This is a genomic window from Micromonospora sp. Mcm103 (assembly GCF_024519755.1).
GTDB classification, from domain to species: Bacteria; Actinomycetota; Actinomycetes; order Mycobacteriales; family Micromonosporaceae; genus Micromonospora; species Micromonospora aurantiaca.
The window spans coordinates 224,804-282,474 of record NZ_JALJRJ010000004.1 but is presented as its reverse complement, the minus strand read 5'-3'; the positions used below and the strand labels follow the sequence as shown (position 1 = coordinate 282,474).

50 protein-coding genes (2 of these 50 running past the window's edge) are annotated in these 57,671 nt (G+C 72.7%); 26 read left to right on the top strand and 24 right to left on the bottom strand.

Annotated features, from left to right (window positions below; genetic code table 11):
• Positions 1-786, top strand: the 3' portion of a protein-coding gene (locus tag OC439_RS08515) for an ABC transporter substrate-binding protein (protein WP_262012956.1). The gene continues 438 nt to the left of window position 1, outside the view; 786 of the gene's 1,224 nt are visible here — the last part of the coding sequence; the start codon falls outside the window, past its left edge; it ends in the stop codon at positions 784-786.
• A gap of 78 nt (positions 787-864) precedes the next feature.
• On the opposite strand, the gene ddaH is transcribed toward OC439_RS08515, so the two are convergent.
• A complete protein-coding gene (ddaH, locus tag OC439_RS08510) occupies positions 865-1,698 on the bottom strand; it encodes a dimethylargininase (RefSeq protein ID WP_262012955.1) in 834 nt (277 codons plus the stop codon).
• Positions 1,699-1,757: 59 nt separating this feature from the next.
• On the opposite strand from ddaH, the gene OC439_RS08505 reads away from it, so the two are divergent.
• Together OC439_RS08505 and OC439_RS08500 are read left to right on the top strand one after the other, a co-directional pair.
• Entirely contained in the window at positions 1,758-2,216 is a 459-nt protein-coding gene (locus OC439_RS08505) for an Lrp/AsnC family transcriptional regulator (RefSeq protein ID WP_013289323.1), read from the top strand.
• Positions 2,217-2,277: 61 nt separating this feature from the next.
• The gene (locus tag OC439_RS08500; protein WP_262012954.1) at positions 2,278-3,234 is read left to right on the top strand and encodes a zinc-binding dehydrogenase; all 957 of its coding nucleotides are present in this window, start codon (positions 2,278-2,280) and stop codon (positions 3,232-3,234) included.
• A gap of 7 nt (positions 3,235-3,241) precedes the next feature.
• Here OC439_RS08500 and OC439_RS08495 read toward each other — a convergent pair whose 3' ends face one another.
• From OC439_RS08495 to OC439_RS08485, 3 genes are all read right to left on the bottom strand, one after another.
• Positions 3,242-4,396: a YbjN domain-containing protein gene (locus OC439_RS08495; RefSeq protein ID WP_262012953.1), complete on the bottom strand. Its 1,155-nt coding sequence runs from the start codon at positions 4,394-4,396 to the stop codon at positions 3,242-3,244.
• A gap of 65 nt (positions 4,397-4,461) precedes the next feature.
• Complete coding sequence (locus OC439_RS08490; protein WP_013289326.1) at positions 4,462-4,719, bottom strand: DUF6457 domain-containing protein; 258 nt, start codon at positions 4,717-4,719, stop codon at positions 4,462-4,464.
• Positions 4,716-5,474, bottom strand: a complete 759-nt coding sequence (locus tag OC439_RS08485) for a molybdenum cofactor guanylyltransferase (RefSeq protein WP_262012952.1) — start codon at positions 5,472-5,474, stop codon at positions 4,716-4,718. The genes OC439_RS08490 and OC439_RS08485 overlap by 4 nt, the downstream gene beginning before the upstream one ends.
• A gap of 268 nt (positions 5,475-5,742) precedes the next feature.
• Between OC439_RS08485 and fdhD the strand changes: the two genes are divergently transcribed.
• Positions 5,743-6,597: a formate dehydrogenase accessory sulfurtransferase FdhD gene (gene fdhD / locus OC439_RS08480; protein ID WP_262012951.1), complete on the top strand. Its 855-nt coding sequence runs from the start codon at positions 5,743-5,745 to the stop codon at positions 6,595-6,597.
• 74 nt (positions 6,598-6,671) lie between these two features.
• Here fdhD and OC439_RS08475 read toward each other — a convergent pair whose 3' ends face one another.
• Positions 6,672-7,874, bottom strand: coding sequence for a DUF4192 domain-containing protein (locus tag OC439_RS08475; protein ID WP_262012950.1), 1,203 nt, complete (start codon positions 7,872-7,874; stop codon positions 6,672-6,674).
• A 152-nt stretch (positions 7,875-8,026) separates the two neighbouring features.
• On the opposite strand from OC439_RS08475, the gene OC439_RS08470 reads away from it, so the two are divergent.
• The 5 genes from OC439_RS08470 to OC439_RS08450 all read left to right on the top strand — a co-directional run bounded on the left by OC439_RS08470 (position 8,027) and on the right by OC439_RS08450 (position 14,777).
• Complete coding sequence (locus tag OC439_RS08470; RefSeq protein WP_262012949.1) at positions 8,027-8,941, top strand: fructosamine kinase family protein; 915 nt, start codon at positions 8,027-8,029, stop codon at positions 8,939-8,941.
• Positions 8,938-9,954: a GTP 3',8-cyclase MoaA gene (gene moaA, locus OC439_RS08465; RefSeq protein WP_262012948.1), complete on the top strand. Its 1,017-nt coding sequence runs from the start codon at positions 8,938-8,940 to the stop codon at positions 9,952-9,954. The genes OC439_RS08470 and moaA overlap by 4 nt, the downstream gene beginning before the upstream one ends.
• Positions 9,955-9,956: 2 nt before the next feature.
• Positions 9,957-10,202, top strand: a complete 246-nt coding sequence (locus OC439_RS08460) for a MoaD/ThiS family protein (RefSeq protein WP_194800319.1) — start codon at positions 9,957-9,959, stop codon at positions 10,200-10,202.
• A 20-nt stretch (positions 10,203-10,222) separates the two neighbouring features.
• Positions 10,223-11,497 carry a metallophosphoesterase gene (locus OC439_RS08455; RefSeq protein ID WP_410054901.1) on the top strand — a complete coding sequence of 425 codons (1,275 nt, stop codon included), beginning with the start codon at positions 10,223-10,225 and terminating at the stop codon, positions 11,495-11,497.
• Between the two features lie 94 nt (positions 11,498-11,591).
• The gene (locus OC439_RS08450; protein WP_262012946.1) at positions 11,592-14,777 is read left to right on the top strand and encodes a UvrD-helicase domain-containing protein; all 3,186 of its coding nucleotides are present in this window, start codon (positions 11,592-11,594) and stop codon (positions 14,775-14,777) included.
• A 9-nt stretch (positions 14,778-14,786) separates the two neighbouring features.
• Here the strand turns inward: OC439_RS08450 and OC439_RS08445 are convergent, their stop codons facing one another.
• Positions 14,787-15,416, bottom strand: coding sequence for a prepilin peptidase (locus tag OC439_RS08445; RefSeq protein ID WP_262012945.1), 630 nt, complete (start codon positions 15,414-15,416; stop codon positions 14,787-14,789).
• 11 nt (positions 15,417-15,427) lie between these two features.
• Positions 15,428-16,435, bottom strand: coding sequence for an EamA family transporter (locus tag OC439_RS08440; RefSeq protein ID WP_262012944.1), 1,008 nt, complete (start codon positions 16,433-16,435; stop codon positions 15,428-15,430).
• A gap of 85 nt (positions 16,436-16,520) precedes the next feature.
• On the opposite strand from OC439_RS08440, the gene OC439_RS08435 reads away from it, so the two are divergent.
• Entirely contained in the window at positions 16,521-17,351 is an 831-nt protein-coding gene (locus OC439_RS08435) for a flagellar basal body protein FliL (protein ID WP_262012943.1), read from the top strand.
• Positions 17,352-17,494: 143 nt separating this feature from the next.
• Entirely contained in the window at positions 17,495-18,730 is a 1,236-nt protein-coding gene (locus tag OC439_RS08430; RefSeq protein ID WP_262012942.1) for an ATP-binding protein, read from the top strand.
• Between the two features lie 20 nt (positions 18,731-18,750).
• On the opposite strand, the gene OC439_RS08425 is transcribed toward OC439_RS08430, so the two are convergent.
• Complete coding sequence (locus OC439_RS08425) at positions 18,751-19,296, bottom strand: GNAT family N-acetyltransferase (RefSeq protein ID WP_262012941.1); 546 nt, start codon at positions 19,294-19,296, stop codon at positions 18,751-18,753.
• Between the two features lie 135 nt (positions 19,297-19,431).
• Here OC439_RS08425 and OC439_RS08420 point away from each other — a divergent pair, with 135 nt between their 5' ends.
• A complete protein-coding gene (locus tag OC439_RS08420; protein WP_262012940.1) occupies positions 19,432-19,977 on the top strand; it encodes a DoxX family protein in 546 nt (181 codons plus the stop codon).
• Between the two features lie 206 nt (positions 19,978-20,183).
• Complete coding sequence (locus tag OC439_RS08415) at positions 20,184-21,608, top strand: glycosyltransferase 87 family protein (RefSeq protein ID WP_262012939.1); 1,425 nt, start codon at positions 20,184-20,186, stop codon at positions 21,606-21,608.
• A gap of 10 nt (positions 21,609-21,618) precedes the next feature.
• Here the strand turns inward: OC439_RS08415 and OC439_RS08410 are convergent, their stop codons facing one another.
• The 5 genes from OC439_RS08410 to OC439_RS08390 all read right to left on the bottom strand — a co-directional run bounded on the left by OC439_RS08410 (position 21,619) and on the right by OC439_RS08390 (position 27,864).
• Complete coding sequence (locus tag OC439_RS08410; protein WP_262013026.1) at positions 21,619-22,044, bottom strand: molybdenum cofactor biosynthesis protein MoaE; 426 nt, start codon at positions 22,042-22,044, stop codon at positions 21,619-21,621.
• A gap of 35 nt (positions 22,045-22,079) precedes the next feature.
• Positions 22,080-23,339, bottom strand: a complete 1,260-nt coding sequence (locus OC439_RS08405) for a molybdopterin molybdotransferase MoeA (RefSeq protein ID WP_262012938.1) — start codon at positions 23,337-23,339, stop codon at positions 22,080-22,082.
• Positions 23,340-23,376: 37 nt separating this feature from the next.
• Entirely contained in the window at positions 23,377-23,847 is a 471-nt protein-coding gene (locus OC439_RS08400) for a molybdenum cofactor biosynthesis protein B (protein ID WP_262012937.1), read from the bottom strand.
• A complete protein-coding gene (moaC, locus tag OC439_RS08395; protein WP_013289345.1) occupies positions 23,844-24,335 on the bottom strand; it encodes a cyclic pyranopterin monophosphate synthase MoaC in 492 nt (163 codons plus the stop codon). The genes OC439_RS08400 and moaC overlap by 4 nt, the downstream gene beginning before the upstream one ends.
• A gap of 235 nt (positions 24,336-24,570) precedes the next feature.
• Entirely contained in the window at positions 24,571-27,864 is a 3,294-nt protein-coding gene (locus tag OC439_RS08390; RefSeq protein ID WP_262012936.1) for an AfsR/SARP family transcriptional regulator, read from the bottom strand.
• Between the two features lie 307 nt (positions 27,865-28,171).
• On the opposite strand from OC439_RS08390, the gene OC439_RS08385 reads away from it, so the two are divergent.
• From OC439_RS08385 to OC439_RS08365, 5 genes are all read left to right on the top strand, one after another.
• Positions 28,172-30,700, top strand: a complete 2,529-nt coding sequence (locus tag OC439_RS08385; protein ID WP_410054900.1) for a putative bifunctional diguanylate cyclase/phosphodiesterase — start codon at positions 28,172-28,174, stop codon at positions 30,698-30,700.
• Positions 30,701-30,740: 40 nt separating this feature from the next.
• Entirely contained in the window at positions 30,741-32,084 is a 1,344-nt protein-coding gene (locus OC439_RS08380) for a glycosyltransferase 87 family protein (protein WP_262012935.1), read from the top strand.
• Complete coding sequence (locus OC439_RS08375) at positions 32,081-32,713, top strand: phosphoribosyltransferase (RefSeq protein ID WP_262012934.1); 633 nt, start codon at positions 32,081-32,083, stop codon at positions 32,711-32,713. The genes OC439_RS08380 and OC439_RS08375 overlap by 4 nt, the downstream gene beginning before the upstream one ends.
• Before the next feature lie 23 nt (positions 32,714-32,736).
• A complete protein-coding gene (locus OC439_RS08370; RefSeq protein WP_262012933.1) occupies positions 32,737-33,132 on the top strand; it encodes a zf-TFIIB domain-containing protein in 396 nt (131 codons plus the stop codon).
• 94 nt (positions 33,133-33,226) lie between these two features.
• Positions 33,227-33,907, top strand: coding sequence for a maleylpyruvate isomerase N-terminal domain-containing protein (locus OC439_RS08365; protein ID WP_262012932.1), 681 nt, complete (start codon positions 33,227-33,229; stop codon positions 33,905-33,907).
• A 6-nt stretch (positions 33,908-33,913) separates the two neighbouring features.
• On the opposite strand, the gene dnaB is transcribed toward OC439_RS08365, so the two are convergent.
• Positions 33,914-36,706, bottom strand: coding sequence for a replicative DNA helicase (gene dnaB / locus OC439_RS08360; RefSeq protein ID WP_262012931.1), 2,793 nt, complete (start codon positions 36,704-36,706; stop codon positions 33,914-33,916).
• A gap of 396 nt (positions 36,707-37,102) precedes the next feature.
• Here dnaB and OC439_RS08355 point away from each other — a divergent pair, with 396 nt between their 5' ends.
• Positions 37,103-38,779 carry a hypothetical protein gene (locus OC439_RS08355; RefSeq protein ID WP_262012930.1) on the top strand — a complete coding sequence of 559 codons (1,677 nt, stop codon included), beginning with the start codon at positions 37,103-37,105 and terminating at the stop codon, positions 38,777-38,779.
• A 93-nt stretch (positions 38,780-38,872) separates the two neighbouring features.
• Here OC439_RS08355 and rplI read toward each other — a convergent pair whose 3' ends face one another.
• The 4 genes from rplI to rpsF form a co-directional block, all read right to left on the bottom strand.
• On the bottom strand, positions 38,873-39,319 hold the full coding sequence (gene rplI / locus OC439_RS08350; RefSeq protein ID WP_135242573.1) for a 50S ribosomal protein L9: 447 nt from the start codon (positions 39,317-39,319) through the stop codon (positions 38,873-38,875).
• Between the two features lie 14 nt (positions 39,320-39,333).
• Positions 39,334-39,573, bottom strand: coding sequence for a 30S ribosomal protein S18 (gene rpsR, locus OC439_RS08345; RefSeq protein ID WP_013289355.1), 240 nt, complete (start codon positions 39,571-39,573; stop codon positions 39,334-39,336).
• A 41-nt stretch (positions 39,574-39,614) separates the two neighbouring features.
• Positions 39,615-40,142, bottom strand: a complete 528-nt coding sequence (locus OC439_RS08340; RefSeq protein ID WP_018788497.1) for a single-stranded DNA-binding protein — start codon at positions 40,140-40,142, stop codon at positions 39,615-39,617.
• Positions 40,143-40,224: 82 nt separating this feature from the next.
• A complete protein-coding gene (gene rpsF / locus OC439_RS08335) occupies positions 40,225-40,515 on the bottom strand; it encodes a 30S ribosomal protein S6 (RefSeq protein ID WP_013289357.1) in 291 nt (96 codons plus the stop codon).
• Between the two features lie 631 nt (positions 40,516-41,146).
• Between rpsF and OC439_RS08330 the strand changes: the two genes are divergently transcribed.
• Both OC439_RS08330 and OC439_RS08325 read left to right on the top strand, forming a co-directional pair.
• Complete coding sequence (locus tag OC439_RS08330; protein WP_262012929.1) at positions 41,147-41,929, top strand: deoxyribonuclease IV; 783 nt, start codon at positions 41,147-41,149, stop codon at positions 41,927-41,929.
• Positions 41,926-43,926 carry a poly-gamma-glutamate biosynthesis protein PgsC/CapC gene (locus OC439_RS08325; RefSeq protein WP_262012928.1) on the top strand — a complete coding sequence of 667 codons (2,001 nt, stop codon included), beginning with the start codon at positions 41,926-41,928 and terminating at the stop codon, positions 43,924-43,926. Before OC439_RS08330 ends, OC439_RS08325 begins: the two co-directional genes overlap by 4 nt.
• A gap of 21 nt (positions 43,927-43,947) precedes the next feature.
• On the opposite strand, the gene OC439_RS08320 is transcribed toward OC439_RS08325, so the two are convergent.
• The 3 genes from OC439_RS08320 to OC439_RS08310 form a co-directional block, all read right to left on the bottom strand.
• The gene (locus tag OC439_RS08320; RefSeq protein WP_262012927.1) at positions 43,948-45,504 is read right to left on the bottom strand and encodes a glycosyltransferase family 87 protein; all 1,557 of its coding nucleotides are present in this window, start codon (positions 45,502-45,504) and stop codon (positions 43,948-43,950) included.
• A gap of 120 nt (positions 45,505-45,624) precedes the next feature.
• Entirely contained in the window at positions 45,625-48,453 is a 2,829-nt protein-coding gene (locus OC439_RS08315) for a transglycosylase domain-containing protein (protein ID WP_262012926.1), read from the bottom strand.
• A gap of 194 nt (positions 48,454-48,647) precedes the next feature.
• Positions 48,648-49,094, bottom strand: a complete 447-nt coding sequence (locus OC439_RS08310; protein WP_262012925.1) for a DUF5318 domain-containing protein — start codon at positions 49,092-49,094, stop codon at positions 48,648-48,650.
• Positions 49,095-49,269: 175 nt separating this feature from the next.
• Between OC439_RS08310 and OC439_RS08305 the strand changes: the two genes are divergently transcribed.
• Together OC439_RS08305 and OC439_RS08300 are read left to right on the top strand one after the other, a co-directional pair.
• Positions 49,270-49,908: a PadR family transcriptional regulator gene (locus OC439_RS08305; RefSeq protein WP_120572535.1), complete on the top strand. Its 639-nt coding sequence runs from the start codon at positions 49,270-49,272 to the stop codon at positions 49,906-49,908.
• Positions 49,909-49,931: 23 nt separating this feature from the next.
• Complete coding sequence (locus OC439_RS08300; RefSeq protein ID WP_262012924.1) at positions 49,932-51,011, top strand: inositol-3-phosphate synthase; 1,080 nt, start codon at positions 49,932-49,934, stop codon at positions 51,009-51,011.
• 65 nt (positions 51,012-51,076) lie between these two features.
• Here OC439_RS08300 and OC439_RS08295 read toward each other — a convergent pair whose 3' ends face one another.
• Positions 51,077-51,556: a methylated-DNA--[protein]-cysteine S-methyltransferase gene (locus OC439_RS08295; protein WP_262012923.1), complete on the bottom strand. Its 480-nt coding sequence runs from the start codon at positions 51,554-51,556 to the stop codon at positions 51,077-51,079.
• A gap of 79 nt (positions 51,557-51,635) precedes the next feature.
• Between OC439_RS08295 and OC439_RS08290 the strand changes: the two genes are divergently transcribed.
• Together OC439_RS08290 and OC439_RS08285 are read left to right on the top strand one after the other, a co-directional pair.
• A complete protein-coding gene (locus OC439_RS08290) occupies positions 51,636-52,178 on the top strand; it encodes an NfeD family protein (RefSeq protein WP_262012922.1) in 543 nt (180 codons plus the stop codon).
• A gap of 25 nt (positions 52,179-52,203) precedes the next feature.
• The gene (locus OC439_RS08285; RefSeq protein WP_262012921.1) at positions 52,204-53,712 is read left to right on the top strand and encodes a flotillin family protein; all 1,509 of its coding nucleotides are present in this window, start codon (positions 52,204-52,206) and stop codon (positions 53,710-53,712) included.
• A 57-nt stretch (positions 53,713-53,769) separates the two neighbouring features.
• Here the strand turns inward: OC439_RS08285 and OC439_RS08280 are convergent, their stop codons facing one another.
• Positions 53,770-55,806 (bottom strand): S8 family serine peptidase, encoded by a 2,037-nt coding sequence (locus OC439_RS08280; RefSeq protein ID WP_262012920.1) that lies wholly within the window; start codon positions 55,804-55,806, stop codon positions 53,770-53,772.
• Positions 55,807-55,982: 176 nt separating this feature from the next.
• Entirely contained in the window at positions 55,983-57,443 is a 1,461-nt protein-coding gene (locus OC439_RS08275; protein WP_262012919.1) for a CCA tRNA nucleotidyltransferase, read from the bottom strand.
• 132 nt (positions 57,444-57,575) lie between these two features.
• On the opposite strand from OC439_RS08275, the gene murJ reads away from it, so the two are divergent.
• A protein-coding gene (gene murJ, locus OC439_RS08270) for a murein biosynthesis integral membrane protein MurJ (protein WP_262012918.1) crosses the window boundary here: on the top strand, positions 57,576-57,671 show its start. Its footprint extends 1,653 nt past the window's final position; 96 of the gene's 1,749 nt are visible here — the first part of the coding sequence; it begins with the start codon at positions 57,576-57,578; its stop codon lies beyond the right edge, outside the window.

Genomic DNA, 57,671 nt, shown 5'->3' with positions numbered 1-57,671 from the left:
GTCTACATCTGGCGTACCTCGTACGTGCTGACCGAGCCCGGCGAGGCGCTCGGCGAGTACCTGCGCCAGAAGCTGGACGCCTCCAGCCGGATCGCCATCTTCGGCACCCGCGGCTTGGGCAGCCAGGACGTCATCGAAGGGCTGCGGCGCGCATACGAGCGGGGTCGCCGGCTCACCGAGGACCCGATCTTCACCGAGGACGACCCCAACCCGTCCCGGACGCTCTACTCGGGGCCGATCCGCAAGGCGCTCGAACGCAAGCCGGACGCCGTGTTCTGCCACTACTCCGGGGCGCAGGCCGTGCAGTTCGTCAAGCAGCTCTACGCCCAGGGCTACCGGGGACCGATCTACGCCCCCGGGTTCCTCACCGAGGGCACCGCGCTCGACCAGCTCGACGACGGGGAGAAGGGCCGCGAGCGCAAGCTCATCCAGACGTACGGGATCGAGACCGCGTTGAACTACTCGGCCGACCTCAACAACACCGCGAACCGGATCTTCGCCTCGGCGTACCGGAAGACGTTCAACTCGGCGCCCACCACGTACGCGATGGCCTCGTACGACGCCGCGCTGGTGCTGGACAAGGCGATCCGGCTGGCCGGGGGGAACCCCTCACCGCAGCAGGTCAACCTGGCGCTCGGCAAGGTCGGCCAGGTGGACAGCCCACGCGGCACCTGGCAGTTCAACCAGACCCGCACCCCGCAGCAGAAGTGGTACCTGCGCCGGGTGCAGACCGACGGCCGGCTGCTCTCCAACGTCGTGATCAACGAGCTGGCGACGCTGGGCTGAACGGCCCCCGTACGCGCGCAAGGGCGGTCTCCCACCGGGAGGCCGCCCTTCGCGTCGAGGCGTGACGTCGAGCGTGGCTCAGTGCCGCAGCTCGGCGATGCAGCACTTCACGCTGCCACCGCCCTTCTTCAGCTCGGCCAGCTCCACCGGGACCGGGTGGTAGCCGGCCGCCTTCAGCTTGCCGGCGAGCCGGGTCGCCTCGTTGTTCAGCACCACGTTGAGCCCGTCGCTGACCAGGTTCAGGCCGAACGCCAGCGCGTCCTCGTCGTCCGCGACGATCGCGTCCGGGAAGAGCTGGGCCAGCACCTTCTGGCTGGCGGCCGAGAAGGCGCCCGGGTAGTAGACGACGTTCTCGTCGTCGATCGAGGCCAGCGCCACGTCCAGGTGGTAGAAGCGCGGGTCGACCAGGTGCAGCGAGACCACCGGCCGCCCGAGCGCCTCCTGCGCCTCGGCGTGCGCGGCCGGCTCGGTCCGGAAGCCGTACCCGGCGAGGACCAGACCGCCGTGCGCCTCCGGCAGGTACGCGAAGTCGCCCTCACCCTCGTTCGTCTCGCTCGGCGCGATGAACCGCCAGCCCCGCTGCTCGTAGAACGCCCGGTGCGCGGCGGCCTCGGCGGACCGCTGCTCGTGCTTGAACCGGGCGCCGTAGACCGTACCGTCGACCACGAACGCGCCGTTTGCGGCGTAGACCATGTCGGGCAGGCCCGCCTCGGGAGTCAGCAGGTGCACCTCGTGGCCCAGCCCGACGAGCGTCTCGCGCAGCCGGTCCCACTGCTTGACCGCCAGGTCGGCGTCGACCGGCGTGGTCACGTCCATCCACGGGTTGATCGCGTACTCGACCGTGAAGTGCTCGGGCGAGCACATGAGATATGTCCGCTTTCGCGAGACTCGCTGCTGGTTCACGGTCACCAAGAGTAGGTACGGTACAACTTTGGTAACAGCCACAAGCATTGCTTCCCGGGAGCGGAACGTTGCAGATAGACGCGGTCGACCAGCGAATCATTGCGTTACTCGTCGCGGATGCTCGCGCCTCGTACGCGGACATCGGCAGCCGGGTGTCACTCTCCGCCCCCGCCGTGAAGCGACGCGTCGACCGCCTCCGATCCGCCGGGGTGATCCGGGGATTCACCGCCGTCGTCGACCCGGCCGCCGTCGGCTGGACCACCGAGGCGTTCGTCGAGCTGTTCTGCGCCGGCCGGACCACACCGGCACAGATCGGCGCCGCCGCCCGCCGCCACCCCGAGGTGGTCGGCGCGTACACCGTCTCCGGCGAGGCGGACGCGCTCGTGCACCTGCGCGCCGCGGACATCTCCCACCTGGAGGAGGCACTGGAACGGCTGCGCGCCGAATCGTTCGTCACCTCGTCGCGCAGCACCATCGTGCTCTCCCGGCTGGTCGAGTCCCCCGGCGTCGGCCCGTCCACGCCTTGACCTCAACCCCGCTTCATGTCGTGCACTGACACCCGTGACCGGCGAGACGCGAGGGGGCGGTATGCGTGCGGTGTGGCTGCGGGAGTTCGGCGGACCGGAGGTGCTCGTGCCCGGGACGGCACCCGACCCGGCACCCGGACCGGGCCAGGTCCTCGTCGACGTGGCACACGCGAACATCACGTTCGTCGAGACGATGTTCCGGGCCAGCGGCTTCGGGCCGTTCGGCACCGAACTGCCGGTGATCCCCGGTAACGGCGTCGGCGGCACGATCACCGCGCTGGGACCGGACGTCGACCCGGCGCTCGCCGGCCGCGTCGTGGTCACCGCCACCGGCGGCACCGGCGGGTACGCCGAGCGCGTCGTCGTCGACCGGGGCGCGCCTGTCCCCGTACCCCCGGGGTTGCCGCTGGACGCGGCGGTGGCACTGATGGCCGACGGCCGGACCGCCCTGATGCTGGCCCGGGCGGCCGGGCTGCGACCGGGCGACCGGGTCCTGGTCGAGGCGGCGGCCGGCGGCGTCGGATCGCTGCTCACGCAGCTCGCGGCGGCCGCCGGCGCGACGGTGGTGGCCGCCGCCGGCGGCGACCGAAAGGTGGGCCTGCTCCGCGCCGCCGGCGTCGACGTGGTCGTCGACTACCGGCAGGCCGGCTGGACCGGCCGGGTCCGGGACGCCGTGGGCGCCGTCGACGTGGTGTTCGACGGCGTGGGCGGGCCGCTCGCCCGGGAGGCGTTCGACCTGCTGGACCGCGGCGGGCGGATGCTCAGCTTCGGGCTGGCCGGCGGCACCTGGGCGGACATCCCAGCCGAGTCGGCAGCCGCGCGCGGGGTGACGCTGCTGCGCCCCCGGCCCGGCCCGGACGAGCTGCGCGCCCTCACCGAGGCGGCGCTCGCCGAGGGCGCGGCCGGGCGGCTGCGGCCGCTGATCGGGCAGCGCTTCCCGCTGGAACGGGCCGCCGCCGCGCACGCCGCGATCGAGGCCCGTCAGACCGTGGGCAAGACGCTGCTCGACGTACGGTGATCCGCGCTCAGAGGTACATGCCGGTGCGGTGCTCCTCGGCCCGGGCCGGCTTGTCGCCCTCGCCGAAGAAGCGCTTGCCGCCGAACTCGCCGTGCAGACGGTCGTCCAGCTCGTCGGCGAGACCGGTCATCACCTGCACCGCGAGCATCAGGTGGGTGGCCTGGAAGTTGCGGCCGAACACCGGGATCGAGGCCCACACCGTGTCGTCGGCGCAGTACAGCCGGCCGATCGGCATCCGGTTGGTCAGCTCGGAGAGCTTCACGTAGAGGCGCTCGGTCGGCTCGACCTCGGTCAGCACCGGCGAGAAGACGTCCACGAGCGGCGGGTTGTCGCGCACCCGGACGAAGACCATGGCCGAGCCGGCCCGGATGTTGATGTCGCCGTCGGAGTCGACCTGGAGCTGGTCGGACGCGGACTTCAGCATCGTCGACACGACGGTGCGGACCCGCTCCTCCAGGGCCAGCACGTCGTTCTCGCCGGACTGCGCGGCCGCCGCCGCGGCCAGCGCCTCGTCCAGGTCGGCCTCGACGTCGCGGTCCGGGCCGAACTCGCTGCGCGCGGTACCGAGCGGCTCCACGGGAAGCGCCTCGCCCTCGGCGTCGTGCACGAGGTAGACGAGGAAGGCCGGGTGCGGGGCGCCGTAGACGTCGCGCAGCGTGCGGGACAGCACCGCGGCCAGCCGGGTCGCCTCGTCCGTGCCGCAGTCCAGCCCGAACTGCTCGCCGGAACCCGGCACCACGCCCGGCGGCGACCAGCCGAGCGCCACCATGTCGGCCACCGCCGCCCGGTCCAGCCGGTAGCCCTGCGGCAGCGTGGCGTTTCCGACCGCGCGGGCCGAGAGACGCCCCTCCTCGCCCGCGTCCACGCTCACCGAGTAGACGGCGTCTCCGGTGCCCGAGGCGGTCGGGTCGAGCGTGACCTCCAGGTGCCCGCCGGAAGGCAGCCCGCGCAGCCGGTCGGCGAGCGCCCGGGCGAACTCGCGCCAGGCCTCGGTGACCTTGGCCCGCAGATCAGCAGTGGTCGGCTCGTCGAGCAGGATCGACTCGTGGTGCTCCGGCGTACCGCCGGTGGCTTGATGCGCCGACGTCGCGCCGGTGGCGTGGTGCTCCGGCGCGCCGCCGGCAGGCTCGTCGACCGGCTCCGAGGGGTGGTCTGCCGTCATGATCGCCTCCGTCCGTTCCCGCCACCCTACCCAGGCGCCAAGGGGACCGAATCCCGCGCGAGGCGCTAATCCTCAGGCGTGGAACCACCCAGGTCCACCGGCCAGGAACCGGCCAGCGCACTGAGCCGCTCGGCCGCCGCGGCCGGGTCCGCGCCGCGCCCCACCGCCAGCCCCAGCAGGTACGCGGTGACCGGCGCGCCCGGCCGGACCACCTGGTGGGCCACGTCCCGGGCCACGTCGAGCACCGTCGGCACGGGCACCCCCGCCGGGTCCAGGTCCAGCTCGGCGCAGACCGCCGTGACCCAGTCGTCCAGCACCGTCATCTCGTCCACTCCTCCGCCCGGCGTACGTCCTCGTCAGTGTCGCAGTCGAACCAGGGCGGCGGCCCCGAGCCGGACCAGGACACCTCGCGTACGGCGAGGTCGGCCAGCAGCCCGCGTACCGGCGCCCCGTCGAGCGAGCCGCCCCGCGTCGCGGCGAGCCGGTCGACGGCGGATCGCAGGGCCGATAACCGCCAGAGGGCGCAGAGGTGCTGGCGTCGGCCGTCCCCGTCCACGTAGCAGGCGAGCGCGGCGGACCGGCCGTCCAGCGCCTCCCGCCAGGCGGCGGGTACGTCTTCCGGCCCAGCGGCTGCAGGTGCGTCTTCTGGCCCGGCGGCTGCGGCGTCGAGCGCGGGCGGCGGGTAGTCGCGGGAGTGAGCGGCGGCGAGCGCGGGCGGTGGATCGTCGCGGGAGTGACCGGCGGCGAGCGCGCGTCGCAGCTCGGCCACCGCTGCGGTGGTGAGCAGCGGCAGGTCGGCGGCGAGCACTGCGACTGTCGTCGTACCGGGGTCGAGCAACGCCAGCCCGGCTGCCGTAGCGGCCACCGGGCCTCCCCCGGGCGGCTCTTCCCGGGCCGTCCGGACTCCCCTGGGCAGCGGGCCGGACGAGCCGACCACGATCCGCTGGTCCGCGTCGGCCACCGCGTCCAGCACCCGGTGCAGCATCGGCCGGCCGCCTACTGCCCGGGCCGGCTTGTCCACCCCGCCCATCCGCCGGGCCGCGCCACCGGCGAGCAGGATCGCCGCGTACCCCGTCACCACCTCACAGTAGCCACAGCCACGTCGCCGCATCCCGGCCCGGACCTCTGCCCGGCGCTGTCGGCGGTTTTCCGACGTTGATCGACTGCTTTCCGCCGAAGTGGTGGCATCCAGGGCCCTCCGACACCGCCACTTCGCCGAACTGGTGTCGATCATCGGGCCCGGGGCCGGCCCTGGCCGGCCGGGGTGGGTGGCCGGGGTGGGTGGGTGGGGGTGGGAAGACCTGGGGCGACGTGCGGGCGGCGGGGTGGCCGGGGAGGATGGCGGCATGGGACGGGCGACTGATCGGCGTGGTGTGCTGCGGATCGACCTCGACGCGGCCGGGGACGGCCGGGGGCGGATCCGGCGGCAGGACACCCTGGCCGTGGAGGAGCCGCTGGAGATCCGCGTCGGCGCGGCCGGGCCCGGCCGGCGCCGGCCGCTGGCGGTGACGATGCGTACGCCCGGCGACGACCTGGACCTGGCCATCGGCTTCCTGCTCACCGAGGGGCTGATCCGGTCGGCGGAGGACGTGCACACCGCGCAGCTCTGCGCCGGGGCGGAGACCCCGAACACCTACAACGTGGTCGACGTGGTGCTCTCGCCCGGCGTGCCGGAACCCGTCACCGACCCTTCGCGCAACTTCTACACCACCAGCTCGTGCGGCGTGTGCGGCAAGGCCAGCATCGACTCGGTACGCACCCGCTCGCAGTTCGCGGTGCGGGACGACCCGCTGGTGGTCACCGCCGACCTGCTCGCCGGGCTGCCGGACCGGCTGCGCGCCGCGCAGCGCGCCTTCGACCGCACCGGCGGCCTGCACGCCGCCGGCCTCTTCACCCCCGACGGGGAACTCGTCGTGCTGCGCGAGGACGTCGGGCGGCACAACGCGGTGGACAAGGTGCTCGGCTGGGCCACCCGGGAAGGGCGGCTGCCGCTGGCCGGGCACGTGCTGCTGGTCTCCGGACGGGCCAGCTTCGAACTCACCCAGAAGGCCTGGATGGCGGGCGTGCCGCTGCTCGCGGCGGTGTCCGCGCCGAGCACGCTCGCGGTCGAGCTGGCCGAGGAGGCGGGGATGACGCTGGTCGGCTTCCTGCGCGGGCCGACCATGAACGTCTACACCGGGGCGGCGCGCGTCGGCGGCTGACGGCCGGGCAGCACCGGGCATCGGCGTGACGGGCGTCGGCGGCCCGGTGACCGGCCCGGCAGGCGCGTGAGCGCTCACCGGCGTGGCCGGCGTCGGCGGCGCCGCAGCACCGCGCCGTCGTTCGAGCCGCCCCGGCCGTCCAGCGCGGACGGGGCGACTCCCCGCCGGAGCGCCTCGTCGAGCAGCACCGCGAGCGAGTAGCCGGGGTCGGCGGACAACACCCGTTCCAGGGCGACAGCCGCCAGTGCCCCGTGCCCAGAGCGCCACGCGGCGAACGCGAGCAGGCAGCCCGGCGCGGCGATCAGGTCCGGCTCGGCGCGTCGCAACACGTCCGTCCAGAGGCTGATGTCCTCGTCCCGGCCGTCGGTGCGCGACCAGGCGTGGTCGCGCACCGCGACGTGGACGAGGAGCACTGTCAGCCAGGCCACCTCGTCGTCGTCCAGCCGCTCGCCGCGCCGCTGCCGGCGAAAGGCGGCTCGCACGGCCGCCGTGCCCGCCGTCCGCACCGCCCGCGGCTCCCCACCCGATCCGGGGCCACCTGCCGGCACCTGGGACTGGCCGCCCGGTCCGGGCCCGCCAACCGGGACCGACGACTCCCCCTCCGGCCCAGCACCGTCCGCCGGGACCGGCGGCCCCCCACCCGCCCTCGAACTGTCGGCTGGAAAGCCTCCGGCCGGGCTCCCGGCCGATGATGCGGACGGGGGTCCGGTGAGCGCGGCCAGGCGGAGACGGGCCCGAGCGGTGGCCCGGCGCATGGCGAGCCGGACCGGCCCGTCGAGCGCGGACACCTGTGCCGCGAGCGCGGCCCGGTCGGGCAGCGCGACCTGACCGGCGAACACGGCAGCCGCGCTGACCTCGCTGGCGGCCGGGTCGTACGGGGTGCCCTCGGGCGGGCAGCAGGACGGCTCGGCGCACAGGTACGACCACCAGCGCCCGTCGGTGACCCGCAGCGCGTCGAGTACCACCAGCCCGGTGGCGGTCAGCGCGTCACCGATCGCGTCCACGATCCCCGTCACCCGGGCGGCCGGACCGTAGCCGACGACTGTGGCGGCGTCGGCGTCCTGCCGGGCCACCACCTGCGCCAGGTGCCGGGCCGCCGGGCCGGGGTCGGTGCCCGGTGCGGGCAGGTCGCCTCGGGCGGCGAAGACGACGCGCCGGCCGCGTACCGCGACCACCACGACGCTGTCGGCGGGATGGAAGCCGAGCAGGTAGGGCACGGCCGCGACCATGTCGGCCGGCGAGCGGACGGAGAGGCGCGCTGGCTCGGTGGAGTTCATGCCGGGAGCGTGGGCGGTGCAGTGCCACCGCGTCCGCCCCTGTGGACGACACGCCGTCCGTCCACAGATACGGAGCGTATCGGTGCAGCTCAGTGGCGATCGGCGGCGTCGCTCGGCACACGGATGTCCGGGGTACCGGCTACCTTGCGCACATGGACCTGGCGTACCTGCGGGCACACCCGGAGCACCTGCCGACCTTCCTGACCCACCAGCGGATCCGGGAGACGCCGGTCTCCGGTGGTGACATCTGCGCCGCCTCCCGGCTCACGCTGGACGACGGGCACTCGGTGTTCGCCAAGACCTGGCCGGAACGGGCCGCGCGTCCGCTGCCGGAGGGCTTCTTCGCCGCCGAGGCGGCCGGGCTGCGCTGGCTGCGCGAGGCCGGCTCGGTGCCCGTACCGGATGTGCTCGTCGCGTTGCCCGGCCTGTTGGCGCTCGACTGGGTGGAGCCCGGCGAGCCGACGCCGGAGGCCGCGGAGGCGTTCGGCCGCGACCTGGCCGGGCTGCACCGCGCCGGGGCGCCCGCGTTCGGCGCGGACTGGCCGGGGTTCATCGGCGCGCTGCCGCAGGACAACACGCCCGACCCCGGTCCCTGGCCGGACTGGTTCGCCCGGCGCCGCCTCCTGCCCTACCTGCGCATGTCTGTCGACGGTGGCGCGATCGACGGCGCCGGGGCGGCGCTCGTCGAGCAGGTCGTCGACCGGATCGGCGAGTTCGGCGGTGACGAGCCGCCCGCCCGGCTGCACGGCGATCTCTGGCCGGGCAACCTGCTCTGGGGCGCCGACGGCCGGGTGTGGCTGGTCGACCCGGCCGCGCACGGCGGCCACCGCGAGACCGACCTGGCGCAGCTCGCGCTGTTCGGCGGCCCACCGCACCTGGACCGGATCACGGCCGCCTACCGGGAGGCGTGGCCTCCGGCCGACGGGTGGCGGGAACGGGTGCCGTTGCATCAGCTGCATCTGCTGCTCGTGCACACCGCGATCTTCGGCGCGGCGTACGCGGACGCCGTGGGTTCCACCGCTCGTGCCGCCCTCCACGGGCTCGACCGCGCTACGGTCGACCGATGAGCACCCCCCGGACGACGACCGACGGCGTCCTCGCCGACCGGTACGGCCGTGTCGCCCGGGACCTTCGGGTCTCGCTCACCGACAAGTGCAACCTGCGCTGCACCTACTGCATGCCGGCCGAGGGCCTGCCCTGGCTGTCCGGCCCGCAACTGCTCAGCGACGACGAGATCGTCCGGCTGGTGGGTGTCGCGGTGACCCGGCTCGGCATCACCGAGGTGCGCTTCACCGGCGGTGAGCCGCTCATCCGGCCCGGCCTGCCCGGCATCGTGGCGGCGGTCGCCGCGCTCACGCCCCGGCCGCGCATCTCGCTGACCACGAACGGCATCGGCCTGGCCCGGATGGCGCCGGCGCTGCGCGCGGCCGGGCTGGACCGCGTCAACGTCTCGCTCGACACGCTGGACCGGGACCGGTTCACCGCGCTGACCCGCCGCGACCGGCTCGCCGACGTGCTCGCCGGCCTGGCCGGCGCGGCGGAAGCCGGGCTGACCCCCGTGAAGATCAACTCGGTGCTGATGCGGGGCACGAACGACGACGAGGCGCCCGCGCTGCTCCGGTTCGCGCTCGCGCACGGCTACGAGCTGCGGTTCATCGAGCAGATGCCGCTCGACGCGCAGCACGGCTGGGACCGCTCGACGATGGTCACCGCCGACGAGATCCTGGCCTCCCTGCACGCCGCGTTCGCGCTGACGCCGGACCCGTCCGAACGGGGCGCGGCACCGGCCGAGACGTGGCTGGTGGACGGCGGGCCGGCCCGGGTCGGCGTGATCGCCAGCGTGACCCGGCCGTTCTGCGGCGACTGCGACCGCACCCGCCTCACCGCCGACGGCCAGGTGCGCAACTGCCTGTTCGCCACCGAGGAGTCGGACCTGCGCGGCGCGTTGCGCGCCGGTGCGGACGACGAGGAGCTGGCCCGGCGCTGGCGGGCGGCGATGTGGGCCAAGCGGGCCGGGCACGGCATCGACGACCCCACGTTCCTCCAGCCCGCGCGCTCGATGTCGGCGATCGGAGGCTGAGGGTGGAGCTCACCGTCCGCTACTTCGCCGGCGCCCGCGCGGCCGCCGGACGACCCGAGGAGACCGCATCCGCGGGCGTGTCCCTGGACGAACTCCTCGATGAACTGGCCGCCCGGCACGGCGAACGCCTCGCGGTGGTGCTGAAGGCGGCGAGTTTCCTGGTCGACGGCGTGGCCTGTCATGATCGACGGGCACTGTTGCCGGCCGGGGTGACGGTGGACGTGCTGCCGCCCTTCGCGGGCGGCTGAGGGGGGCACACGTGCTGGCCATGGCGACATTCCTGGGCTTCGTCGTGCTCGTGATCGGCCTGATCCACTTCTACCTGTGGAAGCGGCTGGTCCGGGACACCACGCGTCCCGGGCGGTGGCGCCGGGCCGGTGGAGTGGCGATCGCGGCGCTGGCGGTGCTCGTACCGGTGACCATGGCCGGCACCCGCAACGGCTGGTACTGGCTGGCCTGGCCCGGCTACCTCTGGGTCGCGCTGATGTTCTACCTGCTGGTGCTGCTGCTGGTGCTGGAGGTGCCGACCGCTGTGGTCCGGCTCGTGCTGCGCCGCCGGGCCCGCGCGGCGGTCGCCGCCGGCCCGGAGCCCGAGCCCGAGCCCGAGCCCGTGCTCGTGGGCGCGGCGACGGCGGAGGGTGCGACGCCGCCGCCTGTCGACAGCACCGACGCGCCGCCGCCCGGCACCCACGCGCCGGACCACGACCCCTCGCGGCGGCTGCTGCTCGCGCGCGGGGCAGCGATCTTCGCCGGGCTCACCGCCGCCGGCGTCACCGGGTACGGCGTACGCACCGCGATGGGTCCGCCGCAGCTGGACCGGGTGCAGATCCCGCTGGCCAAGCTGCCCCGCAGCATGGACGGCCTGCGTATCGCCACCGTCTCGGACATCCACCTCGGGCCGCTGCGCGGCAGGGCGCACACCGAGCGGATCGTCGCGATGATCAACCGGATGGATGCCGACCTGGTCGCGGTGGTAGGTGACCTGGTCGACGGCACGGTGGCCGAGCTGGGCGAGGCCGCCGAACCGCTGCGCGACCTGCGGTCCCGGTACGGCAGCTTCTTCGTCACCGGCAACCACGAGTACTACTCGGGCGTCGAGGAGTGGGTCCGCGAGGTGGACCGGCTCGGCCTGCGCGTGCTCCAGAACGAGCGGCAGGAGATCCAGGCCCGGGGCGGCGTGCTGGACCTCGCCGGGGTGAACGACGTGAGCGCCGCCGGCACCGGGGTGGCCGCGCCCGCCGACTACGCCGCCGCCCTCAGCGACCGCGACCCGAGCCGGCCGGTCGTGCTGCTGGCGCACCAGCCGGTGGCCGCGCAGGAGGCGGCGAAGTTCGGCGTCGACCTGCAACTCTCCGGGCACACGCACGGCGGCCAGATGGTGCCGTTCAACCTGGCGGTGAAGCTCGAACAGCCGGTGGTCTCCGGCCTCGGCGAGGTCGACGGCACGAAGGTCTACGTCACGAACGGCGCCGGCTTCTGGGGCCCGCCGGTGCGGGTGGGCGCGCCTCCCCAGGTGACGCTCGTCGAGCTGCGCGCTCAATAGCGTGCATGGGCCGCCGAGTCCAGCACCGCATTGCTCAGGTCACCCGTACGCGTGGCGACGGGCGGGCGGGGGACCGGACGTGACAGGATGCGGCGTGCCTCCGTTCAGCGCCGCACCCCCCGGTGGCCTCCCGCCGTACGTCGCGGATCTGCACATCCACTCGAAGTACTCCCGCGCGTGCAGCCGCGACCTGACCCTGCCGAACCTGGCCTGGTGGGCCCGGCGCAAGGGCATCGGCGTGCTCGGCACCGGCGACTTCACCCATCCCGCCTGGTACGACCACCTGCGGGAGACGCTGCATCCGGCCGAGCCGGGCCTGTACCGGCTCTCGCCCGAGGCGGAGCGGGACGTCGCCCGGCGGCTGCCGCCCCGGCTCGCCAGCGAGGCGGAGGCCGACCCGGTCCGGTACATGCTGAGCGTGGAGATCTCCACGATCTACAAGCGCGACGACCGGACGCGCAAGGTGCACCACCTGATCTACCTGCCGGACCTGGACGCGGTGGCACGGTTCAACACCGCGCTGGGCCGGATCGGCAACCTCGGCTCGGACGGCCGGCCGATCCTCGGGCTGGACTCCCGCGACCTGCTGGAGATCACGCTGGAGGCGAGCCCGGACGGCTACCTGGTGCCGGCGCACATCTGGACGCCCTGGTTCTCCGCGCTCGGCTCGAAGTCCGGCTTCGACGCGATCGCCGACTGCTACGCAGACCTGGCCGAGCACATCTTCGCGGTGGAGACCGGCCTGTCGTCCGACCCGGAGATGAACTGGCGGGTCGGTAGCCTGGACCGCTACCAGTTGGTGTCGAACTCGGACGCGCACTCGCCGCCCGCGCTGGCCCGGGAGGCCACGGTCCTGACCGCCGCGCGCGACTACTTCGCGATCCGCGAGGCGCTGCGGACCGGCGACGGTCTCGCGGGCACCGTGGAGTTCTTCCCGGAGGAGGGCAAGTACCACGCCGACGGGCACCGCCTGTGCGGCGTGAACTGGTCGCCGGAGCGGACCCGCGAGGCGGGCGGGCGCTGCCCGGAGTGCGGCAAGCCGCTGACCGTGGGCGTACTCAGCCGGGTCGAGGAGCTGGCGGACCGGCCGGCGGGGCACCGTCCGGCGCACGCCCGCGAGGTGACGCATCTGGTGCCGCTGGCCGAGATCCTGGGCGAGCTGAACCGGGTCGGCGCGCGGTCGAAGAAGGTGGAGGGCAAGCTCAACGAGCTGATCGCCGCGCTCGGCCCGGAGCTGGAGATCCTGACGCGTACCCCGATCGAGGAGATCGGCCGGGTCGGCGGCGAGCTGCTCGCGGAGGGCATCGGCCGGCTGCGCCGCGGCGACGTGCGCCGGGTGCCGGGCTACGACGGGGAGTACGGCGTGATCACGCTGTTCGACCCGGCGGAACTGGGCGCTGCGGGTGGCCGGGCCGGGCAGGAGACGCTGTTCGACGTACCCGTGCCCGCGCAGCGGCGGCCGGCGGAGTCGGCGCCGAAGCCGAAGGCCAAGCGCCCGGCGGCGGCCCGGCCGGAGCCGAAGCGGACGCCGCCGCCGGCGCCCCCGATCGCACCGCCGCCGTCTCCGCACGAGCCGTTCGAGCCGATGCTCGCCGGGATGGAGGAGGTCGGCACCGGTCTGCTGGATCGGCTGGACGCGATGCAGCGGGTGGCCGCGTCGGCGCCGGGTGGCCCGCTGCTGATCGTGGCCGGTCCGGGCACCGGCAAGACGCGGACGCTCACCCACCGGATCGCGTACCTGTGCGCGGAGCTGAACGTCTTCCCCGACCAGTGCCTGGCGATCACGTTCACCCGGCGGGCGGCCGAGGAGCTGCGGCACCGGCTGGACGGGCTGCTCGGCCCGGTCGCCGAGGACGTCACAGTCGGCACGTTCCACTCGCTCGGCCTGACCGTGCTGCGGGAGAACGCGGCAGCGGCCGGGCTGCCGGCGGACTTCCGGATCGCCGACGACGCGGACCGGTCGGCGGCGCGTGCCGAGGCCGGTGACGACGACGAGCGGTACGTGGCGCTGCTGCGCAAGCGGGACCTGGTCGACCTGGACGAGTTGCTGACGCTGCCGGTGGCGCTGCTGAAGGGTGACCGGAAGCTGGTCCGCGAGTACCGCGAGCGGTGGAAGTGGATCTTCGTCGACGAGTACCAGGACGTCGACGCGGTGCAGTACGAGCTGCTGCGGCTGCTCAGCCCGCCGGACGGGAACCTGTGCGCGATCGGTGACCCGGACCAGGCGATCTACTCGTTCCGGGGCGCCGACGTGGGCTACTTCCTGCGTTTCTCGCAGGACTTCACGGACGCCCGGCTGGTCCGGCTGAACCGCAACTACCGCTCCTCCGCGCCGATCCTGGCCGCCGCCGTGCAGGCCATCGCGCCGTCGTCGCTGGTACGCGGCCGTCGTCTCGACCCGGCCCGGCTCGACCCGGAGGCGCCGCTCGTCGGCCGGTACGCGGCGAGTTCCGCCTACGACGAGGCCGACTTCGTGGCCCGTACCGTGGACGAGCTGGTCGGCGGCCTGTCCCACCGCTCTCTCGACTCGGGGCGGATCGACGGGCGGGCGACCTCGCTGTCCTTCTCCGACATCGCGGTGCTGTACCGCACCGACGCGCAGGCCGCACCGATCGTGGACGCGCTGGCCCGGGCGAACATTCCGGTGCAGAAGCGCTCGCACGACCGGCTGCGCGACCGTCCGGGCGTGCCGGCGATCGCCCGCGAGCTGCGCCACGCCGGTCTGGACGGTTCGCTCGCGGCCCGGGTACGCCAGGCCGGGCAGATCCTGGCCGAGCGCTTCGCCGTGCCCACGCTCGACGGGTCCGGCGCGGTACGCCCCGAAGACGTCCGCACGGCGGTGGACCTGCTCACCCCGCTGGCCCGGCGCTGCGGCGACGACCTGGAGCTGTTCCTCAACCAGCTCGCCACCGGCGCGGAGGTGGACGCGCTGGACCCGCGCGCCGAGGCGGTCACGCTGCTCACGCTGCACGCGGCGAAGGGCCTGGAGTTCCCGGTGGTGTTCCTGGTCGGCGCGGAGGACGGCCTCCTGCCGCTGCGCTGGCCCGGCGCCGAGCCGGACGACGACGCGGTGGCCGAGGAGCGGCGGCTGTTCTTCGTCGGGCTGACCCGGGCACAGGACCGGCTCTACGTCAGCCACGCCGGCCGGCGCGCCCGGCACGGCGCGGAACGGGACACCCGCCCGTCGCCGTTCCTCGACGTGATCGACCCGGCGTTGTTCGAGCGCCTGGACGCGACCGAGCCCCGCCGCCCGAAGGACCACCAGCTCCGGTTGATCTGACGGCACCTCTCAGGTGAGGACGGCGGCGAGCCACGCGCCGCCGAGCAGCGCCGGGCCGAACGGCACCGGCGTGTCCCGGCGTACCCGCCCGGCGGCGAGCAGGACGAGCACCGCGACTCCGGCGAGCACGTGCGGCAGGAGCAGCCCGAGCCGCAGCGCCGGCCAGCCGAGCCAGCCCAGCGGCAGTCCGAGCGCGGCGGCGAGCTTCACGTCGCCGAAGCCGAGCCGGGCGCGGGGCAGCAGGGACAGCAGCGCGTACCCGATGAAGGAGAGCGCGGCCCCGGCCACCGCGACGGCCAGGCGGCGCGGTTCGCCGGTGGCCGCCGTGGCCGCGGTGAGGCCGAGCCCGCCGCCGAGCGCGACCACGCCGACGAGCGGGTCGGGCAGCCGCAGCGCGGTCAGGTCGGTGACCGCGAGGACGAGCCCGGCGGCGGCGACCAGCAGCAGCGCGGGCAGTGCCGGGTCGGTGCCCCTGGTGGCGGCGAGCCCGCCGAACACCACGACGCCGACCAGGGCGAGCGTGCTCCGGCGCGGAGCGCCGCCAGGGAAAGCGGTGACGAAGGACCGGCCGACGGGCACCGCTACCCATCCGGCCGCCGCGCCCAGCAGCGCGATCCCCGTCACCAGCAGCGCCGACACGGGCCGGGACGCTACCGCCCGGCCGGCTCCCCGGCCGTCCCGTCGACGGCTGGTGGCGGGGACCGGCGGGGACGCTCGGTGCTCACCACCACCGCGACGCCGACCACGATGACCGCGCCGCCCATCAGCACCTGCGAGGTGATCGGTTCGGCGACGAACAACGCGCCGAGTGCCACCGCGACCACCGGGTTCACGTACGCGTACGTGGAGACCAGGGAGATCGGCGCGTGGGCGAGCAGCCAGACGTACGCGGTGAAGGCGATCAGCGAACCGGCCACCATCAGGTAGGCCATCGCCGCCCAGGACCGTCCGGTCACGTCCGCGAAGGAGAAGCCGCGCAGCTCACCCCGGGCCACGCCGACGAGCGCGAGCACCGCCGCGCCGGCGACCATCTCGTAGACGGTGGCCACGAACGGGTCGGCGGGCATCAGGATCTTCCCGGACAGGTACGAGCCGACCGACCAGCTCGTGGCGGCCCCGACCACCGTCAGCGCGCCTGCCACCGGCACGCCGTCCACCCCGTCGCGGGGCAGCACCAGCACGACGAGGCCGGCGAACCCGAGCGCCACCCCGAGGAACGTCCACGGTCGCGGCCGGTCCCCGCCCACGGTCCGCAGCACCACCACCAGCAGCGGCACGGTGGCCACCAGCAGCGCGGCCACGCCCGAGGGAACCGCGGCGCCGGCCGGACCCGACTCGGCGAGGACCACCAGCCCGTTTCCGCCGGCGAGCAGCAGCACGCCGATCAGCGCGGCGGAACCGAGCCGGCGCGGAGGCACCCGCAACGCGCCGGGCCCGCGCCGCAGGCGCAGCACCACGGCGAGCACCACGGCGGCGCCGGAGAACCGCATAGCCGCGGAGATCAGGGGCGGCAGGGACTCGACGGCTACCCGGATGCCCAGGTAGGTCGAGCCCCACAGCAGGTAGACCAGCACGAGTGCGGTCCAGATCAGCGCGGTGCGGGCCGGCGGCGTCGCGGAATCGACGACGTTCGTCGCACTCGTGGGGCGTGAGCTCATCGTCTGACCACGCTACGGTGGCCACGGCGTCGGCGTCCCCAGTTGGTGGCCGGCCTCTCAGCACTGGCGTACGCAGGAGGCGTTCATGTCGAACTTCGGTCCACCGGGTGGCGGCTCTCCCGACCCCTGGGGACGGCCCGACGACGGCTACGCCCCGCAGCCCGATCCCCGCTACGCCCCGCAGGGCGACCCGCGTTACGCCGCGCAGCCGGATCCGCGGTACGGCCCTCCGGGCGCGCAGCCGTACGGCCCGCCCGCCGACCAGTACGGCCCGCCCGACCAGTACGGCCCGCCCACCCAGCAGTACGGCCCGCCGGCCGATCAGTACGGGCCACCGACGCAGCGCTTCGAGCCGGGCCCGGCCTGGTCCCCGCAGCAGGGCCATCCGGGTGACCCCTATTCCGGGTCGCAGTACGGGGCCGGTCAGCCGCAGTACGCCGAGCCGACGCCGCCGAAGCGCGGGAAGGGTCCGCTGCTGGTGGTGGTGATCGTGCTGGCCGTGCTGCTGCTGGGCGGCGCCGGGGCGTACTGGATGCTGGGCCGGGACGAGCAGACGCCGACCGGCGGCACGACGGCCGCCACCCCGCCAGCCGCGGATCCGACCGGCGAGGCCGCGCCGCCGAGCGAGCCGGCCGACACGACGCCCACGACGGCGGCCCCGGCCTCCTCGACCGATCCGCGTTTCGTCAAGGCGGGCCAGTGCGTCGCCAACGAGGGTGGCGGCGGCCAGCCGAAGCTGGTGATCGCCGACTGCGCCCCGAAGACGTACGAGGTGCTGCGCCGCATCGATGGTGCGACGAGCGGCAAGAAGGACGCGGAGGCGAAGTGCGGGAAGGTGGCCGGTTACACCGACTGGTACTTCTTCGACAGCGAACTGGACACGCTCGACTTCGTGCTCTGCCTGAAGCGCCGCTGACCCTGTCCGCCTGTCGGTAACCAAAACTAGGGCTGTCTAGCGTGGATGCTAGACAGCCCTAGTTTTGTATCGAGGCCGACACGCGGTAGCCGCCTCTACGCGCATCTAGCCTGGTCGCTAGAGAACCCGATACTGTGCGATTCGTGGATCCGGTCCGCAACCCGTACGCACCGGGCGCCGGCCAGCGCCCGCCCGAACTCGCCGGGCGGGGGCGGGAACTGGACGTCTTCGACGTGGTGCTGGAACGGATCGCCCGCGGTCGCCCCGAACGCAGCCTGATGCTCACCGGCCTGCGGGGAGTCGGCAAGACGGTCCTGCTCAACACGCTGCGTTCCGAGGCGATCAACCACCTCTGGGGCACCGGCAAGATCGAGGCCCGGCCGGACCAGTCGCTGCGCCGCCCGATCGCCGCCGCGCTGCACATGGCGGTCCGCGAACTCGCGCCCCGGCACCGCGCCCCGGACCGGATCGACGCGTTCCTCGGCGTCCTCAAGGCGTTCGCGCAACGCTCCGCGTCCACCGGTCGGGGCGGCGCGGCGCCCAAGCTGCGCGACCGCTGGCAGCCCGGCATCGACGTACCGGCGAGCAGCGGGCGAGCCGACTCCGGCGACATCGAGATCGACCTGGTCGAGCTGCTCAGCGACGCGGCGGCGGTCGCCACCGACGTCGGCACCGGCATCGCGATCTTCATCGACGAGATGCAGGACGTCGGCGCCGAGGACGTCTCCGCGCTCTGCGCCGCCTGCCACGAGCTTTCCCAGCTCGGCGCGCCGCTCATCGTCGTGGGTGCGGGCCTGCCGCACCTGCCGGCCGTGCTCAGCGCCGCCAAGTCGTACTCCGAGCGGCTCTACCGCTACCAGCGCATCGACCGGCTCGACCGGATCGCCGCCGACCAGGCGCTCTGCGCGCCGGCCGAGCGCGAGGAGGTCGAGTACGAGCAGAAGGCGCTCGACCTGCTCTACGAGAAGTCCGGTGGCTATCCCTACTTCGTCCAGGCGTACGGCAAGGCCACCTGGGACCACGCGCCCCGCTCCCCGATCACCGCGGCGGACGTCCGGGTCGCCGCGCCCGAGGCGGAGGCCGAACTGGCGGTGGGGTTCTTCGGCTCCCGGTTCGAGCGGGCCACGCCCGCCGAACGCGAGTACATGCGCGCGATGGCCACGCTCGCGCTGGTGGACGGCGAGGAGGGCGGCCGGGACGACATGGACGCGGCGGTGCCGACCGCCGAGATCGCCCGCGCGCTCGGCCGCAAGCCGGCCAGCCTCTCCCCGGCGCGCGACGCGCTGATCAAGAAGGGGCTGATCTACTCCGGCGAGCGGGGGACGGTGGCGTTCACAGTGCCGCACTTCGGCCGCTACCTGCGTACCCAGCCCGCCTGACCGCTGCTCGTGAAACGGCCTCAGACCCGCGACCACGGTGGCGGGAAGACCACCTCGCCGGCCGGCGGTGACGGCTCGCCGCTCGCCGACGGCGGCAGCACCAGCGCCTGCCACGGCTCCCCCAGCCCGGACCAGGGACTGGTCAGGCCCAGCCGGTCCGCCGGGCCGAACCCGAACCGCCGGTAGTAGGCCGGGTCGCCCAGCACCACCACCAGCCGCTCGCCCAGTTCCGTCGCGGCGTCCAGCGCCGCCTGCACCGCCGCCGTGCCGTGCCCCAGCCGTTGCCGGTGCCGCGCCACCGCCACCGGACCCAGGGCCAGCGCCGGCCAGGTGCCGCGCTCGGTGCGCACGCCGACGCGTGTGAGCAGCGCGTACGCCACCACCTCGCCGCCGTACTCGGCGACCATGGCCAGCTCCGGAATCCACGCCGGGCTGTGCCGCAGCTCCTCGACCAGGCCGACCTCCGGTGGGGTGGCCACGTCGGGGCGGGCGAAGGCGGCGGCCAGCACCCGGGCCACCGGCGCCTCGTCGGCGGGGCCCTCCGGGCGCAGTCGCAGCGTCGTCACCCGCGCGACCTTACCGAACGCGACCGGTCCATCCGCGACGGTCGCTGAAATCGATACCGTTCGGACGTCCACGTCGGCCGATACCTTTCGTGTGTTGCGGGGATGACGACGCCTCCGACGGGGTAAGACTGAGCCATGAAGCCCGTGCGCTCCCTCGCCCGAGTCATGTTGAGCGGCATCTTCGTGGTCAGCGGCGCCCGTAACCTGCGCAATCCGGAACGCCTGGTGCAGGCCGCGGAACCGGTCACCGGGAAGGTCGCCCCGCTTATCCGGAACGTGCACCCCCGCATCCCCACCGACACGGTCTCGCTGATCCGGGCCAACGCCGCCACCCAGCTCGTCGGCGGTCTGATGCTCGCCACCGGCCGGTTCACCCGCCCGGCCGCGCTGGTGCTCGCCGGCTCCCTGATCCCGACCACCGCCGCCGGCCACGCCTTCTGGAACAACGAGGACCCGGCCGCGCGCAACAACAACCAGGTCCACTTCCTGAAGAACCTCGGCCTGCTCGGTGGCCTCCTCCTCGCCGCCGCCGACACCGAGGGCAAGCCGGGCCTGCGCTGGCGCGCCGGCCACCGCATCGACCACTCACGCCGGTCGGTCGAGCGCGCGGTCCGCACCGCTCGTCGCGAGGCGAAGATCGCCGTACGCTCCGCGGCGACCGCCCGCCGCATGCCCGGCTGACAAGCGTTTTCGTACGGCCACCACCCCCCGCAAGGCCACCAATCACCTGAACCGTCCGAGACCCGTTAACGCGGTGGAAATGTCAAAAACACGTGTGGGATCGGACACGGTCGCGTAACGCGGGAGGCAGCAACGTGAGGCGCCGTTCTAGGCTCCGTTCTGGACCTGGACGGGTACGACGACCTTGGTACGGGGGTGGCCACGCCATGCCGGCGACAGTCGGTAGACGGACCAACCGCCTCGCCCCGATCTCCCGCGTCGACCGCCGGATCATCGTGCGTCTCGGCGTCGTGGCCGCCGTGTCGTACGCCGCGTGGCTCGCCATCGGCGCCTTCGGACGGCCGTACAACTTCTTCGACATGAAGATCTACCACGGCGCGGTGCTGTGGTGGGCCGGCGGCAACGAGCTGTACGACTTCGTCGCACCGTCGACCACGCTGGGCTTCACCTACCCGCCGTTCGCCGCGCTGGTCATGCTGCCGATGACGTGGCTGCCGGTGGACGGCGCCGGTTTCGTCAACGCGCTCGCCAGCATCGGCGCGCTCGCCGTCGTCCTCGCCGCGCTGCTACGCCCCATCGTGGACCGCCTCGGCTGGCCGCTCTGGTTCACCGTCGGCATCGCCACCCCGCTCGCCGTGGCCATCGAGCCGTCCCGGGAGACGCTCGGCTACGGGCAGGTAAACCTGCTGCTGTTCGCGCTGATCATGGCGGACATGGTGGGCCTGCGCTGGCGGGCCAAGCGCGGCACCCACTACGAGACGGCCGACTCGCCGCTGGCCCGGTTCGTCTACAGCGGCGCCTGGGCCGGTGTCGGCATCGGGCTCGCCACAGCGGTCAAGCTCACCCCGGCGCTGTTCGTGGCGTACCTGATGCTCACCCGGCAGTGGCGGGCCGCGCTCACCGCTGTGGGCACCACGATCGGCGTGACCATCGCGACGTTCGGTGTGCTCGGTGAGGAGTCCCGCGCGTACTTCACCGGCGTGCTCTGGCAGACCGAGCGGGTCGGCGCGGCGGACATGACCGCCAACCAGTCCCTCGCCGGTCTGCTGGCGCGGCTCTACGACTCGATCGAGACGCCCGGCCTGCTCTGGCTGGCGTTCTCGGTGCTGATCCTGGCGCTGGGCCTGTCCCGGGCGATGAGCGCCCGCGCCGACGGCGACGAGCTGACCGCGTTCACGCTGGTCGGGCTCACCGCCAACGTGATCAGCCCGATCTCCTGGTCGCACCACCTGATCTGGGTCATCCCGGCGATCATCGTGCTGGCCGACGCCGCGGTACGCCGCCGCGAAGCCAGCCGCGGCCTGCCGCTGCGCGGCACCGGCGGCCCCTCGGCAAACGGGGTGCCGGCACTGCGCCCACCGATCTGGTACCCGACGTTGACCGGCCTGCGCCACGGCGTCGGGGCGCTCGGGCTCTACCTGCTGTTCCTGATCTCACCGATCTGGCCGTACGAGCACCAACTCCCCGAGGTGTCCCACTACCAGGACGGCCTGTTCGGCGCGCTGATGGAGAACTCCCTGGCCATCGCGCTGATCGTGCTCGTCGCGGCGCTGCCGTGGCGTCCCGGCGCCGAGCCGGCGTTCTACCACGAGCGGCTGGGCCGCACCGCCGCGCTCGCCGGCCGACGCTGAGCCGGCCGGTTCAGGGGCAGTTCACCCACTCCTCGGTGCCGTCGTCGAAGACCTGCCGCTTCCAGATCGGCAGCCGCGCCTTCACCTCGTCGACCAGCCGGGCGCAGGCGGCGAACGCGGCCGCGCGGTGCGCCGTGCTGACCGCCGCCACCAGCGCCACGTCCCCGATCTCCAGCGGGCCGATCCGGTGCGACACCGCCACCGCGTACACCTGCGGGTCGGCCGCGATCTCGGCCGCCACCTCGCGCAGCACCGCCTCGGCGGTGGGGTGGCCCTCGTACTCCAGCCGGGTGACCGCCCGCCCGTGGTCGTGGTCGCGGACCACGCCCTGGAAGGACACCACCGCACCGGCCCGGCGGTCGGCGACCGCCGCCTCGTGTTCGGCCAGGTCGAGCGGCCGGTCGGTCACCGCGCCGAGCACCACGCCTGCTTCCACTGTCACGACGTCTCCCGTCGGTTCGTTCGTCGCGCTCACCCGAACCGCTCCCCGGGGGTCAGCGGCAGCGGCACGAGCGGCACCCGGTCGCCGGCCGCGCCGCTGGTGCCGGGCCGGATCACCGCGAACCCGTCCGCACCGGCCAGCCCGCGCAGCATCGCCGAGCCGACGTGCCGCACCGGGTACGCGGTGCCGGCGACGCGGTCCCAGCGGGCCAGCGCCAGATGGGTGTAGTCGCCGCGCCCGGGAATCGGCTCGGCCAGCGTCACGTGCGGGAGCACCGGCATCTGCCGGCCGGTGAGACCGGCGAGCAGGGGCGCGACGAGCGACACCAGCGCCACCACCGCCGACTGCGGGTTGCCGGGCAGACCGGCCACGAACCGCACCCGCCCGTCGCCGTCCACCAGCCGGGCCAGCAGCATCGGGAAGCCCGGACGCACCGCCACGGTGTTCACCACGTAGTCGGCGCCGAGCGCCTCCAGCGTCGGGTGCAGGTGGTCGACCGGGCCGTGCATGGTGCCGCCGGTCGTGCAGACCAGGTCGGCGTTGGCGAGCGCGCCCCGCAGCGCCGCCACGTGCGCGGGCAGCGTGTCGGCGACCGGGCCGACCACGTCGGCGGCGCGCACCTGGCAGCCGTAGCGGCGCAGCCAGGCCGGCACCGACGGGCCGAGCGCGTCACGGACCCGGCCCGCGCCGGGCGGACCCGAGGTGAGCAGCTCGTCGCCGAAGACCAGCAGCGCGGCCCGGGGTGGGCGGCGGACCCGCAGCGTGTCGTGCCCGCAGGAGGCGGCCAGGCCGATCACCGCCGGGTCCACCGGCGTGCCGGCCGGCAGCAACTCCTCCCCGAGGGACGCCTCCTCGCCCGGCTCCCGCCACTCCGGCGCCGGGCGAGGCGTGCCGGCCACCAGGCCGTCCGCCGTCCGCGTCGACTCCTCGATCCGCAGGATCGCCGTCGTGCCCGCGGGGACCATCGCGCCGGTGGCGATCTCGACGGTGCTGCCGTCGGCCTTCAACGGGGGTGCGGTCTGCCCGGCGAGCACCCGGCCGGCGACGCGCCACGGCCCCGCGCCGCGCACCGCCCAGCCGTCCACGCTGGAGGTGGGGAACGCTGGCAGGTCTGTACGCGTGGTCAGCGGCTCGGCCAGGGTGTGCCCGTCGGCCTCGGCCAGCGGCCGGGCGACCGCGGGGAGCGCGGCGGACAGGCCCACCGCGTACACCCGGGAGCGGGCCTCCTCCCACCCGGCCGGTGGTGGCGTGCCCGCCTCGGCCGCGGCGGCTTCGGTTTCCGTGCTCATCCGGCGAGCCTAACGCCGGGGCACGTGCCTCGCGGGTTCAGTGGTCGCCGCCGCGAAGCTGGTCGACGGCGTGCCGCAGGATCGGCCCGAGCACCGCCAGTCCGTCCCGGGCGCCGCCGCGTGAACCGGGCAGGTTGACCACGAGCGTCCGGCCGGCCACCCCGGCCAGGCCCCGGGACAGCGCCGCCGTCGGCACTGTGTCGCGGCTGTGCGCGCGGATCGCCTCGGCGATGCCGGGGATCTCGTAGTCGAGCAGCGCACGGGTCACGTCGGGTGTGCGGTCGGTCGGGGTGATGCCGGTGCCGCCGCTGGTCAGCACCACGTCGACGCCGTCGGCGCGGGCCGCGCGCAGGGCGTCGCCGACCGGTTCGCCGTCCGGCACCACCACCGGCGCGTCGACCTCGCACCCCAGCTCGCGCAGCCCGGTCACGAGCAGCGGGCCGCTGGTGTCCTCGTAGACCCCGGCGGCGGCCCGGTTGGACGCCACGATCACCCGGGCCCGGATCACGGCCGGTCCTCCGGCCGGACCCACTCGCCGGTCTTGCCGCCCTCCTTGCGGAGCACCCGGACGGCGTCCACCGACGCGGCCGGGTCGACCGCCTTCACCATGTCGACCAGCGCCAGCCCGGCGACCGCCACCGCGGTCAGCGCCTCCATCTCGACGCCCGTGCGGTCGGCGGTCTTCGCAGTGGCGGTGATCTCCACCGTGTCGGCGGTGAGGTCGAGGTCGACTGTGACGCCGTGCAGCGCGATCGGGTGGCAGAGCGGGATCAGGTCAGGGGTGCGCTTGGCGCCCATGATGCCGGCGAGCCGGCCGACGGCGAGCGCGTCGCCCTTGGGCAGGCCGTCGCGGCGCAGCAACTCCACCACCTCGGCGGTGGTGCGGAGACGGCCGGCGGCGACCGCGAGCCGGCCCGAGACCGGCTTGGCGGAGACGTCGACCATCCGGGCCGCACCGGCCGGGTCGACGTGGGTGAGCTGCGCGGGTTCGGTCACGGCCCGACCCTATCCGCCGGGTACGACGCCGCGGGTGCTCCGGCCGGCGGCGGGGAGGAGCGTCGTGTCGGGTGCGCGTGCACGACGCCCCTCCCTCACCTGCCCACCGCCGATTCGCTGGGGGGAACTGACGGTGGGGGCCTCGTTCGGCCGGGTCCGCTCTGGCGGTGGACCCTCCCCGTGGCCGATGCCCGGGACGCTAACGAACGCCGCGATAAGAAATCGATAAGCCGGTTCAGGCAGGCGTCTCGGCGAGCTGTCGGCGCAGGTCGTGGCGCTCGGGCGCACCCATCCGCTCGAAGATCGCCAACGCGCGCTGCCGGTACCGTCGTGCCTGCGCCGGCTGCTTCTCCGCCAGGTGTCCGGCCAGGCCGTCGAGGGCGCGGGCCTGCTCGTACGGATGGCCGATCCGAGTGGCGATGGCGAGTGCCTCCTCGAAGACGGCCACCGCCTCGGCGGCTCGCCCCGTGGCTCCCAGGGTGACGGCCAGCTCGTTGCGTGCCCGAGCCTGGACGTCCCGCTCGCCGGACGCGGCGGCGGCCTCGATGGCGGCCTCGTGGTGCCGCAGCGCGTCGTCGTAGCGGCCGAGTTGCCGGTAGGTGCCGGCGAGGTCGCTGAGCGTCTCGGCACGGCCGAAGCCGTTGCCGGTGCGATCCCGCAGCGCGAGCGAGGCTCGGAGCAGGCGCTCCGCCGCGGCGTTCTGTCCCAGGCGGTATCTGAGGCCACCGAGATGCCCCAGTGCGTTCGACATGTGGAACGGATCCTGCTTGATCCGGGCGGCGAAGAGGTGCAGCCGATGAACCGCCATCGACTCGTCGTAACGACCGAGGTGGCGCAACGTGAGGCCGAGGTTCGGCAGGACCGGAAGGGTGTCCAGCGCGTAGCTGCGCAACGTCGTGCGATTGGCTTCGAGCGACTGGTGGAGTCGCCCGGTCAGCCAGTGCACGGCGCCGAGGTTGAACCGTGCCCGCTGCGCGCCCGATTCGTCACCGAGCCCGGTGAGGATCGACACGACCTCGTGCAGGTGCGCCGAGGCGTCCTGGTAGGCGCCGGTGCGTACGCTCGCAGAGGCGAGATAGTTGTGCATGAGGGCCACGGCGTGCCGGTCCCCGCACCGCTGGGCGGCGGCGAGACCCACCGCGTGCGTGGCCGATATGTCGTCGAAGTAACCGCGGATGTAGAAGAACCGCCAACCGGCGCGAGCCAGGCGCCACGCCATCGGTTCATGACCCTGGTCAGCCGCCTGACGGACGAAGGCGTCCAGGTTCGACCGCTGTTCCTCCAGCCAGTCCAGGTCACGGTCGACGCGTCCGGCGAGCAGATCCGGTCGAAGCGGTTCTCCGAGCCGCAGGTGCTGCGCGAGCACCCGGCCGTCCTCGATCGACGCGGACGCCCGCACCACCGAGTGCAACACGTGATCCAGCAGGTTCCGGATCGCCGGTCGCCCGGTCGTCGGCTCGTCCTCCTGCCGGGCCAGTTCGGCGGCGTAACGCCTCATCAGGTCGTGCAGGCGGTACCGGCCGGCCGAGGTCTCCTGCACGAGGTGGCGGTCCACCAGTTCGTCTAGGACGTCCGCCGCGTCTCGCAGGGGCAGGTCGGTGAGGGCGGCGACCATGGCGGTGTCGAGGTGGTTCCCGGCCGCCATCCCGAACGATCGGAAGGCTTTCCGGCACGCCTCGTCGAGCGGCTCGTACGACTCGGCGAACGCCTCCATCACGCTTCGCGCCTCGGCACGGAGACCGGGGAGGAAGATCGACCTGTGGCTCAACCTGTCGACAAGGTCGGAGATCCGCCAGTCGGGCCGATGTGCCAGCCGGGTGCCGGCCAGTCTGACGGCGAGCGGGAGGCAGCCGCAGATGTCGACCAGTTGTCGCGCGGCCTCCGGCTCGGCCGCCACCCGGCCGCTCCCGATGAGGGTGGCGAGCAGTTCGAGCGCCTCGGCCTCGGTGAGGACGGCGAGGGACACCGGCGGTCGTTCGGTGAGTGCCAGCAGGCGCCGCCGGCTGGTGACGAGGACGACGGCCGATCCGGAGACGGGTAGCAGCGGCTCGACCTGCCGGCTGTCGGCGGCGTTGTCGAGCACCACCAGCACCGAGCGCGCGGCCAGTTCGCGCCGCCACATCTCCTGCCGGTCGGGCAGTTCCAGCGGTATCCGGCCGGTCGGCACACCCAGCTGGCGAAGCAGCGTGTCCAGGGCCGCCGCGGGCCGCATCCGGGTTCGCACGCTGTGTCCCCGAAGGTCGACGAAGAGCTGCCCATCGGGGAAGCGCTCGGTCGACCGGGCGGCCACGTGCAGGGCGAGAGTTGTCTTGCCGCAGCCCGCCATGCCGTCGATCACCCGAATCGTCGGGCCGGAGCCGGGTGCCTCGCGCACTTCGCGCAACAATCGATCGACCATTTCCTCCCGGCCGACGAAATCCATCACTGTCCGGGGCAACCAATTGCGCTTATGCGCAGCACTCCGGATCGCTTCCACCTCGTGCGCCGATTCCGGAATCCGGCGTCGGGCCCGGGCCGCGACCATACGAAGTCGCTCCATCTCCGCGCTCGGCGGCACGCCGAGCTGGTCGGACAACGCCTCGCGAGTGGCGCGGTAGACGGCGAGGGCGCCTCCCGGGTCACCCGCCTGGATGAGCGCGCGCATCAGGAGACACTGCGCCCGCTCGCGCAGCGGCTGATGCGAGACGTGGTCACGCAGTAACGACACCGCTGATTCGGGGCGTCCGAGGCTGAGATACGCCTCGGTCAACAGTTCCAGCGCCGCCTGGCGTTCCTCACTGACGGCCTCGCGCTGAACGGCGAGCGCCGGCCCCAGCGCCAAGCCGGCGAGCAGCGGGGCCGCCGCGTCGACCACCTCGACGAGCACGGAGGCCGCATGCGCGGCCTCCCCGTCGCGCATCAGATCCCGGGCACGGCGCAAGTGGAAGTTAACTCGATGAAGATCGATCAGGCTTGCGTCGATGAGGAGTCGGTAACCGCCTGGTTCCCGGACGATCCTCGGCGCGTCGCCCGCACCCGAGTCGAGGCTCCGACGCAGATTGGCGGCGTAGGTCCGGACGTTCGCGACAGCCGACCGAGGTGGCGCGTCCGGCCACAGCTCGTCCACCAGGTCGTGCAGCGTGACCAACTGGTTGGCCCGTACGGCGAGTAGCGCGAACACCAACTGCTGCTTGGGGGTTCCAAGCGGAAGGTCCACGGCGCCGAGCCGTACCGCCAGACCCCCGAGTACCCGGATTTCCACGCTGCTGTTCCAGCCTCGGCCGGCAACCTGCCCACCGGAGCGACAGCGTAATCGATTCGTCACAAAGGCGTCGTCCCGGCTCAGACGCCGGGCGGACAGCCGGTCGGCGCCCTCGTCCGACACGGCTGCCGAAGTGGCCCGAAGCACGGTTGTAATGTTTCGCCGCCGACGCGACGCTACTGACGGACTGAGCGGTCCCGCGCTATTCGATGCATTCAGCGACGGCGCGGGTACCCAAAGGAGACAGCCTGGCTTCGCTCTGCAAGCACGCCATGGACAGAACGTCATTTAAGCTGCAATAGTTACTTATATTGCGCATACCGACATTAATTCTTTCAGACCCACTCGAATATCCCCTAATCTTCCCTCAGTCAGCAAGGCGCGGAAACGCACCGAGAAGGCACAGGGCAGCCGGCGGCAATGCGCGGCAGCGGATCGAAGTAACGACTTCAGTCCGTGACCATTCCGCCCCGGAGCGATATTCGAGGAGGGCAGCACAATGCGCAGCACCGAATGGGGATGAGTTTCCCGGACCCGGGTGAAGCGGTAGGCTGCCGCTCATCGCATACCGACGGTGAGCGGCGGGTGACGCGGGTTGAGCCGAACCACGGAAAGCCGAACGGCTGTCGACCCGCACCTGCTCGGGATCGTCTACACGTTGGTCGCGGGGGCGACGATCGTCGCCCTCACCGCGATCTACTCCGCCCGTACGCAACACCCCGACTCCGCACGTGACTTCGTCACCGTCATCGCACTCGTCCTCACGGTGACGCTGGCCACCGTCATCAAGACCCGTCTGCGGATCCGCTCCACCACCTTCTACTTCGCCTGGGTCGAGACCGCGATCGTCATCGGCCTCGCCGTCGCTCCACCCTCGTGGGTCGTCCTGGCCACCGGGATCGGCGTGGCGTGCGGATCAGTCACCCGCCTGGCACCCATCAAGGTGGCATTCGCCATCGCGAAGCACACCCTGGTGGCCGGCGGAGCCACTGTCGCCACCCTGTTGCTGGGAAGCGCCTGGCCGCCTCGGGAGCCACTCGGCATCGTCCTGCTGCTGGGGTTCGTCTACCTGGTGGCCGCAGTCCTCGACGACGTCCTCGCGATCCCGGTCATCGCGCTCGCCTCCCGCACGCCGATCCTCCAGCAGTTCCGCGACGACCTCGACCTGCGGATCGCCGGATTCGGCCTGCGCTTCCTGGTGGCCGCCAGCACCGTACTCATCCTGCGGGTCGACCCCCGCCTGTTGCCCGCCGTACCCGCGCTGGTGCTCAGCCTGCACCTGGCCTACTCCAGCCGGATCCGCACCCGCACCGAGCAGCAGGCATGGCAGCGCCTGGCCCGCGCCACCGACGCCCTCAACGTGGTCGACCTCGACCAGGTGCTCACCACAGCGGTCACCGAGGCCAGCGAACTCTTCTCCGCCGACGAGGTCGAGATCGAACTGCGCGACGGCGGACGCACCATCCGGGGCAACGGCACGGACATCGCCTACGACGGAACAGCCCCCCGGCCCAGCGCCGTCGACGGTCAGATCATGCCGATCGTGCTGGAGGGCCACGACCGCACCGACGACGTCGGCGTACTGCGGCTGCGGTTCGCCGGCCCGGTCGAGCTCTCCGAACGCGAGCAGTACACCCTGCGTACCTTCGCCTCCGCCCTCTGCACCGCGGTCCGCAACGCCCAGGCGTACGCCGAACTCGCCCGCATCGCCGAGGACCACGCCTACGCCGCCACCCACGACGCCCTCACCGGCCTGTCCAACCGGCGGCACCTGCTCGACGAGGGCAGCGCCCAGCTCACCAGCCGGCACGCCGACGGCGTCACCGCCCTGGTGCTGATCGACCTCAACCACTTCAAGGAAGTCAACGACACCCTCGGGCACGGCGCCGGCGACCAGGTGCTGATCCAGGTCGCCGACCGCCTCCGCGGCGCGGCCCGCCCCGACGACCTGGTCGCCCGGCTCGGCGGCGACGAGTTCGCCGTACTCCTGCGCGGCCTGCCCGCCCCCGCCGTCGCCGCCCACCGCGCCGAGGCCCTGCTCGCGGCGCTGCACGACCCGCTCGACCTCGACGGCATGCGGATCAGCGTGGAAGCCAGCGGCGGCATCGCCGTCGCCCCCGCCACCGGCGGCATGGCCGAACTGCTACGCCGCGCCGACGTGGCCATGTACCAGGCCAAACGCGCCGGCCAACGCGTCGCCACCTACGCGCCGGCCCGCGACACCGCCGACCTGAGCCGGCTCACCCTCGGCGGCGAACTGCCCCGAGCCGTCGCCGACCACGAGTTCACCGTCAACTTCCAGCCCATCGTCGACCTCGGCAGCGGCGAGGTGATCGGCGCCGAGGCACTCGCCCGCTGGCACCACCCCACCCACGGGCTCATCGACCCGCTGCGCTTCCTCGAAGCGGTGGAACGCTCCGGGCTGCTCCCCGCGTTCGCCGAGGCCATCCTCGACCAGGCCCTCATCGCCGCCGGCTCCTGGCGCGCCGCCGGCTTCGACCTGCCCGTCTCGGTGAACGTGTCCCCGCGCAGCCTGCTCGACGCCCGCTTCCCCGGCGCCGTACTGGCCCGGCTCCGCGCCCACGACCTCCCGCCGGACCGGCTCGTCCTGGAGCTGACCGAGACGCTCACCCTCAGCCAACTCGACGTCGTCGACCGCGTCCTCAGCCGGCTGCGGGACTCCGGCGTCCGGCTCGCGCTCGACGACTTCGGCACCGGATACTCGTCGCTCTCCCTGCTCTCCCGAATCCCCGTACACGAACTGAAGATCGACCGCAGCTTCGTCGGCGCCATGGAGACCGCGCCCGAAGCCGCCGCCGTCATCCGCTCCACCCTCGACCTCGGCCGCAGCCTCGACCTCACCGTCGTCGCCGAAGGCGTGGAGAGCGAACCGCAACGCCGCGCGCTCTGGGAACTCGGCTGCGCCGCCGGGCAGGGCCACCTGTTCGCCCGGCCACTGCCCGCCGCCGCGCTCCTCGCCGCCCTCCAACGCGGCCACGGCGGCCGGACCGGCGCACTCGCACCCGCACTGCACGACACCGGGGCCGTCATCCGCCTCCCCGGCCGCCGCACCGGCCGCACCCGCCCGGCACCCCCCGCCGCCAGCGACGCCCGGCAACCCTGACCCGGCCGGGGCACCCCGCCGGTCTGCCACACTGGCCCGCGTGACCGCCCACGCCGACCCGGCAACCCCCGTCTCCCGCCGCTGGTCGGCACTCGACACCGCCGCCGGCGGCCTCGCCCTCGACCTGGGCCTCTACGCCGCCGCCACCGTCTTCGCCGCGATCACCGCCGCCACCTCCACGCTGCCGCCGCACCGCGCCTGGGGCGCCGTCGCCACCATCGGGTACGCCCTCGCCACGCTCGCCGCGACCACCCAACTGCTCGCCCGCCGCCGCGACCCCGGCACGCCCCTGGCCGGCCTGCCCGCACGCTGGACCGTCGCCGGCCTCACCTGGGCCGCCACCGCGCTCCTGCCGATCGTCACGCAGAGCGTCGAACGCGCCGGCGGACGCACCGACCGCGCCCAGGAGGAGGTGATCGTCGTCGAACACGCCGGCGCCCGCCTCGCCGAACACGGCACCCCCTACCTCGGACCCGACGCCATCGCCGCCCTGCCTCCCGGCGAACAACTCCTCGGCTACACCCCCTACCAGCCCGGCATGGCACTGTTCGGGCTGCCCCGCGCCGCCGTGGACGCCTGGTGGACCGACTCGCGCGTCTGGTTCGCCGTGGTCACCGCACTCACCCTCGTCGCCCTCGTCGCCACGCTGCGCACCGGCGGCGGCCCGGCCGCACCCCGCCGCGACGCCGCCGTCCTGCGCGCCGTCCAGGCCGCCACCGTCCTGCCCGTCTGCGCGCTCACCCTCGCCACCGGCGGCGACGACCTCCCCGTACTCGCGCTCTGCCTCCTCGCCCTCGCGCTCGCCGCCGCCGGCCGGCCCGGCCGGGCCGGCCTCGCGGTCGGCGCCGCCGGCGCCCTGAAGCTCTTCGCCTGGCCGGTCGCCGTCGTGCTGATCGTCTGGGCCGCCACCCGCCGGGCCGCGCTCCGCACCGCCCTCGGCGCCATCGGCCTCCCCGTACTCGCTCTGATCCCGGTGCTGCTCGTCGACCGCGACGCCCTCGTCGAGAACGTGCTGCGGTTCCCGCTCGGCCACGGCCTCGTCACCAGCCCCGCCCAGTCACCGTTCCCCGGGCACCTCATCGCCGAGACACTCCCGGCCGGCCGCGCCGTCGCCGCCGCGCTGCTCGTCGCCGCCGGCCTGGCCATCGCCGTCCGGCTGCTGCGCCGCCCGCCCCGCACCGCCGCCGCCACGGCCCTCATCTGCGGGTACGGGCTGCTCGCCGCGATCCTGCTGATGCCCTCCACCCGCTTCGGGTACCTGCTCTACCCGGCCGCCCTGCTCGTCCTCGCCCCCGCACTGGCACTCACCCGACCGGACGACAGGGCGACATTCCCGGCAACCGCCCCGCGCGACCCGGCCGGAAGGCGTACACCTGAGGAATGACCACCTACCGCGACCGGGCCGAAGCGGGACGTGAACTCTCCGAGCGACTCACCGACCTCGCCGGCCGCCCCGACGTCATCGTCCTCGGCCTGGTACGCGGCGGCGTACCCGTCGCCCGGGTGGTCGCCGACCGGCTCGGCGCGCCACTGGACGTCCTCGTCGTCCGCAAGCTCGGCGTGCCCTGGGCACCCGAGGTCGCGTACGGCGCACTCGGCCCCGGCGGCGTCCAGGTCCTCAACGAGATGGTCGCCGGCCGGATCAGCGAGAACGACAGGGCCCAGGTCCGCCGCCGCGAACAGGCCGAACTGGAACGCCGCGAACAGCGCTACCGGGGCGGCCGCCCACCGCTCGACCTCACCGGCCGCACCGCCGTCATCGTCGACGACGGACTCGCCACCGGCGCCACCGCCCGCGCCGCCGCCCAGGTCGCCCGCCACCTCGGCGCCGCCCGCGTCCTCGTCGCCGTCCCGGTCGGCTCCGAGCAGGCGTACGACATGCTCGCCGCCGACGCCGACACGGTCGTGACCTGCCAACTCCCGCACGACTTCGCCGCCGTCGGCGCGTACTACGAGGACTTCCACGAGGTCTCCGACGACGAGGTCACGCAGGCGCTGACCGCCACTGCGTGAAAACACCCGGTACCGTCGTTGTCATGCAGATGACCTGTCCCAAGTGCCGCGGAGAAATGCGCCAGTACGAGCGCAGCGGAGTAGTCATCGACCAGTGCGGCGAATGCCGGGGCATCTTCCTCGACCGCGGTGAGCTCGAGAAGCTGTTCGAGGCAGAGGCCAGCTGGAACCGGCAGCACGGCGGCGCCCCGCAGCAGGCCGCGCCGGCCGGTGCCGGCTACCCGCCACCCCCGCCGCCCCCTCCCGCCGCGCCGCACCAGCCCGGCTACGGCGCCGTCCCCCCGCCCCCTCCTCCGCCGCCGCCCGGCCACGGCTACGCGCAGCCCGCGTACGGCCACAGCCAGCAGCAGCACTACGGCTACCACGGCCACTACCGGCGCAAGAAGAAGCACGGCTTCCTCGGCGAACTGTTCGACTGACCGCCGAGCACGCGCACGCCGGGCCGGTGCACCGCATCGACCCGGCGCGCTCGTCGCCGTGCCGTGCTCGCCACACCGTGGCAGGCTGCTCGGCATGAGCCCGATCCGGCAGCACGAGGCGCTGGCCCAGGCGTACGACGGCATCACTGCGGTGGTCACCCCGCTCGACGACGCCGGCCTGCAACGGCCCACCCGGTGCCGCGGCTGGCTCGTCGCCGACCTGCTCTTCCACGTCCTCTGCGACGCCCAGCGCGCACTCGTCGCCCTGGCCAGCCCCGCACCCGGACCGGCCGACGTGGACGACGTCAGCTACTGGCGCGCGTTCACTCCCGGCGACGACGACGCGAGCGCCGGGCACGCCTGGTGGGCGCGCCGCTCCGCCGCCGCCTTCGACCGGCCCACCGGCGTGGTCCGGCTCTGGGCCGACACCGCGCCCGCCGCCGTCCGCGCGGCCACCGCAGCCGACCCCGACGGGTACGTGACCACGCAGGGTCATGTGCTGCGCGTACCCCATCTGCTCGCCACCCTGACCACCGAGGCGGTCATCCATCACCTGGACCTGGTGGTGGATCTGCCGGACGCGCCGCGGCCGGCGGCGGACCCGACGCGGGTCGCGGTGACCACGATGGACGGCCTGCTCAGCGACGACGCGGTACGGCCGGCCGGCTGGGACGACCACGACTACCTGCTGAAGGCCGCCGGGCGGGTGCCGCTCACCGACCGGGACCGGCTGGAGCTGGGCGAGGCCGCCGGCTGGTTCCCGCTGCTCGGCTGACGCCGCTCAGACGATCGCCATGTCGACGAAGCGCGACAGGTGCAGCTGGGCCGCTACAGTGACCGTGTCGGTAGGACCATTTCTGTGCTTTGCAACAATAAAGTCCGCCTCGCCCGCTCGCGGCGACTCCTTGTCGTAGTAGTCGTCGCGGTGCAAAAGGATGACAACGTCTGCATCCTGCTCAATGGAGCCCGATTCACGCAAGTCGGACAATTGTGGCCGCTTGTCGGTGCGCTGCTCGGGGCCACGGTTCAGCTGGCTCACCGCGATCACCGGGCACTCGACCTCCTTGGCCAGCAGCTTCAGGCCACGCGACAGGTCCGCGACCTCCTGCTGCCGGCTCTCGGTGCGCTTCGGCGAGGTCATCAGCTGGAGATAGTCGACGACGATCAGCTTCAGATCGTGCTTCTGCTTGAGCCGCCGCGCCTTCGCCCGGATCTCCATCAGGTTCATGCTCGGCGTGTCGTCGACGAAGAGCGGCGCCTCGCTGATCTCACCCATGCAGCGGGCCAGCTTGGTCCAGTCGTCGTCGGAGAGCTGCCCGCTCCGCAGGACGTGCAGCGGTACGCGCGCCTCGGCCGAGAGGAGTCGCATGACGATCTCGACCTTGCTCATCTCCAGCGAGAAGATCGCCGACGCCTGGTTGGCGCGGATAGCTGCATTCCGGGCGAAGTCCATACTCGCCGTGCTGTTGTGCGTCGGGATCATCGAGCGCCCCGCCAGGTACAGATGATCGGGATTGTCGACAGTCACACAACGCACCGGGACGCTCGGCACCGGACGGACGTCCACGATGAACCGCGCGTGGGAGCGGACGTCCGAGGAGGTCCGTCGCCGGGCCGCGTGGGCGGTCCGCTTCCGGTCCAGCCGGAAGACCGTGTCCGGGGTGGAGAAGTTCAGCGTGTACGCGATCGACGATGCCTCGGTACGGCCGCGCACCTTGCGCTCGGTCATGGTGCACCGGTAGCCCAGGCTGACGACGAGTTCCCGTACGCCGTCGATCAGGCGCCGCGAGGTGGACGTGTACTGCAGGTTCCCGGTCGGCGCCACCGTGCCGTCGGTGTCCATGAGACCGGCGAGCAACGCCCGGCGCTGGGTTTCGGAGGAGCGTAGGTAGTCGTCCGGGATGTGCTTGTCGTAGGCCACCCCGACTCGGCGGAGCAGGGCCAGGAAGGAGCCGTTCCGCTCGTGGCACTCGGCGCAGCGGCGGGTTCCGGGGTTCTCCCGCAGGGCGCGGGTGGAGCCGCCGCAGTCGACGCAGGTGCGGTCCGCCGTCCTGGCCGGCGTGGGCAGATGCACGCTGTAGACCATGGGCCCGCTCGGGCGTACCAGGAAGCCGTCCTGGGCCACGAGGTCGAGCATCTCCGCGTCCGCGGTGGTGAAGCGGCTGGCCCCGGTGTGCCCGTCGCCGAGCCACACCCCGAGGGTGTACGGCGGGACGGCCAGGTCGCGTTCCGGAAGTCGGAGCGGCGCGCAGTTCCGCACGGCGTGGTTGAGACGGCGGTCGGCCGTCCCGGTACGTAGCGTGGCCGCGATCTGCGCCGTCGTGACGATCCCGTCGTGCTCGGCGCGGCTGCCGGCGTTCACCGGTCGTTCCGCGCGTGCACGGAGGCCGGAGATCAACGCGCCCACGGGGTAGCCCGGAGCCGTCCAGTTGCGTGTCTTGCCGGCCCGGGTCACCGGGCGGGCGACCTTGCCGTTGGAACCCACCGTCTGCGCCACCGTGTGAAGCACGTTGCGGAATTCCGGGCCGACCTGTTCCAGCGGTTCGGCGGATGCGGCCGCCTCGGCCGCCCGTACCTTCGCCAACGCCGGCTCGGCCCAGTGGTGCCGCCGGCGTGCCTCCGGCTGGCGTCGGCTGGCCCGGGTGGTGGTCTTCCACAGGTGCTCGGCGTCCGCCACGATGACGCTTCCGTCGGAGAACTCGACCTCGTAGCAGGGGCGGTCGTACATCACGTCGAAGACGTTGGTGATCGTCGTCGGGGTGCCGTCCGCGGCGAGGAGCTGCTCGCCGACGCGCACCTCACCCATGGTTGTCCAGCCCTGCGGGGTGGGCAGTGGGGTGTCGAGTGCGAGCGCCTTACCGAGACCGGGCCGGCCGGCCACGATGATGAGTTGGCCGGCGTGCAGGCCGTTGAGCAGGCGGTCGAGGTCGGTGAACCCGGTCGGCACACCCGTCATCACCCCGCCCTGGGCGCCGACCGCCTCGATCTCGTCGAGCGTCGGCTGGAGCATGTCGGCCAGGACGGCGAAGTCCTCGCTGACGCGCTTCTCGGTGATCTCGTAGACGGCCTGCTGGGCGAGGTCGACGATGTCGTCGACGTCGCGGCTGCCGCTCGGGCCGGTGCCGTAGCCGAGCTGCACGATTCGGGTGCCGGCCTCGACCAGCCGGCGGAGCACTGCTCGTTCGCCGACGATGCGGGCGTAGTAGGCGGCGTTCGCGGCGGTGGGCACGCTGGCGATCAGCGTGTGCAGGTAGGGGGCGCCGCCGATCCGGGCGAGGTCGCCGGAGTCGGCGAGCGCGGCCGCCACGGTGATCGGGTCGGCGGGTTCGCCGCGACCGTAGATGTCCAGGATCGCGTCGAAGATGGTGGCGTGGACCGGGCGGTAGAAGTCGTTCGTCTTCAGGATCTCCACGACGTCCGCGATGGCGTCCTTGGACAGCAGCATGCCGCCGAGTACGCACTGCTCAGCGGCGACGTCCTGGGGTGGTGTCTTCTCGAACGCAGATTCGCGCGGCGGCGGCTCGGGCGATTGTCCCCCGGTCCGTTCCGCACGCGTCTCGTCGGTGACCGACACGGGTTCCCCCCTCGCTGCGTCGGATCGAACCCAGCTCTATCGCCGGGGTATGACAACTCTCCGCCGACCCTCCGGTCGATCGGGGGTCATCGCCGGCGGTCGGGGGACCACGATACGGAACCCGAGGTCAGCCGCTCAACAAGGCCGGTGGATGAGCCTCGGGACAACCTGTGGACGCCTGGGGACAGGCATGTGCGCAGGGTGTGCACAGAGGTGTGGAAAAGTGATGGGGAATTCCGGGCGTATCGCCTCTGACCTGGGCTTTTCCTATCCCCACCCTGTGGACGGAAGATTTCCGGCCAAGCTTTGTCGTCGTTCGTCCCGTACTATCGCTGCGAACGGCGACACCTGGGACAGCGGGTTTATTTTCGGGTTGAGAGAGGTCACGCTCCGGCCGTGAGACACCGGGACTGGGGAAGCGGGGAGGACAGCCCGCGCGAGCGACGGCCGAGCGGTTCCTGGGATGAGCCCGCCGGGCCGCGCCGGGTCGACTCGTACGCGCCGGAGGGCTACCGCACGGCGAGCCGGCGGCGGGCGATCGAGCGTGGCCAGGACGAGCCGGTGGAGACGTACCTTCCGCGGTGGGCGCTGGAGTCCGGGGTGAGCCGGGCGGACGGCGGTGGCCGGCATGCCGCGCCCGACGACGACGAGGTGGAGACGCCGTCCTCCGGTGGTGGTCGGCGGGCGGAGACCGGTCGGCGGGATCTGCGCGCGATCGGCGCGGGTCCGTTGTCGGACCACACCGCCGAGTGGACGATGGACGCCCCGCAGGAGCGGGGGTACGTGGGTAACCGGCGGGCGGACGAGGACGACGAGCCGGTGTCGGGTGCGGCGCCCCGGAGTCGTCCGCGCCGGGCGGCGACACGCCGGCCGCAGGTGATCTGGTCAGGGCTGCCGAAGTCGGCGGGTTCGGGCGAGGAGCCGGCCGGGCCGGACGGTGGACGGCCGGCGGGTCGGCGGCGTCGGTCGGCGTCGGGTTCGTCCTGGCCGCCGCCGGCGGGGTCGGACTCCACCTGGTCGCGTCCGGCGGCCCCGGACGGCGCGTGGTCGCGCTCGGCGACGGATGCCGAGTGGCCTGCGGCGTCGGATGCGGGCCGGTCAGCATCGACGGCGGAGCCGGAGCCGGCGTGGGGGCGGGCGACGACGTCCGAGTCGGAGCCGACCTGGTCGCGGGCGGCGCCGCCGGAGCCGGCGCGTCCGGCGGCGGATCCGTGGCAGCGCCGTCGGAGCGCCGAGCGTGAGCATGTGGATCCGCCCGCTGTCGACCCGTGGGACGCGTCGGGGGTGCACGCCTGGGACCGGCCGGTGCCCGCGAGCCGCTGGGAGCGGGCGGAGAGCGGGTGGGACCGTACGGAGCACACGGGTGAGTGGGACCGGTTCACCGACACCGGTTTCCTGGAGCCGGTGCGGGACACGGACGACCGGTATGCGGGGGCGGATCCGTGGGATCGTTCGACGTCGCCGGTGCGGGAGGGCTGGGCGTCGGCGGCGCGGGCCGAGGCGTTCTGGTCGGGTACCCGGCTCTCGGGTGACGATCCGCGGTGGATGGAGACGCCGTCGACGGCTCCGCGTTCGCCGGCGGTGGCGTACTCGGCGCCGCGTCCGCGTACCGTGCCTCGCCGTCGCCCGGTGGAGCCGGCGCCGTCGACGTTGCGGCGGCGGGTGGATTCGATCGGTGGCGGTTCGTGGGGTCGTCGGCTGGAGGACGACCTGCTGGACCCGGATCCGGGTGGTCCGTTGCGGCCGCTGGTCTACACGGCGGCCTGTTATCTGGTGCCGGCGGTGCTGCTCGTGATCGGTCTGCTGTTCCTCAGTGGTCAGCCGCCGGCGGGGTGCGTCACGGACATCACCGGTGGGGGGTGTGACTCGCCGCGTGCGCACGCCCTGGAGTCGTTGGTGTCGGCGGCGCCGCGGTTCGGGTTGGCGATGGTGAGCAGTCTGGTGGTGGCGGTCCTGCTGCGGCAGGTCGGTACGACGTGGCGGTCGGCGACTGTGGCGCTGGCGGCCGCTGTGGTGGGTGGTGGCCTGTCCACGGTGGTGATCAGCGCGGTGACGGGCCGGCCGCTCGGTTGAGCGGCTTCGGCCGAGCGAATCCGGCCGGCGGCGGGGATGCGGAAAGGCCCGCACCGGCAGCCGGTGCGGGCCTTTCGCGTCGTGCTTCGGGTGTCAGCCCTTGACCACGTTCAGGTCGAACTTGGCGGTCACCTCGGGGTGCAGCCGGATGCTGACCGGGTAGGAGCCGAGCGCCTTGATGTGGCCGGGCAGCTCCAGCCGGCGGCGGTCCAGGGTCGGGCCGCCGGCGGCCTTGACGGCGTCGACGATCTCGGCCGGGGTGACCGAGCCGAAGAGCCGCCCGCCGTCGCCGGCGCGGGCCTTCAGGTTGACCTTGAGACCCTCGACCTGGGTCTTGACCTCGGTGGCGTGGCCGAGGTCGCGGATCTCGCGGGCCGAGCGGGCCCGCTTGATGACCGTGACCTGCTTCTCCGCGCCCTTGGTCCAGGCGATCGCGAAGCCCTGCGGCAGCAGGTAGTTACGGCCGTAGCCGTCCTTGACCTCGACGATGTCGCCCGGAGAGCCGAGGCCGGACACCTCCTGAGTCAGGATGATCTTCATGTCCGTGCCTCCTCTCAGCGGGTCGTGGCCGTGTACGGCAGGAGCGCCATCTCGCGGGCGTTCTTGACCGCACGGGCGATCTGCCGCTGCTGCTGCGAGGTGACGCCGGTCACCCGCCGAGCGCGGATCTTGCCGCGGTCGGAGATGAACTTGCGCAGCAGCGCGGTGTCCTTGTAATCGATGTAGGTGATCCCGTCCTTGTCGAGCGGGTTCACCTTCTTCTTCGGCTTGCGAAGGGCCGCAGCCTTAGCCATTGCTCGTGCTCCTGGTTTGCGATCGCGGGCGCTCGGCGCCATTAGAACGGAGGCTCCTCGTCGAAGTTGCCGCCCGAACCACCGCGGGAGGGGGCGGGGGCAGCAGAGGCCCAGGGGTCGTCGAAGTTGCCTCCGCCGCCGCCCTGGCCGCCACCACCACCGAAGCCGCCGCCACCGCCACCGGAGCGGGACATCTTCTGCACCTTCGCCGTGGCGTAGCGCAGCGACGGGCCGATCTCGTCGACCTCCAGCTCGATGACGGTGCGCTTCTCACCCTCGCGGGTCTCGTACGACCGCTGGCGCAGCCGGCCGGACACGATCACGCGAGCGCCGCGCTGCAGCGACTCGGCGACGTTCTCGGCGGCCTGGCGCCAGACCGTGCACGAGAGGAACAGCGGCTCGCCGTCCTTCCACTCGCCGGAGGCCTTGTCCATGAAACGGGGCGTCGAAGCGACCCGGAACTTGGCGACCGCCGCGCCGGAGGGGGTGAATCGCAACTCGGGGTCATCGGTCAGGTTGCCGATGACCGTGATGGTGGTGTCTCCTGCCATGACCATCTCCTCGCGCACTCATCTTTGTGTCGTACAGGCTCTCAGAGCCGTACGACAGCGTGGATGAGGCTTGTGATCCGGACGTGCCGGGTCTAGATGCTCAGCGCATCTCCGGGCGGATGACCTTGGTGCGCAGCACCGACTCGTTGAGTCGGAGCTGACGGTCCAGCTCGCCAACGGCCTCCGGCGTCGCCTGGAGGTCGATGACGGCGTAGATGCCCTCGGCCTTCTTGTTGATCTCGTACGCGAGGCGCCGGCGGCCCCACACGTCGGTCTTCTCCACCGAGCCACCCGCGGTCCGGATCACGTTCAGGTACGTGTCGAGCGACGGGGCGACGGTGCGCTCCTCGAGGCTGGGGTCGAGGATCACCATGACTTCGTAATGACGCAAGACGTGCTCACCTCCTGTGGGCTAAGCGGCCACGGTCCTTCCGTGGCAGGAGGTCGTGCGTCGTTGCCCGCGCCGATACCGGGGGAACCCGGCCGGACACACGGACAACCGGACCAGGATAGCCGGTCCGGACGATCATGGCCGGGCCGGTGGTCCAGGTGCCGGGTGCGGCGACAGGGGTCCACCCCCGGCGAACCGGCGGGTGGACCCCTGTCCACGGGACCGCGGGGCGTCCCGTCCGCATTCCTTGGGTGGGACCTGGGGAGGAACGACCACACCGATGAGGTTGGATCGAAGACGCCCCGCGGAGCTTTATCGTGTTGTCACCTGGTCTGACCATACAATGGCTATCGTCACCACTTGGGGCAAATGGAGGAATTGGTCCGACTGCCGGCTCCCGTGCCTGGATGACGAGCGGATCCCGCCCCGTCGTGCCGGGCCGCACGGCGGGGCGTCCCGTTGCCGGGGGTCCACCCTCGCCCGTCCGTGCTGTGGACCACGTGCGGGCGGAGCGTCGACCATCGATCCCACCTCGCACAACGACCGCCGGGCCGGGTGGTGACGCGTCCGACCCGCCGGGTGCCTCCCGCGAGCGCGCCGGCCGTCGCAGGCGCGACGTAGGCTGCCCTGCATGCGAATCGGAGCCCACGTCGACCCGACCGACCCGCTGGCCGAGGCGGCCGCCCGGCAGGCCGAGGCGGTCCAGTTCTTCCTGGCCGACCCGCAGGGCTGGAAGGCCCCGAAGCCGCGCGAGGACGCCGAACGCCTGCGCTCCGCCGACGTCGACCTCTACGTGCACGCGCCGTACGTGATCAACGTGGCCACGCTCAACAACCGGATCCGCATCCCCAGCCGCAAGCTGCTGCTCGCCCACGCCACCGCCGCGGCGGACGTCGGGGCCAAGGGCCTGATCGTGCACGGCGGCCACGTCAACGCGGGCCACGACGTCGCCGTCGGCTTCGACAACTGGCGCAAGACCTTCGCGTACGCGGCGGACTCGGGCGGCTTCCCGCTGCCGGTGCTGATCGAGAACACCGCCGGCGGTGACAACGCCTGTGCCCGGCACCTCGACTCGCTGGCCCGGCTCTGGGACGCGCTCGGCGACCACGAGGTCGGTTTCTGCCTGGACACCTGCCACGCGTACGCGGGCGGCGAGGAACTGCTGGGCCTGGTCGACCGGGTGAAGGCGATCACCGGCCGGATCGACCTGATCCACGCGAACAACTCCAAGGGCGCGTTCAACTCCGGCCAGGACCGGCACGACAACCTCACCGGCGGCACCATCGACCCGGAACTGCTGGTGGCGCTGATCCGCGCGGCCGGCGCGCCGGTGATCGTGGAGACCCCCGGCGGCGTCGAGGGCCAGGCCGCCGACATCGCGTTCCTGCGCGGGCAGTTGGGCGCGGCGGCGTGACGACCGAGCAGTCCGGCAAGGCAGGCGGCGGCGCCGAGGCAGCGGACGCCGGGCCCGGCGACGGCACCTCGGACGAGGCCACCGGCGGGGGAAAGACCAAGGCCCGGGACCAGGGCGCCGCCGACACGGGCGACGCCAAGGACGGCGACGCCGCCGCCGGAGATGCCGCCGCCGCCGAGAAGGCCGGGAACGGAGACGAGAGCGCCACGGGTACGGCCGGCGACAAGCCCGCCGATCCGTGGTCCGCGTTCGGACCCGCACCCGAGCCGGTGCTCGGCCGGCCCCGCCGGGCGATCCGCGCGGTCGGCCGGTTCCTGGTGCACGAGTGGACGCTCGCCGCCGTCGCCGCGCTGGCGCTGGCCGCGGCGATGACCTGGCCCACGTTGCGCTATCCGCGGCACACGCTGCCGCAGGACTACTGGGATCCGAGCCTGCAGGCGTGGCAGATGGCGTGGTCCGGCCACATCCTCCGGACCGACCCGGCGATGCTGTGGCACGCGAACACGTTCTATCCGGAGAACTGGAGCTTCGCGTTCTCCGACACGCTCCTCGGGTACGCCCCGGCCGGCCTGATCGGCGTCGGCCCGGAGCACGCCGTGCTGCGCTACAACATCATGTTCGTGCTGGCGCACGCGCTCGCCGCGTTCGGCGCGTACGTGCTGGCCCGGCAGCTCGGCGCGGGCCGCATCGGCGGCGCGGTGGCCGGGGCGAGCTTCGCCTACGCGCCGTGGCTGCTGGCCCAGGCGGGGCACCTGCACATCCTCTCCAACGGCGGCATCCCGCTGGCGCTGGCGATGCTGGCCCGGGGGCACGGCTGGTCGCTGCGGTACGGCTATCGGCCGCGTCGCCGGCACGCGGGCTGGGCGTTCGCCGGGTGGCTGGTGGCCGCGTGGCAGCTCAGCCTGGGGTTCGGCATCGGGCTGCCGTTCGCGTACATGCTGGCCGGGACCGTTCTGGTGGCGGTGGTGCTGTGGTTCGTGCGGCGGCGCCGGGTGAAGCGTCCGTTCGGGCGTCGGCTGTTCCTGGCCGACGTGTTCGGCGGGCTGGTCTTCGCCGCGGTGGGCGCGGCGCTGGCGGTGCCGTACTTCAAGGTCGCCGAGCTGCACCCGAACGCGGAGCGGACGCTCGGTGACATCGCGCTCTACTCGCCGCCGGCGAGCGGGTTCTTCACCGCGCCGGCCGAGTCGCGGGTCTGGGGCGGGCTGCACGAGGGTGCCCGGGCCGTGCTGCCCTGGCATCCGGAGATGACGCTGCTGCCGGGCTTCGCGCTCTACGCGCTCGCCGCCGGCGGCCTGTTCTTCTCGGTCTGGCGGGTCCGGCACCGGATCTTCCTGCTGGCCGGGGTGCTCGTGACGATGGCGTTGGCGATGGGCACCCGGTTCTTCGGCGGCCGGTTCACCTACGTGCCGTTGTTCGACTACCTGCCGGGCTGGAGCGGGCTGCGCACGCCGGGGCGGATGATGCTCTGGACGACGCTGCTGCTGGGCCTGCTCGCGGCAGGCGCGGTCACCGCGTTCTGCATGCGCGTACGCGAACTGGCCGCCGAGCGGGTGCCGCCGTGGCCGGGTCCGTGGCTGCGCCTGGCCACGCTGCTGCCGTTGGCGCTGGTGATCGTGGAGGGGCTGAACGCGACGCCGCAGCCGGTGGTGCCGCGGCAGCCGGCGGCGATGCGAACGGTGGACGGCCCGATGCTGGTGCTGCCGAGCAGCCAGAACCTGGATCAGCCGGTGATGCTCTGGTCCACCGACCGGTTCCAGCCGATGGTCAACGGCGGCAGCGGTTTCACGCCGCGCTCGCAGGCTCAGATCCGCGAGGCGACTGTCAGCTTCCCGGACTACGCGAGCGTCGACTATCTGCGGCAGATCGGCGTGAAGAACGTGGTCGTGTTGCGCGACGAGCTGGAGGGCACCCCGTGGGAGGGGATGCTCGACCGGCCGGTCGACACGCCGGGCGTGACCCGGGAGCAGGTCGGCGAGGCGGTCGTGTTCCGGCTGTAGGCCGGAACACGACCGCCTCGGTCACACCGGAACGGGTTCGGCGGGCCGTTCGGCGGCGCGCGCCCGCCAGCGCTGGTGCCAGGGCGCGTCGGGCGCGCCGTCGAGCACCCCGCCGTCCGGGTCGTCGGCGTAGGTGTGCCGGACCACGTCCAGTTCGGGCCGCATGATGTCCCGGATCACGAACCCGCAGAGCACCGCCACGGTGATCAGGCGCAGGCTCGACGCGAGCACGAAGACGCCTTCGGGGAAGACCGGCCGGGACATGGCAGTGCCGAGCAGTTCGCCGTAGAACGCGGCGAAGTAGCCGACCTCGGCGACCTGCCAGGCCAGGAACGCACCCCAGCGCGGCCGGGCGAGCACCGCGAGCGGCAGCAGCCAGAGCACGAACTGCTGGGACCAGACCTTGCTGAAGATGAGGAACGCGGCGACCACCAGGAAGGCGAGCTGGGCCAGCCGGGGACGGCGCGGTGCGAGCAGCGCCAGCCCGGCCACGCCGAGGCAGGCCAGCCCGAACAGCAGGTACGACAGCCAGTTGAGGGTGGGGATGTTCGCGTTGAGCCACTCGAACGGCCCGAGCTGGCCGGGTGCGGACGGGCTGATCCGGCCGTCCAGGTAGCGGCCGATGTACCAGAGCGTGCCCCAGTCGATGGGGCGCGTCGTGTTCAGGTCGAAGAAGCGTTCCCAGTTCTCCCGGTACGGGATCGCCACCGGCAGGTTCACCGCCACGAGCGTCACCAGCGCGGTCGCCGTGGCGACTAGCCCGGCCGGCATCTTTCCGGCGCGCAGCGCGAGGACCAGGATCGGCCCGAGCAGGAACAGCGGCCACATCTTGGCCGCACCGCCCAGGCCGATGAGGACGCCGGCCACTCCGGGCAGCAGCAGCGCGTACCGGTCGGGCCGGGCGCGAGCCCAGGCCAGCAGACCGAACGCGGCCAGGCCGATGGCGAGCAGGTCCCAGTTGACGGTGGCGGTGAGCACCAGCGCCGGGGAGAGCGCGAACAACGCGGCGTCCCAGGGTCGTCGTCGGCGCAGGCTGAGGATCACGGCGACGGTGGCGACCGCGAGCGCGCCGAGCACCAGCGCGTTCAGGTTGTAGAACCACTGGCCCTGGTTGATGGCGGGGTTGTCGGCGCCGAGGGCGTGCACCGGCAGGCCGAGCGCGCCCATGAAGTAGCCGGTCAGCACCGGGTACTCCACCGGGTGGTCCGCGTAGGGGACCTTGCCCTCGTTGAGCCCTTCGGCGTAGTAGAGCGCCAGCACGTCGGTGTAGCACATCCGGGTGTACTGGATGTTGTTCTGCCAGGCGCCGTCCTGGCAGGGCGACTTCTGCACCCAGTGCAGGGCCAGCGTCAGGCACACCAGGGCCAGCACGATCCGGCCGGCGGTCCAGAAGCGGCTCTCCCGGCCGGCGGGCCGGTCGAGGGCGGCGGCGTGGTCGCCGAGCGGCCCGCCGATCAGACCGGAGGCGCCCCGGACGAACCAGTCCGAGCGGGAGGGGTGTTCCACCGTCTCGGCGGGTCGTGGCGCCGCCTCGGACGCGCCGGGCTCATCGATGCCTGCGGGCGACTGGGTGCTCATGGAGAGGCATCCTGCCGTACACCGGGGGTCGCCGTCCCGTCGCGCGCGGAGAAATTCCGGTACGCGAAACGCGGCGGCGGCCGGACCTCGGGTCCGGCCGCCGCCGTCGGGTGGTGCGCGTCAGTTCTGTCGTGCCGGTGGTGTGCTCGGTAGCAGCCCGCCGCCGCCACCGCCGCCACCGGGACGTCCGCCGCCTCCGGGGAGCCCGCCTCCGCCGGGGTTGGTGCCGCCCTGGTCGCCGCCACCGGGGGTGCCGCCGCCGGGCGTGCCGCCGGGGCAGAACAGGCCGAGCGGGTCGCAGTTCGGGCCCCCGGGCTGGCCGGGCTCGTTCGCCGGCGGGGGCGCCTCGCCGTTGCCGGTGTCGTCCTTGCCGATGTTCGCTGCGGGCGGGAACTCTTCCTTGTCCTTGCCCTTGAGCGCGTCGTTCATGAAGCGCTGGAAGATGTCACCGGGCATCCGGGCGCCGCTGATGTCCCGGCCGTCCTTGTACTTGATCGCCTTGCGGTCCTTGACGTTTCCGACCCAGACGGCGGTGGCGAGCTGCGGCGTGTAGCCGATCATCCAGGCGTCGCCGTTGCGGGTGGTCTTGTCGCCGAGTTCCCAGGTGCCGGTCTTCTCGGCGACCTGGCGGCCGTCCTCGAGCTTCTTGTTGATCTGGCCCGGGTACTGCTTCAGCACGGAGGTGACGTCGGCGACGATCTCCTTGTCGATCCGCTGGTCCCCCTTGAGCTTCTCCGCGCCGACCAGGTCCCACTTGCCGGTGTCCGGGTTCTGCTTCTCCACCTTCCGGACGAAGTGCGCCTTGTGGTACATGCCCTGGTTGGCGAAGGTGGCGACGCCGTTGGCGTGGTCGAGCACGGTGATCGGGTACTGGCCGTAGCCGAGGACGTGGAAGAACGGCGACGGCGCGAGGTCCTTCGGGTCGGCCTTGGTCAGGTCGTGCGCCTTGGCCGGGTTGGTGTCGGTCTGCCACATGGTGGTGACGCCGGCCTGCTTGGCCATGTCGAGCACCTTGTCCGGGCCGATCTTCTCGGTGATGTAGTAGAACGGCACGTTCAGCGACTTCAGCGTCGACAGTTCGAGGGTGCAGGAGTCACCGCAGGAGACCTTGTCCGCGCCGGCGTTGCTGACCTTGAACTTGGTGTCCTTCGGGGTGAACGCCGAGCCCTTCCACCGGGACTTGAGCGAGATGCCTTCCTTCAGCGCCGCGGCGAGCGTGTAGATCTTGAAGCTCGAACCCGGTGAGTGCCCGCCGCTCACCACGCCGTTGTCGATGTTCTTCCCGGCGTAGTCGGTGCCGGTGCCGTTGTCGCCGCCGTAGTAGGCGAGCACCCGGCCGGTCTGCGGGTCGATGGCCACCACGGCGGCCATCAGGTTCGGCGGCTGGCCGGCCAGTTCGGAGCCCTTCTTGGCCCGCTGGGCGGCGGCGAGCGCCGCCTCCTGCATCTTCTTGTTGATGGTGGTGGTGATCTTGTAACCACCCCGGCTCAGCGCCTTCGAGCACAGCGGCTTCTTCTCGGTCGCCTCGGCCTCGTTGTCGGTACAGAGCTTCATCTCGCGCAGTTCCTGCGAGACGTAGTTGACGATGTTGCCGTACGGGGTGTCGATGCCGAAGCCGCCGCCGCTGTTCTTCGACGGCTTCTGGATGTTCTTCGGGTACTCGGTGGGGTGCGGCGGCGTGTTCGGCGCGTCCAGCCACTTCTCCGTGATCATGCCGTTGATCACGTAGTTCCACCGGTCCAGCGCGGCGGTCGGGTTGATCGCCGGGTCGTAGCCCTGGTGGGTGGCGCTCGGCTCCGGCTGCTTGATCAGTGCCGCCAGCACCGCGGCCTCGGCCACGGTCAGGTCCTTGACGTTCTTCTTGAAGTACGTCTGCGACGCGGCCTGGATGCCGTACGCGCCGCGGCCGAAGTAGATGACGTTCAGGTAGTGCTGCATGATCACGCGCTTGTCGTACTTGTCGTTCAGCTTGGAGGCGAGGATCGCCTCCTTCACCTTGCGGCCGTACGTGTCCTGGTTCAGGTTCTCGAACGCGTTGCGCGCGTACTGCTGGGTGATGGTCGAGGCGCCCTGCTTGTCGCCGCCGGTGAGGTTGTTCCACGCGGCGCGGGCGATGCCCTTGTAGTCCACACCGGAGTGCTTGTAGAAGTTCCGGTCCTCCGCCGCGGCGACCGCGTGCTGGACATGCTCCGGGATCTGGTCGATGGTGACGAGCTGGCGGTTCTGGTCGCCGATCCGGGCGACGGCGGTCTTGCCGGTCGAGTCGTAGATGGTGGTGGACAGCGGCGGGATGGTGTCCTCCGGGAGCACCACCTTGGTGGAGTACCAGGTGAAGCTCACCACGCCGATGCCGGCCAGCATGATGAACACGGCGAAGCCGGCGATCAGGACGTTGATCCGGCGGCGCTTCTTCGCGCGCGCCGGGTCCTCACCGCGGCCGCGCCGGCCGGGACCGAGCGGACCGCCGGGACCACCGGGGCCACCGCCGGCGGCACCTGGTACCCGGGCGCGGCCACCTACTGCTGCCGCGCCGACGCTCGCGCGTCCGCCCACGCTCGCACGCCCGCCGACGCTCGCCGCGCCCACGCTCGCCGCGCCCACCGAGGCCCGCCCGGCCGGAGCGGCCGGGGAGACCGGCACCGACGCCCGGCCGGCGCCAGCGCGCCCGGAGGCGCCGGGTGCCGGCGAGACGGGCACCGAGGCGCGTCCGCCTGCGCCGGCCCGGCCCACCGAGGCCGAGCCTGCCGCTCCGCGCGGCGCCGGAGCGGCGCCGCCGACCGAGGCCCGGCCGCCCGCGCCGTACGGTGTCGCGGAGGCGCGCGCCGAGGCGCCGCCCTCCGCCGCGCCGGACCAACCGTTCCCGCCCCAGTTCCCTTCGGAACCGGGGTCGCCGTTCGGGCCCGGGATCTGGGCCCGCCCACGCGAAGAACTGGGATCGCCGTAGTTCATTCCTCACACCCTGCCGGTCGCGGTGGGGCGCGAGGGCGCCGCCACCGGGTTGCCGTGAGCTGGAACACGGGACGTTACCCGCCGGCGGTACCGGCGCGCGCCCGTCAAATCCGACCTATTCGGACCAATTACGCTTAAAGGCTGTCGCTTCTGCCACCCGGGGAATGGGCCGGCAACGATCGGGACAGCCACGTTCACCGTTGCGCCTCTCGCCTTCGCCGAGGGGTGGAGCCGTTGGCCGCGACCGACTCGTCCGCGTCCTCCGCCTCGCCCGCGAAACCGTCCCGGCCGAGCAGGAACTGCTCGACGAGATGGTTCCAGTCGCAGCCGGGGCAGACCTCCACCACGAACACCTGGAACTCACGCAGCGTCATGGCCAGGACGGGCAACTCGGCCCGGGTACGCGCCTGGCCGGCCGACTGCTTGAGTTCGTCACCGTAAATGTAGTGGACGTGGATCAGGTTCTCGCTGCGGCAGATCGGGCAGCGGTGGTCGGTCGGCTCGCCGTGGAAACGAGCAGCGTTCTTCAGGTACGGCGAGGCGTCGCAGACGTCGTACGTGCCGATCCGCCCGGCGAGCAGTTCACGCAGCACAGCCCGCTTCTGGAGCGAGTAGTCGACGACCTGGCGCTGCGTACGCATGCGGGAAAGGGTACGCGCTCCGGCGAACCCAGGCGACCACGGTCACGATCCGTGATGACCGCGTCGCGTAAGCAGGGGTTTGCCCCACCCTCGCCTCTCCGCTAACGTGCGATGTATCGGTCCGATACATCGCGGCGGTTAGCACTCCGCGCAGGGGGAAAAGAAGGGATGGCCCGTGCTCGAGCTCGCCATCCTCGGCCTCCTGCAGGAGGCGCCCATGCACGGCTACGAGCTGCGCAAGGAGCTGACCGCCAAGCTCGGCGCCATCCGGGCGGCGATCAGCTACGGCTCTCTCTACCCGACCCTGCGCCGGCTGCAGGCGGCGGGATGGATCGCCGAAGCCGCCGAGACACCCGCGACCGCCGAGGAGGTTCCCGCGCTGACCAGCCGACGCGGTCGGGTGGTCTACACCATTACCGCGGAGGGCAAGGAACGCTTCGCCCAGCTCATAGCGCAGGCTGGACCCGAGACGTACGACGACACGGGCTTCGGCGTGCACTTCGCGTTCTTCGCCCGGACCGACCAGGCCACCCGGCTCCGGATCCTGGAAGGTCGTCGCCGCAAGATCGAGGAACGTCGCGAAGGTCTTCGTGACGTGCTCGGCCGGGCAGCCGAGCGGCTCGACGCGTACACCCTGGAACTGCAACGCCACGGGCTCGACGCCTGTGAGCGCGAGGTCCGCTGGCTGGAGGAGCTCATCGCCAACGAGCGCTCCGGCCGGGCCCCGGCCGACCCGCGACCCGGGACGGCCGGTGGCCGAGGAGACAACGACAGCCCGCCCACGCCTGGAACGTCCAGGACAGAGCGGCCGTGATGAAGAAGAAGGAGGCAGACGCTATGGGCTCCGTCCGCGTCGCCATCGTCGGTGTGGGTAACTGCGCCTCGTCCCTCGTACAGGGCGTGGAGTACTACCGGAACGCCGACCCGAACGACCGCGTCCCGGGTCTCATGCACGTCACCTTCGGCGACTACCACGTCTCGGACGTGAAGTTCGTCGCGGCGTTCGACGTGGACGCCAAGAAGGTGGGCATGGACCTCGCGGAGGCGATCGTCGCCAGCGAGAACAACACGATCAAGCTCTGCGACGTGCCGCCGACCGGCGTCACCGTGCAGCGCGGCCCGACCTTCGACGGTCTCGGCCAGTACTACCGCGAGATCGTCGAGGAGTCGGACGCCGCGCCGGTCGACGTGGCGCAGGCGCTGCGCGACGCGCAGGTCGACGTGGTGGTCTCCTACCTCCCGGTGGGCTCCGAGGAGGCCGACAAGTTCTACGCCCAGGCCGCGATCGACGCCGGCTGCGCGTTCGTGAACGCCCTGCCGGTGTTCATCGCCTCGGACCCGGAGTGGGCGAAGAAGTTCACCGACGCCGGTCTGCCGATCGTCGGCGACGACATCAAGAGCCAGGTCGGCGCCACCATCGTGCACCGCGCCCTGGCGAAGCTCTTCGAGGACCGCGGTGTCGAGCTGCTGCGCACGTACCAGCTCAACTTCGGCGGCAACATGGACTTCATGAACATGCTGGAGCGCAACCGCCTGGTCTCGAAGAAGATCTCGAAGACCCAGTCGGTGACCTCCCAGATCCCGCACGAGATGAGCAAGAGCGACGTGCACATCGGCCCGTCCGACCACGTGCCGTGGCTGGACGACCGCAAGTGGGCGTACATCCGCCTGGAGGGCCGTTCCTTCGGTGACACCCCGCTCAACGCGGAGCTGAAGCTCGAGGTGTGGGACTCGCCGAACTCGGCCGGTGTCATCATCGACGCCGTCCGCGCCGCGAAGATCGCGCTGGACCGGAAGATCGGTGGCCCGATCCTCTCCGCCTCCTCGTACTTCATGAAGTCCCCGCCGGAGCAGTACGCCGACCACGACGCGCACGCCGCCGTCGAGGCGTTCATCGCCGGCGAGATCGAGCGCTGACACGCTGACACGCACCAGAAGGAAGGCCGGGTCCGCGCGGACCCGGCCTTCCTTCTTCGCGTACGTCAGGACCAGGCGCGCCGCAGCGCCACCGACGCCTCCAGCTCCAGCAGCGTCACCTTGCGCGGCAGCCCGCCGCCGAAGCCGACCAGCTTGCCGCCCGCGCCGACGATCCGGTGACAGGGCACGATCACCGGCACCGGATTGCGGTTGCAGGCCACCCCGACCGCCCGAGCGCCGCCGGGGTCACCGACCGCCTTCGCCACCTCGCCGTAGGTAGCCGTCTCCCCGTACGGGATGCGGGTCATCTCCCGCCACACGGCGCGCTCGAACTCCGAGCCCAGGGGCGCCGACACCGGCACGGTGAACTCGGTCAGCTCACCGGCGAAGTACGCCCGCAGCTCCGCCACCGCCAGCCGGGCCACCGCGTCGCCGGGTTCGTCCGACGCCCCGTCCACGCGGCCGAAGTGCGCGCCGCGCACCGCGTCGTCGTCGGTGCCGACGGAGAACTCCCCGATCGGGGAGTCGAGCACGGTCCAGCGCATGTCACCCATTGTCGCGCGACCGCCGACATTCTCCCCGACCGGCCCTGACCCGCCGCTGGACGTCCGCTGAACGAAGTCGATGTTGCACGGCGTCGATACCGTGCAGGTCATGGCCACCGGGACGCTCACTTTCCTGATCATCGGCGGGGTCGGTGTGGGCGTGCTGACGCTCGCCCTGCTCGGCTCGGGAGTGCTCCACCTCGGCCAGCCGGACGTCGACGGGCCGGTGTCGCTGGAGGCGGCCGCCGGGTTCACCGGGGCGTTCGGGTTCGGCGGCGCGATCGTCAACGAGCTGCTCGGGGGTCGTACCCCCGGAATGATCGCGGCGGCGGTGGCCGGCGGCGCGCTCGCCGCCGTGCCCACCGGCTGGCTGGCGGCCCGGCTGAGCCGCGCGGCCCGCAACATGCGCACCGACGCCACACCCACCCGCGACCACCTGGCCGGCGCGATCGGGCTGGTGGTGACGCCGATCCCCAACGGCGGCTACGGCGAGGTGCGGGTACGCCTCGCCGGCCAGCCGGTGAAGCTCAACGCCCGCGCCGACGGGCCGATCCCGGTCGGCACCCGGATCTTCGTGGTCGAAGCCCTGAGCGAGACCAGCGTGCACGTCGAGACCTACTGACACCACCACACAGACGGGAACCCCCATGCCCCTGCTCGTCGCCATCGGCGGCGCGGTCCTCCTCGCCGTCGTCCTCGTCCTCTTCGTGTTGTCCCGGATCAAGGTGGCCGGGCCGAACCAGGCGTTCATCGTCACCGGCCGCAAGGGCCGCACCACCCAGACCGCCGACGGCGGCCGGGCCACGGACATGTCCGGGCAGAAGGTCGTGCTCGGCGCCTCGGTGTTCGTGCTGCCGGTGGTGCAGAAGCTCCAGTCGCTCGACCTGTCCAGCCGCCGGATCGACGTCAGCATCCGCGGCGCGGTGAGCAAGCAGGGCATCCGCACCGAGCTGCACGGCGTCGCGATCGTCAAGGTCGGCGGCACCGAGGACGCGATCCGCGCCGCCGCCCAGCGCTTCCTGAACCAGCAGGAGGAGATCGACAACTTCACCCGCGAGGTGCTGGCCGGCGCGCTCCGCTCGATCGTCGGGCGGCTCACCGTCGAGGAGATCATCCGGGACCGGGCGGCGTTCGCCAGCGCGGTCGCCGAGGAGGCCGAGCACTCGATGACCAACCAGGGCCTGGTGCTGGACACCTTCCAGCTCCAGGACATCCTGGCCGAGGGCTCCTACCTCCAGGACCTGGGACGGCCGGAGGCGGCCCGCGTGCTCAAGGACGCGGCCATCGCCGAGGCGCGGGCCCGCCAGCAGGCCGAGCAGGAGCGGCTGCTCGCCGAGGAGGCGATCGCCGAGGCGAACCGGAACCTGGCGCTCAAGCAGGCCGGCATCCAGGCCGAGATCGACGCGGCCAAGGCGAGGTCGGCAGCGGCCGGTCCGCTCGCGCAGGCCGAGCGGGACCAGGCGATCCTCTCCGAGCAGCAGAAGGTGGCCGAGCGCAACGCCGAGCTGAAGCAGCGCCAGCTCGACACCGAGGTGCGCAAGCCGGCCGACGCCGCACGGTACAAGGTGGAGCAGGAGGCCGAGGCGAACCGCAACGCGGCGGTGCTCAACGCCGACGCGCAGCGGCAGGCCACGATCGCTGCCGCGCAGGCCTCCGCCGAGCAGGCCCGCCTCACCGGTGAGGGCGAGCGGGCCCGCCGGGCCGCACTGGCCGAGGCGAACGCGATCGAGGGCGCCAAGGAGGGTGAGGCCGAGCAGCGCCGTCGTTCCGCGATCGCCGAGGCGGTCGAGCGGGAGGGCCAGGCCGAGGCCGCGGCCATCCTCGCAAAGGGTCAGGCCGAGGCCGACGCGATGGCCCGCAAGGCCGAGGCGTTCGCCGCGTACGGCGAGGCGGCCGTCCTGGACCTGCTGGTCAAGGTGCTGCCCGAGGTGGTCGGCGCGGCCAGCGCCCCGATCGGCGCGATCGACAAGATGACGGTGATCTCCACGGACGGCGCGTCCTCGCTGACCAAGTCGGTGGCCGGCAACGTCGCCCAGGGCCTCCAGCTCGGCAGCGACCTGACCGGCATCGACCTGGCCGGGCTGCTGGCGCGGCTGGGCAGCAGCGCCCAGCACAACGGCAAGACCACAGTGGACGGCAGCACCGTCACCCAGTGACGACGACGCCCGCCGGTTCCCCTCGGGGAGCCGGCGGGCGTCGTGCGGTGGTACGGGTCAGAGCACGGCGACGACGAACTTCTCGCCGGCGCCCAGGCCGAGGGTCGGGCTGTTCCAGTCGATGCTCCGGCTGGCGATGAGCTGGCTGGTGCCGGCGCTGCCGGCGGTGACCGCCTTCTCGTTGATGTTCGCGTACAGGTAGACCGAGCCGTCGGCGTTGTAGTCGAGGAACGACATCCCCTCCCACGCGCCGATCGAGGCGCCCCGGGCGATCAGCGGCTTCGCCCCGGCGCTCTCCGCCGTGACGAACTTGCCGTTGATCTGGGCCTTCAGGCCGAAGGTGCCGTAGCCGTCACCGACGTTCACCAGCTCGTACTTCTCCCAGGCGCCGACGGTCGCCGAGCGGGCGATCAGCGGCTTCGCCCCGGCGCTCTCCGCCGTCACGAACTTGCCACTGGCCACCGACTTGATGCTCACGAGGGGCGCCGGGGCGTCGAAGTCGAACTTCTCGGCGGTGCCGATCGCGGTCTTGCTGGCGATCAGCGGGGAGGTGGCGCTCGGCGCGGTGACGTACTTGCCGTTGATCGCCGCCTTCAGGCTGATCGTGCCGTCGGTGTTGTCGACGATCTGGAACTTCTCCCACGCGCCGATGGTGGCCGAGCGGGCGATCAGCGGCTTCGCCCCGGCGCTCTCCGCCGTGACGAACTTGTTCGTGACCCGCGCCCGCAGGCCGAACAGGCCTCCGCCGGCGTCGACCACGTCGTACTTCTCCCAGGCGCCGATGGAGGTGCCCCGGGCGATCAGCGGCTTCGCCCCGGCGCTCTCCGCCGTGACGTAACGGCCGTTGACGCGGGCCTTGAGCCCGTACGAGCCGCGGGCCGTCACGGCCGAGCCGATGTGCAGCAGCCGGTCGGTGGAGCCCATGATGTCGTGCACCGCGCCGCCGATGCCGGTGGTCACGACCGAGTCGCGTACCTGCTGCGGCGACCAGGCCGGGTGCTCCTCCAGCAGCAGCGCGGCGGCGCCCGCCACGTGCGGGGACGCCATCGAGGTGCCGCTCATCGACTCCGTGCCGGCGCTGCTGCCGGCCTTGGCCGAGACGATGCCGGTGCCGGGCGCGAACAGGTCCAGGCAGCGGCCGTAGTTGGAGAACCAGGCGCGCATGTCGACCCGGTCGGTGGCGCCGACGGTGATCGCGGCGGGCACGCTCGCCGGCGAGGAGCCGCAGGCGTCCTGCATGCTGTTGCCGGCCGCGACGGCGTAGGTGATGCCGGAGGCGATCGAACGGGTGACCGCGTCGTTCACGGCCTGGTCGACGCGATCGACGCCGAGGCTCATGTTGGCGACGGACGGCCCGGTGGCGTTGGCGGTGACCCACTCGATGCCGGCGATCACCTGCTCGGTGTCGCCGCTGCCGGAGCAGTCGAGGACCCGGACGGCGACCAGGTCGACGGCCTTCGCGACGCCGTACGTCGTACCGCCGATCGTGCCCGCCACGTGCGTGCCGTGCCCGTCGCAGTCCTGCGCGACGTCGTCCTGCTCGACCGCGTCGTAGCCGTTGCGGGCGCGCCCGCCGAAGTCCTGGTGGTCGATGTCGATGCCGGTGTCGATCACGTACGCGGTCACCCCGGCGCCGGTCGACGGGTAGGTGTACTTGCCGTCGGTGCGGGTCTTGAGCTGGTCGATGCGGTCCAGGCCCCACGGCGGGGTGGTCTGGGTGCCGGCGGTGCTCCAGCGCTGGACCTGCTGGACGTACTCGACGTCCGGGTCGGCGGCGAGCCGCGCGGCCTGCCGGGCGTCCATGGTGGCCGAGTAGCCGTTCAGCGCCTTGCCGAAGACCCGGCGGACGGTGCCGCCGTGCTCGCCGGCCAGCGCGGACGCGGCGGACTTCACCTTGGCCGGGGTGGTCTTGCCCTTCTTGAGGACCACGATGTAGCGGCCGGGCACCGCCTCGGCCGTGCCGGCGCCACTGATCGACGGTCGCTTCGGGTCGGCGAGGGCCGGCCCGGCGACTGTGGCGCAGAGGATGGAGGTGGCGCTGGTGAGGGCGAGCCCCACGAGCGCGGAGCGGCGCAAGCCGCCACGACGTGTCACGAATTGTCTCCCCGTGTCCAGCGACCGTCCGGATCGGACGGGCGGATGAATCAGAACAGCCGCATCTGTCGATTCGGCGGCTGCCGATGACTCATCATGCGGGAGACATCGACCGGAGCGGGTCAACCGTTCGGTCGACACGCCGGCGTATCGTCGTCCGATTCGCGACGCCGGCCTCAGCCGGTGACGCCCTCCTCGCGCGCCCAGCGCAGCAGCTCCGCCTCGGCCTCGTCGCGGTCCAGCGGCCCGCGCTCGAGGCGCAGCTCCTTGAGGTGCTGCCAGGCGCGGCCGACCACCGGCCCCGGCGGTACGCCGAGCAGCTCCATGATCGCGTTGCCGTCCAGGTCGGGGCGGACCCGGGCCAGGTCCTCCTCGGCGGCGATCCGGGCGATCCGCTCCTCCAGCGCGTCGTAGTCGGCCGCGAGCTGGGCCGCCTTGCGCCGGTTCCGGGTGGTGCAGTCGGAGCGGGTCAGCTTGTGCAGCCGGGACAGCAGGTCACCGGCGTCGGTGACGTACCGGCGGACCGCCGAGTCGGTCCACTCGCCCCGGCCGTACCCGTAGAAGCGCAGGTGCAGCCCGACCAGCTTGACCACCTGGGAGGTGATCTCCTTGGAGTAGCGCATCGCCTTCATCCGGTTCTTGGTCAGACGGGCGCCGACCACCTCGTGGTGGTGGAAGCTGACCCGGCCGTCCGCGCCGACCGCCTTGGTGGCCGGCTTGCCGACGTCGTGCATGAGCGCGGCCATCCGCAGCACGAAGTCGCAGCCGTCGGACTCCAGCGACATGGCGTTGCTGACCACTGTGAGCGTGTGCTCGTAGACGTCCTTGTGCTGGGCGTGCTCGTCGATGGTGAGCTTCAGGCCGGTCAGCTCGGGCAGGAAGCGCTCGGCCAGGCCGGTGTCGACGAGCAGGCGCAGCCCGGTGATCGGGTCGGCGCCGCAGAGCAGCTTGGTGAACTCGTCCCGGATCCGCTCGGCGGTGATCCGGTCCAGGTCGCCGGCCATCTCGGTCATCGCCGCGCGGACGTCCGGGTGGACGGCGAAGCGGAGCTGGGCGGCGAACCGGGCCGCGCGCAGCATCCGCAGCGGGTCGTCGCGGAACGACTCCTGCGGCGTCCCGGGGGTTCGGATGATCTTGGCGGCCAGGTCGGCCAGCCCGCCGTACGGGTCGGTGAACCGGTGGTCGGGCAGGCTGACCGCCATCGCGTTGACGGTGAAGTCGCGGCGCTTGAGGTCCTCGGTCAGGCTCGTGCCGTACTGCACCACCGGGTTGCGGCTGACCTGGTCGTAGACCTCCGCGCGGAACGTGGTGATCTCCAGGTTGAGGCCGTCTCGCTGGCAGGCGATGGTGCCGAACTCGCGCCCGGTCTCCCAGATCGACTCCGCCCAGCCGCGGATGACCTTGATGGTCTCGTCCGGGTGGGCGTCGGTGCAGAAGTCGAGGTCGTTGCCGAGCCGGCCGAGCAGCGCGTCGCGGACGGATCCGCCCACCAGGTGCAGTTCGTGACCGGCCCGGGCGAAGCGCCGGCCCAGCTCGTCGGCGACCGGCGAGACTCGGAGCAGTTCGGCGACGGCGTTGCGCTGCGCGGCGGTCAGTTCGCGGCGGTCGGCGGCGTGGGAGGCGGAGGCTTCGGACATGGGATCGCCAGCCTATCGGGCCGGAGGTGGATCGACCGCGCCGGGCGCGGGTAACGGGTCCGGGTTGACTAAGGTTCCGGTTGGGCGGGGCCGGCCGGGCCCGGTCGCCACGTACCCCCTGGAGGCTGGCAGATGAGCGGCGGGCTCTACCGCAGCGCGAACGCGCACGGCGACGGCCTGCCGCCGGACGACGGCGCCACCTTCATCTCGGCCGAGCCGCTGAACCAG

Excerpts from the sequence above, each read along its gene's own strand:
- OC439_RS08275 (WP_262012919.1), bottom strand. The coding sequence starts at position 57,443 with ATGTCCGAAGCCTCCGCCTCCCACGCCGCCGACCGCCGCGAACTGACC.
- OC439_RS08495 (WP_262012953.1), bottom strand. The coding sequence starts at position 4,396 with ATGACGGCAGACCACCCCTCGGAGCCGGTCGACGAGCCTGCCGGCGGC.
- OC439_RS08375 (WP_262012934.1), top strand. The coding sequence starts at position 32,081 with ATGACCACCTACCGCGACCGGGCCGAAGCGGGACGTGAACTCTCCGAG.
- OC439_RS08365 (WP_262012932.1), top strand. The coding sequence starts at position 33,227 with ATGAGCCCGATCCGGCAGCACGAGGCGCTGGCCCAGGCGTACGACGGC.
- OC439_RS08285 (WP_262012921.1), top strand. The coding sequence starts at position 52,204 with ATGCCCCTGCTCGTCGCCATCGGCGGCGCGGTCCTCCTCGCCGTCGTC.
- OC439_RS08415 (WP_262012939.1), top strand. The coding sequence starts at position 20,184 with ATGCCGGCGACAGTCGGTAGACGGACCAACCGCCTCGCCCCGATCTCC.
- OC439_RS08295 (WP_262012923.1), bottom strand. The coding sequence starts at position 51,556 with ATGCGCTGGACCGTGCTCGACTCCCCGATCGGGGAGTTCTCCGTCGGC.
- OC439_RS08290 (WP_262012922.1), top strand. The coding sequence starts at position 51,636 with ATGTTGCACGGCGTCGATACCGTGCAGGTCATGGCCACCGGGACGCTC.
- OC439_RS08500 (WP_262012954.1), top strand. The coding sequence starts at position 2,278 with ATGCGTGCGGTGTGGCTGCGGGAGTTCGGCGGACCGGAGGTGCTCGTG.
- OC439_RS08475 (WP_262012950.1), bottom strand. The coding sequence starts at position 7,874 with ATGAACTCCACCGAGCCAGCGCGCCTCTCCGTCCGCTCGCCGGCCGAC.
- OC439_RS08330 (WP_262012929.1), top strand. The coding sequence starts at position 41,147 with ATGCGAATCGGAGCCCACGTCGACCCGACCGACCCGCTGGCCGAGGCG.
- OC439_RS08470 (WP_262012949.1), top strand. The coding sequence starts at position 8,027 with ATGGACCTGGCGTACCTGCGGGCACACCCGGAGCACCTGCCGACCTTC.
- OC439_RS08315 (WP_262012926.1), bottom strand. The coding sequence starts at position 48,453 with ATGAACTACGGCGATCCCAGTTCTTCGCGTGGGCGGGCCCAGATCCCG.
- OC439_RS08390 (WP_262012936.1), bottom strand. The coding sequence starts at position 27,864 with ATGACGTTCTGTCCATGGCGTGCTTGCAGAGCGAAGCCAGGCTGTCTC.
- OC439_RS08320 (WP_262012927.1), bottom strand. The coding sequence starts at position 45,504 with ATGAGCACCCAGTCGCCCGCAGGCATCGATGAGCCCGGCGCGTCCGAG.
- rpsR (WP_013289355.1), bottom strand. The coding sequence starts at position 39,573 with ATGGCTAAGGCTGCGGCCCTTCGCAAGCCGAAGAAGAAGGTGAACCCG.
- fdhD (WP_262012951.1), top strand. The coding sequence starts at position 5,743 with ATGGGACGGGCGACTGATCGGCGTGGTGTGCTGCGGATCGACCTCGAC.
- OC439_RS08405 (WP_262012938.1), bottom strand. The coding sequence starts at position 23,339 with ATGAGCACGGAAACCGAAGCCGCCGCGGCCGAGGCGGGCACGCCACCA.
- OC439_RS08300 (WP_262012924.1), top strand. The coding sequence starts at position 49,932 with ATGGGCTCCGTCCGCGTCGCCATCGTCGGTGTGGGTAACTGCGCCTCG.
- OC439_RS08440 (WP_262012944.1), bottom strand. The coding sequence starts at position 16,435 with ATGAGCTCACGCCCCACGAGTGCGACGAACGTCGTCGATTCCGCGACG.
- OC439_RS08310 (WP_262012925.1), bottom strand. The coding sequence starts at position 49,094 with ATGCGTACGCAGCGCCAGGTCGTCGACTACTCGCTCCAGAAGCGGGCT.
- moaA (WP_262012948.1), top strand. The coding sequence starts at position 8,938 with ATGAGCACCCCCCGGACGACGACCGACGGCGTCCTCGCCGACCGGTAC.
- OC439_RS08420 (WP_262012940.1), top strand. The coding sequence starts at position 19,432 with ATGAAGCCCGTGCGCTCCCTCGCCCGAGTCATGTTGAGCGGCATCTTC.
- OC439_RS08455 (WP_410054901.1), top strand. The coding sequence starts at position 10,223 with ATGGCGACATTCCTGGGCTTCGTCGTGCTCGTGATCGGCCTGATCCAC.
- OC439_RS08490 (WP_013289326.1), bottom strand. The coding sequence starts at position 4,719 with ATGACGGTGCTGGACGACTGGGTCACGGCGGTCTGCGCCGAGCTGGAC.
- OC439_RS08435 (WP_262012943.1), top strand. The coding sequence starts at position 16,521 with ATGTCGAACTTCGGTCCACCGGGTGGCGGCTCTCCCGACCCCTGGGGA.
- OC439_RS08370 (WP_262012933.1), top strand. The coding sequence starts at position 32,737 with ATGCAGATGACCTGTCCCAAGTGCCGCGGAGAAATGCGCCAGTACGAG.
- rplI (WP_135242573.1), bottom strand. The coding sequence starts at position 39,319 with ATGAAGATCATCCTGACTCAGGAGGTGTCCGGCCTCGGCTCTCCGGGC.